This window comes from Xanthomonas sp. JL1, assembly GCF_038405005.1.
Genome location: NZ_JBBYGR010000047.1, coordinates 57672 through 101574, shown reverse-complemented (window position 1 = coordinate 101574; position 43903 = coordinate 57672). Strand labels below are relative to the sequence as shown.

The 43903-nt window shown below is 64.0% G+C and carries 29 protein-coding genes and 6 pseudogenes (1 of these 35 running past the window's edge); 12 read left to right on the top strand and 23 right to left on the bottom strand.

Annotated elements, in window-relative coordinates; translation table 11 throughout:
- Positions 1-355 (top strand): transposase (locus tag WJW29_RS11225; RefSeq protein WP_146773309.1); only part of this gene is annotated, 355 nt, incomplete at its 5' end.
- 95 nt (positions 356-450) lie between these two features.
- Here WJW29_RS11225 and WJW29_RS11220 read toward each other — a convergent pair.
- On the bottom strand, positions 451-948 hold the full coding sequence (locus WJW29_RS11220; RefSeq protein WP_011258607.1) for a CYTH domain-containing protein: 498 nt from the start codon (positions 946-948) through the stop codon (positions 451-453).
- 174 nt (positions 949-1122) lie between these two features.
- The gene (gene rlmD / locus WJW29_RS11215; RefSeq protein WP_041182079.1) at positions 1123-2457 is read right to left on the bottom strand and encodes a 23S rRNA (uracil(1939)-C(5))-methyltransferase RlmD; all 1335 of its coding nucleotides are present in this window, start codon (positions 2455-2457) and stop codon (positions 1123-1125) included.
- Between the two features lie 158 nt (positions 2458-2615).
- Here rlmD and WJW29_RS11210 point away from each other — a divergent pair, with 158 nt between their 5' ends.
- Positions 2616-3338 carry a response regulator gene (locus WJW29_RS11210; protein ID WP_011258605.1) on the top strand — a complete coding sequence of 241 codons (723 nt, stop codon included), beginning with the start codon at positions 2616-2618 and terminating at the stop codon, positions 3336-3338.
- A gap of 148 nt (positions 3339-3486) precedes the next feature.
- On the opposite strand, the gene recO is transcribed toward WJW29_RS11210, so the two are convergent.
- The 9 genes from recO to rpoE all read right to left on the bottom strand — a co-directional run bounded on the left by recO (position 3487) and on the right by rpoE (position 12497).
- Entirely contained in the window at positions 3487-4209 is a 723-nt protein-coding gene (gene recO, locus WJW29_RS11205; protein WP_011258604.1) for a DNA repair protein RecO, read from the bottom strand.
- Positions 4210-4432: 223 nt separating this feature from the next.
- Complete coding sequence (gene era / locus WJW29_RS11200) at positions 4433-5332, bottom strand: GTPase Era (RefSeq protein ID WP_011258603.1); 900 nt, start codon at positions 5330-5332, stop codon at positions 4433-4435.
- Positions 5329-6009, bottom strand: a complete 681-nt coding sequence (rnc, locus tag WJW29_RS11195; RefSeq protein ID WP_011258602.1) for a ribonuclease III — start codon at positions 6007-6009, stop codon at positions 5329-5331. The genes era and rnc overlap by 4 nt, the downstream gene beginning before the upstream one ends.
- On the bottom strand, positions 5999-6376 hold the full coding sequence (locus WJW29_RS11190) for a DUF4845 domain-containing protein (RefSeq protein WP_011258601.1): 378 nt from the start codon (positions 6374-6376) through the stop codon (positions 5999-6001). Before WJW29_RS11190 ends, rnc begins: the two co-directional genes overlap by 11 nt.
- 30 nt (positions 6377-6406) lie before the next feature.
- Positions 6407-7207, bottom strand: coding sequence for a signal peptidase I (lepB, locus tag WJW29_RS11185; protein WP_011258600.1), 801 nt, complete (start codon positions 7205-7207; stop codon positions 6407-6409).
- A gap of 106 nt (positions 7208-7313) precedes the next feature.
- Positions 7314-9104 carry a translation elongation factor 4 gene (gene lepA, locus WJW29_RS11180; RefSeq protein WP_041182078.1) on the bottom strand — a complete coding sequence of 597 codons (1791 nt, stop codon included), beginning with the start codon at positions 9102-9104 and terminating at the stop codon, positions 7314-7316.
- A 180-nt stretch (positions 9105-9284) separates the two neighbouring features.
- Positions 9285-10871 carry a DegQ family serine endoprotease gene (locus WJW29_RS11175; RefSeq protein ID WP_011408249.1) on the bottom strand — a complete coding sequence of 529 codons (1587 nt, stop codon included), beginning with the start codon at positions 10869-10871 and terminating at the stop codon, positions 9285-9287.
- A gap of 109 nt (positions 10872-10980) precedes the next feature.
- The gene (locus tag WJW29_RS11170) at positions 10981-11880 is read right to left on the bottom strand and encodes a sigma-E factor negative regulatory protein (protein ID WP_011258597.1); all 900 of its coding nucleotides are present in this window, start codon (positions 11878-11880) and stop codon (positions 10981-10983) included.
- Positions 11877-12497 carry an RNA polymerase sigma factor RpoE gene (rpoE, locus tag WJW29_RS11165; protein WP_041182077.1) on the bottom strand — a complete coding sequence of 207 codons (621 nt, stop codon included), beginning with the start codon at positions 12495-12497 and terminating at the stop codon, positions 11877-11879. The genes WJW29_RS11170 and rpoE overlap by 4 nt, the downstream gene beginning before the upstream one ends.
- A gap of 236 nt (positions 12498-12733) precedes the next feature.
- On the opposite strand from rpoE, the gene WJW29_RS11160 reads away from it, so the two are divergent.
- Positions 12734-14815, top strand: a complete 2082-nt coding sequence (locus WJW29_RS11160) for a 3-hydroxyacyl-CoA dehydrogenase NAD-binding domain-containing protein (protein WP_011258595.1) — start codon at positions 12734-12736, stop codon at positions 14813-14815.
- A gap of 216 nt (positions 14816-15031) precedes the next feature.
- Here WJW29_RS11160 and WJW29_RS11155 read toward each other — a convergent pair whose 3' ends face one another.
- The 6 genes from WJW29_RS11155 to WJW29_RS11130 all read right to left on the bottom strand — a co-directional run bounded on the left by WJW29_RS11155 (position 15032) and on the right by WJW29_RS11130 (position 21961).
- The gene (locus tag WJW29_RS11155) at positions 15032-15997 is read right to left on the bottom strand and encodes a cation diffusion facilitator family transporter (protein ID WP_011408247.1); all 966 of its coding nucleotides are present in this window, start codon (positions 15995-15997) and stop codon (positions 15032-15034) included.
- A gap of 238 nt (positions 15998-16235) precedes the next feature.
- Positions 16236-17138: a 3-hydroxyisobutyrate dehydrogenase gene (gene mmsB / locus WJW29_RS11150; protein WP_027703337.1), complete on the bottom strand. Its 903-nt coding sequence runs from the start codon at positions 17136-17138 to the stop codon at positions 16236-16238.
- A gap of 159 nt (positions 17139-17297) precedes the next feature.
- Positions 17298-18470 (bottom strand): enoyl-CoA hydratase/isomerase family protein, encoded by a 1173-nt coding sequence (locus WJW29_RS11145; RefSeq protein ID WP_011258592.1) that lies wholly within the window; start codon positions 18468-18470, stop codon positions 17298-17300.
- A complete protein-coding gene (locus WJW29_RS11140; protein ID WP_113186835.1) occupies positions 18470-19267 on the bottom strand; it encodes an enoyl-CoA hydratase in 798 nt (265 codons plus the stop codon). The genes WJW29_RS11145 and WJW29_RS11140 overlap by 1 nt, the downstream gene beginning before the upstream one ends.
- A complete protein-coding gene (locus tag WJW29_RS11135) occupies positions 19264-20445 on the bottom strand; it encodes an acyl-CoA dehydrogenase family protein (RefSeq protein ID WP_041182076.1) in 1182 nt (393 codons plus the stop codon). Before WJW29_RS11135 ends, WJW29_RS11140 begins: the two co-directional genes overlap by 4 nt.
- Before the next feature lie 10 nt (positions 20446-20455).
- Positions 20456-21961, bottom strand: a complete 1506-nt coding sequence (locus tag WJW29_RS11130) for a CoA-acylating methylmalonate-semialdehyde dehydrogenase (protein WP_011258589.1) — start codon at positions 21959-21961, stop codon at positions 20456-20458.
- 138 nt (positions 21962-22099) lie between these two features.
- Here WJW29_RS11130 and WJW29_RS11125 point away from each other — a divergent pair, with 138 nt between their 5' ends.
- The 4 genes and pseudogenes from WJW29_RS11125 to WJW29_RS11110 all read left to right on the top strand — a co-directional run.
- Complete coding sequence (locus WJW29_RS11125) at positions 22100-23485, top strand: short-chain fatty acyl-CoA regulator family protein (RefSeq protein ID WP_011258588.1); 1386 nt, start codon at positions 22100-22102, stop codon at positions 23483-23485.
- 336 nt (positions 23486-23821) lie between these two features.
- Positions 23822-25283: pseudogene (locus WJW29_RS11120) on the top strand (TonB-dependent receptor).
- A 234-nt stretch (positions 25284-25517) separates the two neighbouring features.
- Positions 25518-25907: pseudogene (locus WJW29_RS11115) on the top strand (glycosyl hydrolase 53 family protein); the annotation flags it as partial.
- A pseudogene (locus WJW29_RS11110) lies at positions 25902-27106 on the top strand (DUF4982 domain-containing protein); the annotation flags it as partial. The pseudogenes WJW29_RS11115 and WJW29_RS11110, both read left to right, overlap by 6 nt.
- Before the next feature lie 238 nt (positions 27107-27344).
- Here the strand turns inward: WJW29_RS11110 and WJW29_RS11105 are convergent.
- Both WJW29_RS11105 and WJW29_RS11100 read right to left on the bottom strand, forming a co-directional pair.
- The gene (locus WJW29_RS11105; protein WP_011408237.1) at positions 27345-27698 is read right to left on the bottom strand and encodes a hypothetical protein; all 354 of its coding nucleotides are present in this window, start codon (positions 27696-27698) and stop codon (positions 27345-27347) included.
- Between the two features lie 166 nt (positions 27699-27864).
- On the bottom strand, positions 27865-29796 hold the full coding sequence (locus WJW29_RS11100) for an alpha-L-fucosidase (protein ID WP_011258585.1): 1932 nt from the start codon (positions 29794-29796) through the stop codon (positions 27865-27867).
- A gap of 187 nt (positions 29797-29983) precedes the next feature.
- Here WJW29_RS11100 and WJW29_RS11095 point away from each other — a divergent pair.
- Positions 29984-30360 (top strand): annotated as a pseudogene (locus WJW29_RS11095) (transposase); the annotation flags it as partial.
- Between the two features lie 47 nt (positions 30361-30407).
- Here the strand turns inward: WJW29_RS11095 and WJW29_RS11090 are convergent.
- Positions 30408-31011: pseudogene (locus WJW29_RS11090) on the bottom strand (integrase core domain-containing protein).
- Between the two features lie 90 nt (positions 31012-31101).
- On the opposite strand from WJW29_RS11090, the pseudogene WJW29_RS11085 reads away from it, so the two are divergent.
- Positions 31102-31302: pseudogene (locus WJW29_RS11085) on the top strand (MFS transporter); the annotation flags it as partial.
- Positions 31303-31326: 24 nt separating this feature from the next.
- On the opposite strand, the gene WJW29_RS11080 reads toward WJW29_RS11085, so the two are convergent.
- The 3 genes from WJW29_RS11080 to WJW29_RS11070 all read right to left on the bottom strand — a co-directional run bounded on the left by WJW29_RS11080 (position 31327) and on the right by WJW29_RS11070 (position 42402).
- Positions 31327-34908, bottom strand: a complete 3582-nt coding sequence (locus tag WJW29_RS11080) for an ATP-binding protein (protein WP_094187730.1) — start codon at positions 34906-34908, stop codon at positions 31327-31329.
- A 65-nt stretch (positions 34909-34973) separates the two neighbouring features.
- Positions 34974-38531: an ATP-binding protein gene (locus WJW29_RS11075; RefSeq protein WP_041182074.1), complete on the bottom strand. Its 3558-nt coding sequence runs from the start codon at positions 38529-38531 to the stop codon at positions 34974-34976.
- Positions 38532-38826: 295 nt separating this feature from the next.
- Positions 38827-42402, bottom strand: coding sequence for a hybrid sensor histidine kinase/response regulator (locus tag WJW29_RS11070; RefSeq protein ID WP_011408232.1), 3576 nt, complete (start codon positions 42400-42402; stop codon positions 38827-38829).
- 96 nt (positions 42403-42498) lie between these two features.
- Between WJW29_RS11070 and WJW29_RS11065 the strand changes: the two genes are divergently transcribed.
- The 3 genes in view from WJW29_RS11065 to WJW29_RS11055 are tightly spaced (at most 9 nt apart) and all read left to right on the top strand, a layout consistent with a single transcriptional unit that may run on beyond the window.
- Positions 42499-43161 carry a YceI family protein gene (locus WJW29_RS11065; protein ID WP_011258575.1) on the top strand — a complete coding sequence of 221 codons (663 nt, stop codon included), beginning with the start codon at positions 42499-42501 and terminating at the stop codon, positions 43159-43161.
- Positions 43158-43721 carry a cytochrome b gene (locus WJW29_RS11060; RefSeq protein WP_011258574.1) on the top strand — a complete coding sequence of 188 codons (564 nt, stop codon included), beginning with the start codon at positions 43158-43160 and terminating at the stop codon, positions 43719-43721. The genes WJW29_RS11065 and WJW29_RS11060 overlap by 4 nt, the downstream gene beginning before the upstream one ends.
- Positions 43722-43730: 9 nt before the next feature.
- Positions 43731-43903: the 5' end (the start) of a YceI family protein gene (locus WJW29_RS11055; RefSeq protein WP_011258573.1), read on the top strand. The gene runs 397 nt beyond the window's last position; the window shows 173 of its 570 coding nt (coding positions 1-173); its start codon is at positions 43731-43733; its stop codon lies off the right edge, out of view.

Sequence of the window (43903 nt, the reverse complement as noted above, 5' to 3'; positions counted from 1 at the left end):
ACGGACGGCCCGCGCGTGGCTCTACAAGGAGCAGTTGCGCGAGGCGCTTGACCGAAAGCAGATCAACGTGATGCGCGAGATGCTCAAGCACTGGTGCGTCTGCGTGATGCGATCCAAGGTCGAGGCGATGAAGGAAGTCGCAGCCCTCGTGCGCCGCCACATGGACGGCATCGTCGCCTGGGCGCAGACCCGTCAGACCAACGGCTTCCTTGAAGCCATCAATGGCCTGTTCCAGTCCGCCAAGCGCAGAGCTCGCGGCTTCAAACGCCTGTCCACCATCAAGACCGTCATCTTCCTGATTGCCGGCAAGCTGGACTTCCAAACGTTCAACCCGCATGCCCGGCAACCCACTTGAAATTCAAGAGAGCCGCTTTTACCAATCCCACATCGCAAATCAGCTCTGCGAAGCACCGAGCCGCAGCTCCGCTTTTACGAATCCCAAATCCCGAATCACGCCTCCCCGCCCCATTGCTTAAACGGATGCGAGGCCAGCGCCAGGTTGTAATAACGCACGTCGTCGGTGACCTCGGTCCCGATCCACTCGGGCATAGCAAACGTTTCGTCAGCGTGTTCGAGTTCGATCTCAGCGACCACCAGCCCGGCGTTGTCACCGAGGAATTCATCCACTTCCCATACGTGGCCTTGGTAGGCAACCAGGTGCCGGCGTTTGTCGATCAAACCGCCTACGCACAGCGCCAGCAATGCGCGGGCATCGGCAAGCGGAATCGGATATTCGAACTCCTGCCGCGTACGTCCTATCTCGCGCGATTTCAGATTGAGAAATGCGCTTTCGCCCTGAATCCGCACCCGCACCGATGCATTCTGCGTGCCATTGCGCAGTGCCGCCTGGTCATTGATGTAGCCTTGCGCCATCGGCACCACTGCATGCGCGGCGTTGCGCCAACCGTCGCCGGCGACCAGGAATTTGCGTTCGATTTCTGTGGGCATGGGATTCGCGATTCGGCGTGGGGATTTGTTGAAGCGGAGCTACTGGCGGATGACGTCAACACGTCTCAATCCACGGAGCGCGTTTTGAAGTCGGATTCAAGAACGCGCGTCGCGACAGCGGCGATTGGAAGGCAACGGGTGCGCTCTTGCGAATCCCCAATACCGAAACCCCAATCACCGCCTCTCGAACACCGCAATGCTTTCCACGTGGGCGGTATGCGGGAACATGTCCATCGCGCCAGCCGAGACCAGCGTGAAGCCTTGCTCGTTGACCAGGTAGCCGGCGTCGCGCGCGAGCGAGCCTGGATGGCAGCTTACGTAGACGATGCGCTCGAACGTCTTCAGCGGTAACTGCTGCAGCACTTCCAGGGCGCCGGAGCGTGGCGGGTCCAGCAACAGCTTGTCGAAGCCCTGGCGCATCCAGGCGGCGTTGCGCTGATCCTGGGTCAGGTCGGCGGCGTAGAACTGCGCATTGTCCAGACCATTGCGCTGGGCATTGTCTTTGGCCCGCGCCACCAGCCCGGCATCGCCTTCCACGCCCACGACCTCGCGCACCACGCGCGCCAACGGCAGGGTGAAATTGCCCAGGCCACAGAACAGGTCAAGCACACGGTCGTCGGGCTTGGCATCCAGCAGCGCCAGCGCGTGCACGATCATCTTTTGATTGAGCGAGGCGTTGACCTGGATGAAGTCCAGCGGCCGGAACGCCAGGTCCACATCCCATTGCGGCAAACGGAACGACAAAGGCACTTCCTGCGGCCACAGCGGATGCACGCTGTCCACGCCGCCAGGCTGCAGGAAGATCGCAAACCCGTGCTCCTGCGCAAATGCGATCCAGGCCTGTTGGTCGCGCGCGCTGAGCGGCTGCATATGCCGAATGGTCAATGCCACCGCATCGTCGCCGGCAATGAATTCGATCTGCGGAATGTCGCGCTTGCCGTCCATGCCTTCGACCAGCGCGGCCAGCAACGGGATATTCTCGCCGATCTGCGGGATCACCGTGTAGCAGACGGACAAATCGGCCACGAACCGCGGGTCGAGCTCGCGAAAGCCAACCAGGGTCTTGGCCTTCTTCTCCACGCGGCGCACCGAGAACCGGCCCTTGCGCCGATAGCCCCAGTTGTCGCCGCTCAGCGCAGGCAGCACGGCCTGCGGGGTGACATGACCGATGCGCTCAAGGTTATCCATCAGCACGCGCTGCTTGGCCACGATCTGCTGCGATTCCTCAAGATGCTGCAACACGCAACCGGCGCAAACGCCGAAATGCGGACAGCGCGGGGCGACGCGCTGCGGGGATGCCTCCAGCACCTCCACTGTCTTGGCCTCATCGAAATGGCGACTGCGGGCGGTGGGTTCGGCACGCACCAACTCGCCCGGCAAGGCGCCGCTGATGAAGGTGACCTTGCCGCCCTCGCCGTCGCGACGCGCCACTCCGCGGCCGTCATGGCTCAGGTCGGTGATCGCGGTCTGGAAGGGGGTACGGTCGAAACGGTTTCTGGTTCTGGCCACGTGGCGACAAGCTGCGGGCAAAAAGGGGGGGTATTGTCGCAGATGCGATCGACGGAGGCCGCGCTGGGCAGCGCAACAATTGTCGCGCCTAGCAAACCCAGGCAAACTGCCGCTGGAGGCGGCGAATCAGGACGCGGCATCGCTGACAAGGAGGCAGCATGAACATGGCCACATGCCCGGAATCCCATCCACGTCTATTGCTGGTGGAAGACGACCCGATCAGCCGCGGATTCTTGCAGGCTGTGTTGGAAGGTCTCCCGGCCACGGTGGACTGTGCTGACTCCCTTTCTTCTGCCCTCGACTGCGCACGCGAACGTCGCCACGATCTCTGGTTGATCGACGTCAATCTTCCCGATGGCACCGGCAGCGGGCTGCTGTGTGCGTTGCGCCTGCTGCACCCGGACGTGCCGGCACTGGCGCACACCGCCGACACCAGCACGGCGATGCAGAGCGGCCTGCAGTCCGACGGGTTTCTGGAAATGCTGATCAAACCGCTGACCTCCGAACGCCTGTTGCAGGCCGTGCGACGTGGCCTGGCCCGCGGCCGCTACGGCGTGGCCCCGGTGGGCGTGCTGGACATCGCCGCCAGCGACTGGGACGAAGCGGCGGCGCTCAGTGCGCTCAACGGCCAGCAACATCATCTCAATGCCCTGCGCGAGCTATTCCTGGCCGAATTGCCGGGCACTCGGGATGCGGTGGATTCGGCCCTGCAGATCAGCGACGAACAGGCATTACGCAACCATCTGCATCGGCTACAGGCCAGCTGCGGTTTTGTCGGCGCAGCGCGGCTTGCCGGTGCTGTGCGCCTGCTAAGCGGCGACCCGCAATCGCGGAGCGCGCGGACCCAATTCCATGCGGCGGTGGCTGCGTTGCTGCATTGAGAGCGCGTGCGAGGCCGATCTGCTTTCAAGCTCGGCGCAGCGTTCGATGTAGTGCAGCCTTCCGGATTGAGATGCGCGCGGCTAGTAGCGCTGAAAGCACTGCCGCACTGACTGCTGCAGGAGCGCGCACACACCAGGGCTGGCCCGATCAACGACGCCGTGCCAGATCCTCAAGCATTTCCCAGGATTTCAAGCCGCGCCCACCCAGATGATGCAGCAGCACACTGCGCATGCTGCGCCGCAGACCAGGCATATCCTCTGCGGCTGGCATGACGTCCTCACCCAGTGCCAGCAGCGCCGCACCGGTGACGGTTTCGCGGCGATCCTGCGCCAGCCGCTCGCTTAACACACGCAAGGCGCCTTCCTCCGGATCCAGCCGATACCGCGCTGCCGGGTCGATCGGTTGCCCGTCGCTGTCGTGCTGCAGATCGAAGGCAAACCCCAGCCCTTCCAGCACGTCGCGCTCGAACCGACGCAACCCCCATGCCAATGGAAGATCGGCTGCCAGGTGCGTCCGCGCCTGCGTATAACAGGCATAGAGTTCGGGCACCGGATCGTTGCGCGGTGCCAAGCGCAGCAACAATTCGCTGATATAGAAACCGGCCAGCATGGTGTCGCCGACTAGCCGAGGCGCAGTATCCAGCGCTTCAGCCTGACGCAGTTGTGCCAGCTCGCCGCGCTGCACGGCGCTGAACTGAATCAACTGCAATGGCTGCAAGGCAGCACGCAAGGCCTGCTTGCGCGGCCCATGGACTCCGCGCGCCAACAGCCCCACCCGCCCGTGCTGCTCGGTCAATACCTCCACCAGCAGGCTGGTCTCGCGCCAGGCCCGCACGTGCAGGACGAACCCGCGTTCGTGCTCGATCAGCATGCGCGGAGAAGGTGAGATTGGGGATCAGAGACCGGAAACCCTTGAAAATAGAAGGATCGGCCGCCAAATGGCGACGCGGCACGGCAACGGGGAGCCGAGCCGATACCGTCATCGCAACATGCAGATGGGGCGAATGCAGGAAAACGCCTCTTCGGCAGCGCACCGGTCGAATGCTTGACCTGGCTTTTCCCGGGTCCCGGGTCCCCGGTTCCCGATCCTGGCGTCATTCGTAGCCGAACGCCTTCAGCGCAGCCTCGTCGTCCGACCAGCCCTCGCGCACGCGTACCCAGGTTTCGAGGAAGACCTTGGCACCGAACAGGCGCTCCATTTGCAGACGCGCCTTGCCGCCGATTTCCTTCAGGCGGGTGCCGCCCTTGCCAATCACGATCGCCTTCTGGCCTTCGCGTTCGACCCAGATGACCGCTCCGATCCGCAGCAGCGCGCCATCTTCGGCGAAGCGCTCGATCTCAACGGTGGTGGCATACGGCAGTTCTTCGCCGAGCTGACGCATCAGCTGCTCGCGCACCAACTCGCCGGCCAGGAAGCGCTGGCTGCGATCGGTGATCTCGTCTTCGCCAAACATGGCCTCGGCTTCGGGTACCAGCTTGAGCAGATCGCCGACCAACGCTTCCAGGCCCTTGCGCTTGAGGGCGGATACCGGATGCACGGCCGCGAAGGTACGTCCCTCGCTGACCTGGGCCAGGAACGGCAACAGCGCGGTCTTGTCCTTGAGGCGGTCAACCTTGTTGACCACCAGCACCACCGGCACCTCGGCGTCGCTGAGCACGCGAAACGCCAGGGTATCTTCCTCGTCCCAGCGGCCGGCTTCGATCACCAGCACTGCCGCGTCCACGCCTTCGAGCGAGCCACGCGCAGCGCGATTCATCACCCGGTTCATTGCGCGCTTCTGCTCGCGGTGCAGGCCTGGGGTATCGACCAGCACCAATTGCCCTTCCGGGAAGGTCGCGATGCCCAGCAACCGATGGCGCGTGGTCTGGGGCCGGTTGGAGACGATGCTGACCTTCGCGCCGACCAGGGCATTGGTCAGGGTGGACTTGCCGACGTTGGGCCGGCCGATCACGGCAACGCTACCGCTGCGGTGGGGGGACGAGGTTACGCTCACATTCTTGAATCCAGTTGTGCGATGACAAGAGTCGCCGCCTGTTGCTCGGCAAGACGACGCGAGGTGCCCTGGCCCTCGGCGCGGGCGACGGGCTGCTCCAGAATGCAGGCGACATGGAACTGCTTGGCATGCTCATCGCCGCTCTCACTGATCAGAGCGTAATTGGGCAGCGGCAGCTGGCGCGCCTGCAGCCATTCCTGCAGCCGGGTCTTGGGATCTTTTTCTGCCTTGCCAACCGGCAATGCCGCCAGCGAGGCTTCGAACCACGGCAGCACCACCGCACGGCAACGCTCGAAACCGCAGTCCAGGTAGATGGCCGCGACAATCGCTTCGACAGCATCGGCCAGGATCGAATCGCGCCGATGACCACCGGACTTCAACTCACCTGGACCCAGCGTGAGGCGCTCGCCGAGGTTCAACGTACGTCCGATCACTGCCAGCGCGCCTTCGCGTACGAGTTCGGCCCGCGCGCGGGTCAATGCGCCTTCATCGGCCTTGGGCCAACGTTGATACAGCGCCTCGGCGACCAGCAGATTGACGATGCCGTCGCCGAGAAATTCCAGCCGCTCGTTGTGCGGCGTCCCGGCGCTGCGATGCCGCAGCGCCTGGGCGAGCAGATCCGGATCGGCAAATGCATGCCCGATCGGATCACCGCGTTGGAAGATTCTATTCGACACCGCGCTTCGTCAAATCCTGTGCCGTATCGAACTTGCCAACCACATCCAGATTGCCAACCAGCTCGCGGCGGACTTCGTAGTTGACTTTCATCCGCCAGCCGCTTTCGATCCGCTCGAACTTGACGTCTCCTTTTTTGACGTTTTCTGAGTAGTTAATGTACAGGCGACGAAAGAACAGGTCCTGCAACTTGGACGGATCCATGTTGGCACTCCCCGGCTCATTGGCTAGGCCCTTCATCGCCGCGCGCACGGAGTAATACTCCTGATACATCGGAAACAGCTTCATCCCGATGTACAGACCGAACCCCACCACCGCCACCACCACCACGAACGACATCAACGTCATACCGCTTTGCTTGCGCTTCATTGTGCTTCCCCTGGCACGCCGTGCCTACATTTACTGGATTCCAGTCCCGATCCGCGATGGATCGAAACTCCCCTTGCAGAACCACCCTTCGCAATTGAGCCAGATCAGGAACGCCTTGCCGCGCAGATTGGCTTCCGGCAGAAAGTGCGTCTGGGTCCAAAACCGACTGTCCTCGCTGTTGTCGCGATTATCCCCCATCACGAAATAGCTGTCCGCCGGCACGGTCCAGTCGCCCTGCCCGGCCGGCATATTGCGGTCCAGCCACTCCAGCACGGTATGCGTGCGGCCCGGTAGATACTCGACCAGCAGCGTGGTGCCGGTCATTTCAGCGCCCTTGCCATTGCCGATGTACTCGCCTTTGACCGTGTAATGCATCGGCTTGTCGTTGATGTACAGGGTATCGCCATGGAAGCCGATCTTGTCGCCCGGCAGGCCCACCACGCGCTTGATCCAGTTCTGGTCCGGCGCATGCGGCGGCTTGAACACCACCACATCGCCACGCTTTGGCTCGCCGGTGGGAATGAACTTGGTATTGGTGATCGGCAGACGGAAACCGTAGGCGAACTTGTTGACCAGGATGAAATCGCCGATCAATAGATTGGGCATCATCGAACTGGACGGAATCTTGTACGGCTCGGCCACGAAGCTGCGCAGGATCAGCACCACCGCCAGCACGGGAAAAAAGGCGCGCGAGTAATCGATGATCGCCGGCTCGCTGTCCAGCAGACCAGCACGCGCGGCACGGTGCTTGGCCAAAAACAGCTTGTCCAGCAGCCAGATGAAGCCACTGCCGAGCGTTAGGACAACCAGGATGATTTCAAACCATTTCATTGATGCTCCTTCGGAACGGGATTCGAAATTTGAGATTCGGGATTAGTTAAGAGCAAGAGGATGGGCAAGCCGTTGCCAATCACGAATGACGAATCCCGAATCCCTGCTACTTGTCCATCTGCAAGACAGCCAGGAAGGCTTCCTGCGGAATCTCCACGCGACCGACCTGCTTCATGCGCTTCTTGCCTTCTTTCTGCTTTTCCAGCAGCTTTTTCTTGCGCGAAACGTCGCCACCATAGCACTTGGCCAACACGTTCTTGCGCATCGCCTTGACCGTGGAGCGCGAGATGATTTGCGAGCCGACCGCGGCCTGGATCGCCACGTCGAACATCTGCCGTGGAATCAGGTCTTTCATCTTTTCGCACAACTCGCGGCCACGGCGGTCGGCGTAGCTGCGGTGCACGATGATGCTCAGCGCATCGACCTTGTCGCCGTTGATCAGCGTGTCCACGCGCACGAACGGGCCCGGGTCGAAACGCAGGAAGTGATAGTCCAGCGAGGCGTAACCGCGCGAGACCGACTTGAGCTTGTCGAAGAAATCCAGCACTACTTCGGCCATCGGCAATTCGTAGCTGATCTGCACCTGACTGCCCAGGTAGTTGATGCCGATCTGGCTGCCGCGCTTTTCTTCGCACAAGGTGATGATGTTGCCGACGTAATCGGGCGGCGTGAGGATATTGGCGCGAATGATCGGTTCGCGGATTTCTTCGACGTTGTTGAGCGGCGGCAGCTTGGACGGGTTGTCCATCGGGATCACGCTGCCGTCGGTCTTGAGCACCTCGTAAACCACCGTGGGCGCGGTCGAGATCAGGTTGAGGTTGTACTCGCGCTCCAGGCGTTCCTGCACGATTTCCATGTGCAGCATGCCGAGGAAGCCGCAGCGGAAGCCGAAACCCATCGCTTCGGAGCTTTCCGGCTCGAAGCGCAGTGCGGCATCGTTCAAACGCAGCTTGTCCAGCGCTTCGCGCAGGTCCGGGTAATCCTCGGCATCGACCGGAAACAGGCCGGCGAACACACGCGGCTGCATTTCCTGGAAACCGGGCAATGCGTGCGGCGCCGGGTCGGCCGCCAGGGTCAGCGTGTCGCCGACCGGTGCGCCGTGCACGTCCTTGATCGAGGCGTTGATCCAGCCCACCTCGCCAGCGCCCAGCGCAGACAGCTCCTTGCGCTTGGGCGTGAACACGCCGACCTTGTCGACCAGATGCGTGCGGCCGGTGGACATCACCAGGATTTTGCTGCCCGGCTTGATCTCGCCTTGCATCACGCGTACCAGCGAGACCACGCCCAGGTAGTTGTCGAACCAGGAATCGATGATCAGCGCCTGCAGCTTGTCGGTGTCGCGCGGGGCCGGCGGCGGGATGCGATGCACGATCGCCTCCAGCACCAGATCGATGTTCAACCCGGTCTTGGCGCTCACCGCCACCGCATCTTCGGCATCGATGCCGATCACCGCTTCGATCTCGGCCTTGGCGCGGTCGACATCGGCGGTGGGCAGGTCGATCTTGTTGAGCACCGGCACCACTTCCAGGCCCTGCTCCACTGCCGTGTAGCAGTTGGCCACCGACTGCGCTTCCACGCCCTGCGCCGCATCCACCACCAGCAGCGCGCCCTCGCAGGCGGCCAGCGAGCGGCTGACTTCGTAGGAGAAGTCGACGTGCCCGGGGGTGTCGATGAAGTTCAGATGGTAGACCTGCCCATCCTTTGCCGTGTAAGGCAAGGACACCGACTGCGCCTTGATGGTGATGCCGCGTTCGCGCTCGATCGGGTTGGAGTCGAGCACCTGGGCCTCCATCTCGCGCGCCTGCAGGCCGCCGCACAGCTGGATGATCCGGTCGGCAAGGGTGGATTTGCCGTGGTCGACGTGGGCAATGATGGAAAAATTGCGGATATTCCGCATTGAATCAGAGGACATTGAGGTGGGCGCCGGCGGTGCCGTCGTCAGGGTAACGCAGCATTATCGCATGCTGACGCAGGGGTCAGGGAGTCGGGATTGGGGATTCGAAACGGCAGCGCAAAGGCAGACACCCGCGAGCGGAGCCTGCCCTTGCCAATCCCGAATCACCAATCCCGGCTTTCCTCAGCCGCCGGCCTTCAAGGCCACGTAGCTGGTTGCCTTGCCGTCGGTGACCAGCAGCATGACCACATCTCCCTTTTTGTAGCTGGACAGGGCGCGGTTGAGCTCGGCGACGCTACCGACCTTGGTGCGGCCGACGCGGGCGATGATCAGGCCCGGCGACAGCGGCGGCTGGGTGCTGCGCGCCGCCGCGCCAGTGACCGAGGCGATGCGCACGCCCTCCCCCGCCTCCAGACCCAGACGACTGCGTTCGGCAGCGGTCAGATCGGCGACCTGCAGGCCGAGCAATTCCACGCTGGCCGGGGCGCTGGGCTTGGCCTCATCGGCCGCGGTGCGCGGCGCGGCGTTCTCGCTGCCACCCTGGAGCGGTGCGAGGGTGACCGTCACCTTGCGCGGTTTGCCGTCGCGCAAGACATCAAGAGTGACCTTGGAACCCGGCGCCATCAGCCCGATCATCGGCGGCAGATCGCTGGCGACGTCGATCGGCTTGCCGTTGACCGCGCGGATCACATCGCCCACTTCGACACCGGCCTTGCCCGCCGGGCTGCCGGCCGGAATATCGTTCACCAAGGCACCACGGCTGTCCGGCAAGCCCAGGCCCTGGGCCTTGAGCGAGTCGATCGGGCCGACCTGCACACCCAGCATGCCGCGACTCACATGGCCAGTGGCCTTGATCTGCTCGGCGGCACTGAAGGCCAGGTCGATCGGGATCGCAAAGCTAATGCCCATGTAGCCGCCCGACGCGGAGAAGATCTGCGAGTTGATGCCGACCACTTCGCCGCGCGTATTGAGCAGCGGGCCGCCGGAATTACCCTGGTTGATCGCCACGTCGGTCTGGATGAAGGGCACGTAGCGCTGATCCGCATACGGATTGCTGCGGCCGGTGGCACTGACGATGCCGGCGGTGACCGAGTGGTCCAGGCCGAACGGCGAGCCGATCGCCACCACCCACTGGCCCGGCTTGAGCGTATTGGAATCGCCCAGGCGCACGGTCGGCAGGCCCTTGGCCTCGATCTTCAGCAGCGCCACGTCGTATTGCTCATCGCTCCCCACCACCTTGGCCTTGAACTCGCGGCGGTCGGTGAGCTTGACGGTGACTTCGCTGGCGCCATCGACCACGTGATGATTGGTCAGCACATAGCCATCGGCGGAAATGATGAAGCCTGAGCCCATCGACTTGCCGGCAATACCGCCGTCGTCATCGCCCTGCCCCGGACCACCCGGCCCCTGGCGTGGCCCACCCGGCATCTGGAAATCCGGACCGAAGAAGCGGCGGAAGAATTCCGGCATCTGATCGTCATCGGGCATTGCGCCACCGCCGCGACCACCCGGGCCACTGCGCTGCTGACGCGCCATGGCGTCCTTGCGGGTGATGGTGGTTTCGACATTGACCACGCCCGGGCCGACCTGCTCGACCAGATTGGTGAAGTCCGGCAGCCCCGCCACCAGCTGTGGCGCTGGCGTGGCACTGCGGTTGGCGGCAATCGGTGCGACGTCCTTGGCAGCGGGCGCGGGCTGCTGCGCGCAGGCGGCCAGCGGCAGGGTCATGGCGATCAGGCCGAACATCTGGGTGCGGATGCGATGGTTCATCAGGTTGCCTCCGATGGCAGGGCGACAAGGGGCCAAACCCGCGTAGCAACACGGGTCCAGCACGATAACGGGAAAGGAGAAGGCCGACAGATGAAGGCCGACGACCGAATCAGTTCTGCGGGAGCTGCACCGGCAATGGCCGGTTCGGCGCTGGGCTGGCGACCGTCTGTGGCGCCGGCTCAAACGGATAGAACGCCGTGCCGGGGCTGCTCTGGCGAAAACTGGCATTCAGCGGACTCTCGCTCGCCCCGGACAAGGCCGCGCGCGGCCACGGGCGTGCCTGCAGCGTAGCGTCCGGATGCGTGAACGGGTTGGACGGCGCAGCCGCAACGGCGGATGACGCGGCCACTGGTGCCGGTACCGGTGCTGCCGCAGCCACCATGCGCGTCGGCACCTGCTGCTGACGCGCAGCCGCACTGCGTGCGACCTGCTGATTGCGCGTGGCTGCACCGCGGCGAGTGGATGCCAGCGCAGCGGCAGGCACGGCCGCAGCGAGCGCACCCACTTCGTCGGGCGTTTCCGGAACCGACGCCGCCGGCGCCTTCGGTGCCACGGGTACCTGCGGCGTCCGCGATGCGGGCGGAAGCTGCGCCGCGCTGGCGTACACAGGTGTTTGGGCTCCGCGCGCTGCCGTTTCGGGCAGGCGCTCGCGCGCCATGAACAAGGCAATCGCCGCGACCGATGCCGCAATCGCCGCGCCGCCCCTCCACCGCCAGCGTGCGCCCGAGCGGGCCGCAGGCTGCGCTCGCGGTGCCGGCTCCTCCGCAATGGCACTGCGCACACGCGCCGCGAAATCCAGCGGTGCCGGCGCACTGGCAGCACCGCGCAGCACATCGCCGCACAACTGCCAGCGTTCGTGGCAGCCGGCTAATTCTTCGTCGTGGGCCAGACGGCGCAGCAGGAAGCGCGACGCGTCGGCACTCAATTCGCCGTCGACCAACGCAGACAGCTGCTGGCGATAGTGAAGCTCGAACTTGTCGGTGGTGGACATGTCGGTGTTATGGCTCATACACGGTATCGCTCACGGGTAGCGCTCTCGGTCTCCAGCAGAGGCCGCAGCTTGATGTCGATGGCCTCACGCGCCCGGAAGATGCGCGAGCGCACCGTTCCGATCGGGCAATCCATCTTTCGCGCGATGTCCTCATAGCTCAGCCCTTCCACCTCGCGCAGGGTGATGGCCGATCGAAGTTCTTCCGGCAGTGCTTGGACCGCGCGCATCACCGTTTGTTCCAGCTCCTGTCGCATCAATTCGCGCTCCGGGGTGTCGGTGTCGCGCAACCGGGTCGCTCCATCGAAGTGTTCGGCATCGCTGATCTCGATGTCGTCGCTGGGCGGGCGGTGGTTATGCGCAACCAGATGGTTCTTGGCAGTGTTGACGGCAATGCGGTGCAGCCACGTATAGAACTGGGCGTCGCCACGAAAACTGTTGATCGCGCGGTACGCCCGCACAAACGTGTCCTGGGCAACGTCCTGGCATTCGCTCCAGTCGGCGATGTAGCGCCCGATCAACGCAACGATCCGATGCTGGTATTTGCGCACCAGCACATCGAACGCCGCGCTTTCGCCGCGCTGCACGCGCCGGACCAGTTCCAGGTCCAGCTCCTGAGGTGTATCGACTTCGGCCATGTCGGGCCGCACTCCTGTCAGCCCACCGAAGTCGGGCAATGAGACCGCCATTGAAAAGAAAAGTTCATACCGATCCGTACGACCGTCACGCATCAGGGTAGCGGCCCCGATGCACCGCTGGCGACGCTGCACGCAAAGCCCGCATCTGCCCGGTCGACAGATATAGGTATTTGACGTGAAGGAAACAGCCTCTGGATGATAACGATTTTTCCATCTATTGCCGGACGGCCAGACGCATGCTTCCAGGTTTCGACGGGCTCCGATTCAGCCATTGGCAGGCCGAGCTGCGCGAGGACGGCGTGGTCGTGCTCAGCCTCGATCGCCAGGACGCACCGGTCAACGCATTTTCCCAGGAGGTGCTGCTGGAGTTGGGCGCACTGGTCGAGCGCCTGGCACTGGAGCCGCCCAAGGGCGTGGTGCTGCGCTCGGGCAAAGCCAACGGTTTCATCGCCGGTGCCGATCTGAAAGAATTTCAGCAATTCGACCACAAGGGCACGGTCAACGATGCGATTCATCGCGGGCAGCAGGTCTTTCAGAAGCTGGCCGAACTGCCCTGCCCGACCGTTGCGGCGATTCATGGCTTCTGCATGGGCGGCGGCACCGAAATCGCGCTGGCATGCCGCTACCGCGTGGCCTCCGACGATGGCAGTACGCGCGTCGGGTTGCCGGAAACCAAGCTCGGCATCTTCCCCGGCTGGGGCGGCAGCGCCCGCTTGCCGCGCCTGATCGGTGCGCCGGCGGCGATGGACCTGATGCTCAGCGGCCGCACCGTGTCGGCCAAGGCTGCGCGCGCAATCGGTCTGGTCGACAAGGTCGCCGCACCTGCGGTGCTGGTCGATGCGGCTGCGGCACTGGCGCTCGCGGGTACGACGCGTCCGTTCCAGCAGCGCGCCACTGCGTGGGCCACCAACACCTTGCTGGCGCGCAAAATACTGGCGCCGCAGATGCGCAAGCAAGTGGCCCGCAAGGCGCGCAAGGAGCATTACCCTGCGCCATACGCGTTGATCACGGTGTGGGAGCGGGCTGGCGGCAGCGGCATCCAGGCCCGCCTGGCGGCCGAGCGCAAGGCAGTGGTCAAGCTCGCCAGCACGCCGACCGCACGCAACCTGATCCGCATCTTCTTCCTGACCGAGCGTTTGAAGGCGCTGGGCGGCAAGGATGCAGCCGGCGCGGCAGCGACGCCGATCCGCCATGTGCACGTCATCGGCGCTGGCGTGATGGGCGGCGACATCGCGGCGTGGGCGGCCTACAAGGGCTTCGACGTCACATTGCAGGACCGCGAGCAGCGTTTTATCGAGACGGCGCTGACGCGCGGCGGCGAACTGTTCGCCAAGCGCGTCAAAGACGACGCCAAGCGGCCGGCCGTGGCCGCGCGTCTGCGCGGTGACCTGGCCGGTGCGGGTGTGACGCAGGCCGATCTGGTGATCGAGGCGATCATCGAAAACCCGCAGGCCAAGCGCGATCTGTATCAATTGATCGAGCCGCAGCTCAAGCCGGATGCATTGCTGACCACCAATACATCTTCGATTCCGCTGACCGAACTGCGTGGCCACATCCAGCGCCCGGCGCAGTTCGCCGGCCTGCACTATTTCAACCCGGTGGCGATGATGCCGCTGGTGGAAATCGTGCAGCACGATGGCCTGGATCCCGCCAACGCGGCGCGCCTGGCTGCATTCTGCAAGGCACTGGACAAGTTCCCGGTGCCGGTGGCCGGCACGCCGGGGTTCCTGGTCAACCGGGTGCTGTTCCCGTACCTGCTTGAAGCGGCCACCGCGTATGCGGAAGGCATACCCGGCCCGGTGCTGGACAAGACGGCGGTGAAATTCGGCATGCCGATGGGGCCGATCGAGTTGATCGACACCGTGGGTCTGGACGTCGCCGCCGGCGTGGGCGCGGAGTTGGCGCCGTTCCTGCACCTACCGATTCCGGCAGCGCTGATCACGGTGGAAGCCGGCAAGCGCGGCAAGAAGGACGGCCAGGGCTTGTACACGTGGGAGAATGGGCGTGCGGTCAAACCGGAGGTTGCCAGTGGCCACACCGCACCGGCAGATCTGGAAGACAGGCTGATTCTGCCGCTGCTCAACGAAGCGGTGGCGTGTCTGCACGACGGCGTGGTGGCCGACGCAGACCTGCTCGATGCCGGCGTCATCTTCGGCACCGGCTTTGCGCCCTTCCGCGGTGGCCCGATCCAGCACATCCGCAGCGTCGGCGCAGATGCGCTGCTGGAACGTTTGCAGGCGCTGCACGCACGTTATGGCGAACGTTTCGCACCGCGCCCGGGTTGGGACTCGCCGGTGTTGCGGGAGGCGGTGGTGTAAGGCCAGCCGCCAGCTATCGACAGCGTTTGATATGCAAGAAGGCTGCCGTTGGCGGCCTTCTTTTTGCGGCAGGGCGGCATCTTTTAGATGCTGGCAACCATTACTGCGCAGTCGACATCGATCTGGATATGTCGCGCCAGGGCCTCCCGCTTCCTGTTGATGGTGCAGGTCGAAACGCGCTAATTCGATGCCCCGCCGACCTGCTCCCACCAGAGGTTAATGATGGGAGTGCCCATGCGCATGACTGTGCCCATGATGCGCGTCATGGCCAGCGTCTGCAGCGGGCTTTGGTGTGCCGCAAGGCTCGGTGCCGCAGTCGCCGCTTTCCACCTGCAGGGTGACATGGACGATGTCGAAGCGGTCGTGCAGCAGGGTGGCGAGCGCGTCGCGCAGGCGGTCGCGGTCGGTTGCCTCGTTGACGACAATGTGCGCGGTGAGCGCAGGGGTGCTGGAGGCCAGCGCCCAGACGTGTAGGTCGTGCACGTCTTCGACGCCGGGATGGCTGGTGAGTGCCTGCTGCACCTGGGCCAGATCGATACCCTTGGGCACGCCCTCGAGCAACACGTTGATCGCCTCGCGCAGCAGCACCCAGGTGCGCGGCAATACCCACAGGCCGATCAGCACGGCCAGCACCGGGTCGATCCACTGCCAGCTGGTCCAGTGGATCAGCAAGGCACCGATGATCACCGCCATCGATCCGAGCATGTCGCTCCAGACCTCCAGATAGGCGCCTTTGACGTTGAGGCTTTCGCCGCTGCCGGCATGCAGCAGCTTCATTGCGATCAGATTGATCACCAGGCCGAAGCCGGCGATCAGCAGCATGCCGCCATACGCAATGTCCTGCGGGGCGCGAACGCGCTGCGCGGCCTCCCACAGGATGTAGCCGCCCACTGCGAACAGCAGCGCGCCATTGGCCAACGCGCCGAGCGCTTCGAGCCGCACATAGCCATACGTGCGACGCGCGTCAGCCGGGCGACGGCTCAAGCGCACCGCGACCAACGCGATCATCAGGCCGACGGTGTCGGTGGCCATATGGGCGGCGTCGGACAACAGCGCCAGGCTGTTGGTCACGAACGCGCCGATGATCTCTGCCAACAGGAACGTGGCGGTCAGGCCCAGCGCCCACCACAAGGGTGTTTCATGGCGAATTTCGCTGGGTGCGTGGTTGTGGTCGTGTCCCATGGAGGTCGTCGTCTCGTGCGATGCGCGCACCTTAGCCGCACGCGATGGCGGAGACTATTACACCTGCATGTGATGACATCACATCACACGCGTCATGCGGTTGGCCGGCAAAGCGCAGCAGCAGCGCTTCGGTGCGGGCGCGGTGGGTGCAGTTGATGAAGCGCACGCAAAGGTTTCAGCGCTTCTCCACCATCCGCACCGCTCAACGATGGATGCGCGACGCGACCCAGTTCGCGACTCAGACCTTGGCGACCAGCTTGACCACGCTGGAAAAATCCAGCGCCCCGTTGCCAGCCTGGCTGTTCATTGCGTACAGGTTGCGCGCCAGCTCACCGAGCGGAATCGAGACACCGGCCTGTACCGCCGACTCGGCGACCAACCCCAGATCCTTGAGCATCAAGTCGTTGCCGAAGCCACCGCTGTAGCCGCGCGATGCCGGGGCATTGGGCAGCACGCCGGGCCAGGGATTGCACACTTCGGTGGCCCAACTGCGCCCGGTGCTGACCGCCATCATCTGCGACAGCACTGCAGGGTCCAAGCCTTGCGCGACGCCGAGCGCCAGCGCTTCGCCGGTGGCGGCCATGATCACGCCCAGGGCCATGTTGTTGCAGAGCTTGGCGACCTGCCCTGCCCCGTTGTCGCCGACGTGGAAAATGTTCTTGCCCATGGCCTGCAGCACCGGACGCGCGCGCTCCAGCACCTCGGCAGCGCCGCCGACGATGAAGGTCAGGGTGCCGGCTGCAGCACCGGCGGTGCCGCCGGAGACCGGGGCGTCCAACATTGTCAGGCCACGCGCCGTGGCCGCATCGGCCACCTTGCGCGCAGACAGGGGTGCGATGGTGCTGCAGTCGATGACCAGCGCACCGTGCGGAATCTGCGCCAGGATGCCGGAGTCGCCCAGGTACAAGCCTTCGACGTGGCGGCTCGCAGGCAGCATCGAGATCACGATTTCGGCATCGGCCAGCGTGTCCTGCGCGGAGCTGGCGGCATGCGCACCGGCCGCTGTTGCAGCGTCCAGGGCAGCCGGTGCCAGATCGAATGCCCGCAGCTGATGCCCGGCCTTGATCAGATTGGCAGCCATTGGCCCGCCCATATTGCCCAGGCCGATAAACGCGATATTGCTCATGGTGTCGGTTTCCAGATCAGGACGATCTTCAACAGATTGTTTGGTTGTCACGCGCTGGCGGAGCGATCCACGCGCAGCTTCCAGTGCGACTGCAGTGTTCGGACAGAGCGAGCGCCGCGCTTATACGCACTTGCAGTGCCCATCACATTGCCAGCCACTCGGCGCGCACCGGCCTCAACTGCTGCCCAGATCGGCAAGCGGATGCTGTGCAGCCGACCAGGGCACAACGAAGAAATCGGCGGCCCACTGCGCATCGGCTGCTTCCAGCGACGCCGGTTGCCAGTGCGGTTGACGATCCTTGTCGATCAACAGCGCGCGGATGCCTTCGGCAAAATCGCCGTGTGCCGCCGCATGCAATGCGACCACGTATTCGGTACGGAAGGTGTCGGCCAGCGTCGTGGTGCCCGCATGGCGATGCAGCTCCCAGGCCAGGCGCGCAGACCCCGGAGCACCCGCGGCCAAGGTGGCACGTGCAGCCTGCAACCAGCTGTCTTCGCTTTGCAGCGCCAGAATTGCAGCGACAACGTGTTCCAGCGATTCGCCAGCCACCCACTGTTCGATCAACGGTGCGTGGATTTGTAGCGGGCCCGGCTCGGTGGGTTGCGCGATGCCATGCAGGAATGCACTGAGTTGGGTGCGGTCGTCGTCGGCATTGCCTGCCCAGGCGTGCGCACTTAGCGCATCCAGCACCGCTGCGTACTGCGCATGCTCCAGGCGCACGTCGGCGAGCCCTGCATAAACCGCATCGCTGGTATCCAGCGGCGCGCCAGTCAGCGCCAGAAACAGGCCGGCGCCCCGCGGCACACGGCGCAACAACCAACTTCCCCCCACATCCGGGAACAAGCCGACGCTGATTTCCGGCATGGCCAGGCGCGAGCGCTCGGTGACCACACGATGGCTGGCACCGGACATCAAGCCGATGCCACCGCCCATCACGATGCCGTGGCCCCAGCACAGCAGGGGCTTCGGATACGTGTGGATGCGATGGTCGAGCCGGTATTCCTCTTCGAAGAACGCCGCGGCATGCGCATTGGCCTGCGGCGCTGCGCGGCGCGCTGCACTGTCGGGCACCGCATCGCGATGCGCATGCATGCTCTGGTACAGGCCATGCAGATCGCCGCCAGCGCAGAACGCCTTTTCACCGCCGCCGCGCAACACCACACACGCGATCTGCGCATCCTCGGCCCAAGCGCGCAATTGCGCATCCAGTAGCCGCGTCATCTGCAACGACAGGCCATTGAGCGTCTTGGGCGCATTCAAGGTGGCGATACCGATGCGATGTCCATCGGCACAGGTGCGCTGCTCGAACAGCACCGGTGCGTCGCCGGTTGCGCTGACGTGCGCCATCAGTGGTTACTCCACTGCGGCGCGCGCTTCTCCAGAAATACGGCCACGCCTTCGGCCTGATCGACGTGTTCGAATAGATCCACAAATGCTTCGCGCTCGGCAATCAGCGCGGCTGCGTGCGTGCCATGGCGCGTGGACTGCACCAGCTGCTTGCACGCCGACACGCTGATTGGGCTCTGTTTACCGGCGCGCTGCGCCCAGGCAATCGCCAAGGCGCGCGACTCGCCCTTGCCAACCACCTCTTCCACCAACCCGATGCGCTGCGCGGTGGCAGCATCAACACGCTCACCGAGCAGGATCATGCGCTTGGCCCAACCTTCGCCGACCACGCGCGGCAGATTCTGGGTACCGCCTGCACATGGCAGCAGACCAACACTGGCTTCGGGCAACGCAAGATGTGCTTGCTGCTCGGCGATGCGTAGATCGCAGGCCAATGCGCACTCCAGCCCGCCCCCCATCGCATAGCCGTTGATTGCAGCGATCGACACGCCGCGAAACGCACTCAAGGCTTCGAAAGCTTCGCCAAACCGGCGCGCGGCCTCGCGTGCGTTGGCCTTGTCGCCATCGGCGAACTGCTTGAGATCGGCACCGGCGCTGAAGAATTTCTCGCCCTCGCCGCTGATCACCAAGGCGTAGATGCTGCGATCTGCATCCAGTGCGCGCACCAAATCGCGCAGAGCCGCCAGGCTGTGCACGGTCCAGGTGTTGGCCGGTGGGTTGCTCAAGGTCACGATGGCCACGTGACCATCGCGCTCGACCTGCAGACCGGTATGGACGCCCTGTTCCCAATCGCTCATCGCAGTTCCTCCTCGCCATTGAGCAGATGACGCGCCACGATCATGCGCATCACCTCGTTGGTACCTTCCAGAATGCGGTGCACGCGGCTGTCGCGCAGCAAGCGCTCGATTGGATACTCGCGGATATAGCCGTAGCCGCCGTGGATCTGCAAGGCATCGTCGCAGATGGCAAAGCCTGCATCGGTGGCGAAGCGCTTGGCCATCGCACACCACACGGTGGCATCGTGGCTGCCGGCATCGAGCTTGCGTGCAGCGGTGTGCACCATCTGCCGCGCGGCCACCAGTTGCGTGGCCATATCGGCCAGCTTGAACTGCAGGGCCTGGAAATCGGCCAGCGTCTTACCGAACTGGCGGCGCTCGCCCATGTAGCGCCGCGCGGCATCCAGCGCGCCTTGCGCTGCGCCCAACGAACACGCGGCGATATTGATGCGTCCACCATCCAGCGCCTTCATCGCCATCTTGAAACCTTCGCCTTCCTTGCCAAGCAGGTTCTCGGCAGGAATGCGCACGTTTTCTAAGGTCACACCGCGCGTGGGCTGGCTGTTCCAGCCCATCTTTTCTTCCTTGCGGCCATAGCTGATGCCGGGGGCATCGGCCGGCACCGCGAACGCGCTGATGCCGCGTGCGCCGTCTTCGCCGGTGCGTGCCATCACCACCAGCACATCGGTCGCGCCGGCACCGGAGATGAAGGCCTTGCTGCCGTTGAGCACGTAGCTGTCGCCATCGCGCTGCGCACGGGATTTCAACGATGCTGCGTCCGAGCCGCTGCCCGGTTCGGTCAGGCAGTAGGAGCCGAGTTTGGCACCGCTGGTCATCGCCTCGCCCCACTGCGCGCGCACCGCATCGGTGCCGTAGCTGGCAATAAACCAGGTGACCATGTTGTGGATGCTGATGAAGGCCGAGGTGGATGGATCCACCGTGGCAAGCTCTTCGAACACCACCGCCGCATCGAGCCGGCGCATGCCCAGGCCGCCCACGCCGTGGTCGGTGTAAAGCCCGCAAAAGCCCAACGCTGCGGCCTTGGCGATCGCCTCGCGCGGGAAGTGACCTTCTGCGTCCCACTGCGCCGCGTGCGGGGCGAGTTCCTTATCGGCAAAATCGCGGGCGGCGGCGCGAAAGGCTTGCTGCTCTTCGTTCAAATCGGCCGCGTTGGGATAGAGCTGGATGGCTGCGTTCATGGCGATCGGGTCACTTGAGGGAGATGGTGGTGTTGACGCCATGGCCCAGCGTCTCGTCGTCGAACCAGCGCGCGGTCACGGTCTTGGTCTGGGTGTAGAACATCACCACCTGCTTGCCGTACGGACCCAGGTCGCCGAGCTTGGAGGCACGCGAACCAGTGAAGGAGAACAGCGGCACCGGCACTGGAATCGGCACGTTGATGCCGACCTGGCCCACATCGATGTCTTCCTGGAAACGCCGCGCAGCCGCACCGGATTGGGTAAACAACGCCGTGCCATTGCCATTGGGATTGGCGTTGATCAAGGCGATGGCCTCGTCCAGCGTGGCGGCTTCCAGAATCACCAGCACCGGCCCGAAGATTTCTTCGTCGTAGATCCGCATGCCGGGTGTGACGCCGGAAAAAATGGTCGGCCCGACGAAGTTGCCTTGCTCGAACCCCGGCACCTGGGGCGCGCGGCCATCCAGTTCCAACATGGCGCCCTGCTCCACACCGGAGGCGATCAAGGCTTCCACCCGCGCGCGTGCGGCGCAGGAAATCAGCGGACCCACTTCGGTGCCGGGCGCATTGCCGGCGCCGATCTTCAAACGTTTGGCCTTGGCCACCAGCTCCGGAATCCACGCGCGCGCGTCACCGACCAGCACCAGCGTGGAGGCCGCCATGCAGCGCTGCCCGGCGGCACCGAACGCGGCGCCGACCATCGCATTGAGGGTCTGCCCGCGATTGGCATCCGGCAGCACCACGGCGTGATTCTTGGCGCCCATCATGCATTGCACGCGCTTGCCGGCCAGCGAGGCGCGTTGATACACGTGCGTGCCGACCTTGGTGGAGCCCACGAACGACAGCGCCTTGATATCGGGGTGATCGCACAGTGCGTTGACCACGTCCTCGCCGCCGTGCACGACGTTGAGTACGCCCTTGGGAATGCCGGCTTCCAGGGCGAGTTCGACCAAGCGCATGGTCACCATCGGGTCTTGCTCGGAGGGCTTGAGCACGAAGGTGTTGCCGGTGGCGATCGCCATCGGAAACATCCACAGCGGAATCATCGCCGGGAAGTTGAACGGGGTAATGCCGGCGCACACACCCAGCGGCTGCAGCAGGCTGTAGGTGTCCACGCCGTTGGCGACGTTGTTGGCCAGCTCGCCCAGCTGCAGATTGCCGATCGCCGCGGCGTGCTCCACCACTTCCAGACCGCGGAACACATCGCCTTCGGCATCGGCCAGGGTCTTGCCTTGCTCGGCGCTGAGCAGCGCGGCCAGTTCGGGCATGTGTTCGCGGATCAGCTGCTGGTACTTGAGAAAAATGCGCGCACGCGTGCCGATCGGCGTCTTGCGCCACGTGACGAAAGCGCGGCTGGCTGCGGCCACTGCCGCGGCCACTTCGTCGGCGGTGGCAAATGGCACCTGGGCCAGCACCGATTGATCGGCCGGGTTGACCACGTCCTGCCAGTGCGTGCCGGCGGACACCACCAACTCGCCATCGATCAACAAGGACACGCGGGGGACGGATTCGCGCATTGCAGGGCTCGCTATTCAAGAAGGACTTGTGGCCGTTTCGGGCCATCGCTTCGCATTGTTCGCATCCCGCCCGGGCATTCCCAGCCTCCGCTTGCTTAATCGCGCTAAGCTGGCGCCACAATTTTGCGAATCTTGCGAATGCCTCAGTCGCACGCTCAACTCCGCCACCAGCTCGGGCTGCGCCTGCAGCGGCTGCGCCAGCGCCACGGCCTGACCCAAGCCGAGCTGGCGCGCCGACTCGAACTGTCGCCGAGCTATCTCAACCAGATCGAGCGCAATCAGCGCCCGCTCACGCTGGCCATCCAGCAGCGGCTCAAAGCCACGCTGGGCGACCTGGACGGCCTGCTGGATCTGGACGACCCGGCCGCATTGGTCGAGCCGCTGGACCAATCGCTGCGCAGCCTGGGCCACACGCTGCTACCCGCCGAACTGCGCGCACTCACCGGCAACCTGCCGCAGGTGGCGCAGGCGCTGCTGGACCTGCACCGCGCGCATCAGCATCTGCTCGAACGCAACGCTGCGCTGGAATTGCAGATCGGGGTCGAGCACGTGGCGGTGCCATCGCTGTCGCCCGGCGAACAGGTGCGCGACTACTTCAACCGCGCGCACAACTATCTGCCCGAACTGGACGAGCGCGCCGAAGCGCTCTACGCCGAACTTGGATTGACCCCGGAAAATCTACCGCTACGGCTGCGCCAACGCCTTGCCGATCGTCATGGCCTGCTGGTGCAGGACGCCGCCGACCTGCACCGCGACAAGCGCAGCATGGATGCGCAAGCGCGTGTGCTATGGCTGGCGGCACACTTGCGGCCGGGCCAGCAGGCGTTCCAGATGGCCGCACAGCTGGCATTGCTGGAATGCGCGCCGCTGCTGGACGCGCGGATTGCCGACGCCGGTTTCGAAGACGCCGAGCGCATCGCGCTGTCGCGGATTGGCCTGTCGAACTATTTCGCCGGCGCGCTGGTAATGCCCTACAGCGCGTTCCTGCACAGCGCGCAGACCTCACGCTACGACATCGAATGGTTGGCCGATCGCTTCGATGTGGGTTTCGAAGCGGTGTGTCACCGGCTCAGCACCTTGCAGCGGCGTGGAGCAGCCGGCTTGCCGATCTTTTTCATGCGGGTGGACCGCGCCGGCAACGTGTCCAAGCGTCATTCGGCAACCGATTTCCATTTCTCGCATGTCGGCGGCGCCTGCCCGTTGTGGATCGTGTACGAAGCGTTCAACCAGCCTGATCGCATCCTCACCCAGATCGCGCGCATGCCCGATGGCCGGCGCTATTTCTGGCTGGCCCGCCAGGTCAGCAGCGGCCCTCCCGGATATGGCCGCCCGCGCAAGACGTTTGCCCTGGCAATGGGCTGCGACCTGCGTCACGCCGATCAACTGGTGTATGCGCGCGGTTGGGATCTCAACGCGGTCGACGATGCGGTACCGATCGGTCCGGGCTGCCTGACGTGCGCGCGCAGCACCTGCGTGCAGCGCGCGTTTCCTGCGCTGCCGCGCCTGCCGACGAGCGCGCGCTAGCGTCTTGCCAGGCAGTGGGGAGGGAGGCGTCGGGATTGACGTGCCACACCACTGTGCGCAGCCCGCGTCATTGCCGCAGCGCGGCATTCCAAGCCGGGATAGCTGCCGCAAAATGCTTCATTGGAATGGAATGACTTGTGCTTCTACCCTGAAGCGGACACATCGACGCCAGCGCCGTGCATCGCGCTTGCGGCGCCACGCAGACGAACACACAACGCCCATCGCGCAGCACCGCATCACTCGCCACACCCACGCAGGCGCGCAAGACCCTTTCTCCATGCGGCTGGCCGCACCATCAGCCACCATCTGGTCAGTTGTCCTGGGAGCGATCAACCGATGCCTGTTCACCACACCGGCCGCTCGGCCAGCCGGCCTGCGCGCCGTACGCCCGTGCGCGAGGTTCTCTGCACCACCATCGCCTGCATGCTGGCCACTGCGTTCAGCGCGCACGCGCAGGACACTGCACCCGCCGCACCGCCGGCCAACGACACCAGCAGCGCCGCCAGCCACAGCCAGGCGCCGGTCACGTTGGACAACATCGCCGTGATCGGCCAGCGCGCCAGCCTCCATCAGGCCGTGCAAGCCAAGCAGATGTCCGACCAGGTCATGGAAGTGATCTCAGCGGACAACATGGGTCAGATGCCCAACGTCACCGTAGCCGCGGCACTGGTGCGCCTGCCCGGCGTCAACGGCACCCGAGATCGCGGCAACGAGAGCCTGGTCACCGTGCGCGGCCTGGGCCCGCGCATGACCATGGGTACCGTCAACGGGCGCGAAATCGCCTCGTCCGAGCCCAATCGCGCGGTGCGCTGGGAGGTGTTCCCCACCGAGCGTGCGCGAAGCCTTCGCCAAGGCAGTCTTCAGCTCGCAGCTGTTCGGCACCGATGCCACGGGTAATGTCGGCGTACGTCTGGTCAACACCAAGACCAGCAGCAACGGCTTCGATTCGGTCGGCGGCACCGTGCCGCCCAGCAGCGACAGCAAGGCATACACCGACGTACTGCCCAGCGCCACGCTCAACTTCCTGACCGACGACCAGCGCATCCTGCGCGTTGCAGTGGCCAAGGTCACCGCGCGTCCGCCGCTGGACGAACTGCGCACCGGCCGTCGCCTGGACGACCCCACCGTCACCGTCGGCCAGCTCACTGGCAGCGGCGGCAACCCGCAGTTGGATCCGTTCAAGGCCACCCAGGTCGCTGTCTCGTACGAGTGGTATTTCCACACCGAAGCGCTCGCCGCACTGGCCGTGTATCGCAAGGAAGTGGATTCGAGCATCGGCTACCGCACCGACCGCGAAGTGATCAACGGCCTGGATTATCTGGTCAGCGCGCCGTTCAATGGCGGCGGCGACATCAACGGCGTGGAACTCACCTTGCAGACGCCGTTCTACTTCATCGCGCACATGGAAAATTTCGGCGTCTACTCGAACTATTCGCTGGTAAATTCCAACCTCAAGAAATTCTCGCCGGAAGACAACCCGCTACCGTTGAGCGGGCTGGCACGCAAGACCGGCACTTTCGAAGCGCGCGTGGGCCACAAGTACCACAGCCCCTACACGGTGGTGTACGGCTGGAATGCCGCACGGCTGGCGCGCCTGCAGAGCGAAGGCACGGTGGATCTGAGCTTGACCTGGCAGTACAGCAAGCAGCTCGGCTTCCGCTTTCAGGCCAGCAATCTCACCAACGATCCGCTGCGCGCCTACACCGACAACACGCCCAACCGTCTGGCCAATCAGGACGATGGCGGCTACCAGGTGTTCGGCCGCCGTTACCAGTTGGAGGCGACGTACAAGTTTTAAGCGCAGCGCGCACGAGCACTGCGCGCGACGGATTGCTTAGCCCTCCACGTGTTCGATCGGCTGCGCAGGTTTCTGCGCGGCCAACCTGATCGCAACACACCTGCATCACACCGCAGCCGTGGCGTGGCATCCAATGTGCAAGCCACGTTTGGATTCTGCACAGCGGCCGCGCAGCAGCGCCGCCGCCTGCGGCATGCCGTCCCCCGCTCCACGTTGTCTCTGTCGAGGAATTGCATGCGTTCACCACGCCGTCTCTGGACGCCCACGCTACTGGCGTTGGCCATTTTCACCTTCGCACACGCCACCCCGGCCCTGGCCACGCTGTATCTCGGCGCGGACCTGCCCTACGTCAACGAGATGGAAAAATGCGGCGTGCAGTACTGCGAGAACGGTGTGGTCAAAGATCCATTCGAACTCTTCCACGCACACCGCGCCAATCTGGTGCGCGTGCGCTTGTGGAACGATGCGCGCTGGACCAAGTACAGCGACCTGTCCGATGTCAAAAAAACCATTGCGCATGCACGCGCGCACGGCATGCAGGTGCTGCTGGATCTGCACTATTGCGAGGATTGGGCCGATGGCGAACAACAGCTGATTCCCAAGGCCTGGCCCAGCATCACCGACCCCGATGCGATGGGCGAGCTGGAAACCATGGTGCGGCGCGGCCGCAATCATCCCTGCGTCATCCTGTGGTCGCTCGGCAACGAAGAGCCGCAGCAGGTGACCGAGCGCGGTGCACGCATCGTTACCCGCATGCAACAACGCGTGCGCCAACTCGACCCCACCCGCCCCACGCCCTTCGCCATGGACAAGGGCTTCGGCGATGGCGTCGGTCAGGTGGCGCATGTGGTCGGTTTCAACTACCGCACCGGCCAGATGGATGGCTTCCACGCGCAATACCCCAACATCCCGATCTACGGCAGCGAAACCGGCAGCACCGTGTCGGTGCGCGGCAACTATCAGCGCGACGACAAACGCGGCGACACCCGCGCCTACGACCTGGACCACCCCTGGTGGGCCGGCACCGCCGAAGCCTGGTGAAGCCATGTTGCGCAGCGCCCGTACATCGCCGGCGGCTTCATCTGGACCGGCTTCGACTATCGCGGCGAACCCACGCCCTACAACCGCTGGCCGAATGTGGCGTCGCAATTCGGCGTGCTCGATCGCTGCGGGTTTCCGAAAGACAACTACTGCTGCTACCGCGCGCAATGGAACAGCGAACCGGTCACTGGAACTGGGACGGCCTGCTGCAGCCGGACGACAACGGCCGGATCGACGTCTGGTGCCACAGCAATCTCAAAGCGGTAGAACTGCTGGTCAACGGCGTCAGCCAAGGCATGCAGCAAGTGCCGGCTTACGGCCATGTCGCATGGCGTGTGGTCTACGCACCCAGCGCAATCGAAGCACGCGGCTATCGCGGCGGCAAGCTGGTGCTCAGCGAGCGCCGCGAAACCACAGGCAAGCCGGCCGCGATCCACCTCAGCTGCGACCGCACCACCCTGCGCGCCAATGCCGAAGATGTCGCAGTGGCGAAGGTGGCAATCGTCGACGCACAAGGCCGTCTGGTACCAACGGCCGACAACCAGGTGCAGTTCGCGTCGCGCGGCCCTGCCCGGCTGATCGGCGTCGGCAACGGCGACCCCAGCAGCCACGAAGACGACAAGGCACCACAGCGCAAGGCATTCAACGGCCTGTGTGCGGCGCTGTTGCAGACCACGCGCAACAGCGGCGATATCGTGCTGCAGGCGACCGCACCTAGGCTGACCTCGGCCAAGCTACGCCTGCCTGCAGCGTCCGTTAAAGCGCGCGCATCGGTGGGTTGAAGTGTGGCAGTCGCTACGTGTTGCGATGGAGACTGCGGCGCTGCCGGGGCCGGTTCGGCCTTGGCAGCGTACCGATGGCACAGTCAGCCGCAGGCAATCCGTCGGCATGTTCCGGGAAAACTAAAGAGCACGGCGCAGCGCATGCTTGTTGGACGATCGCGGCCAGGGCTTCAGCTAGGACATGGTCGGCAGGTCTTTATCAGCCAACAACTCCCTGCCGCTGGCGTGATGGCCAGCCTCACGTCTCGCGATTTCCCGCAGCCGGATCGCGCGGAAAATAGCGGTGGAGCTTTTCATCCCACGCGCGGAATTGCTCCAACGTCTGCGCATCCATCGGGCGCGGGTCGTCGGCCAGCGCTTTGTTCTGCGCCACATAGGCGATGCGCTGGGACGACAGTTCATCCCACGCCTTCCTGAGCATCACCGGATCCGGATGCGAAACCAGCATCGCCTCCAGCAGCGTCGCCTGTGCCACACGCGCGGCCAGCAGATCGCTGAGCGCCTCGGTCACGGCCTGCATCCACTCGTGTTGTTTCTGTTCCATATCCAACCCAGTCGCCTGCGCAATGCGCCGCGCACCATAGCGCCTCATCTGCAACGGCGGCGTGCAGGGGAGTGGAAGATTCGGGCTCACCACGTGATGCGACTGCGGCGATTTCCCTCCTCATCCCTTCGCAAGACGCATCCCAGCGCGCGAAACTACATCCACTCAGCGCGGCGCTCCCACGCAGCGCATGGCTGCGCGGGAGCGCAAGCGCTCATCGCAGGCGCGAGAACGCACCGATACCCGCAATCGCCAGCCGCTCGGCGGGCACCGCCGTTTCCGCGAACGACAGCCGCAGATAGCGGATCTGGCGGACCTCGGGGAAATTCAGCCGCTGGGTCGAGAGCGCATAGGCGATGTTGGACAGCTCGCCGGCACCGGCCGGTTGCCAGTGCTGACCATCTTCGCTGGTCTCGGCGCGATAGCCCTTCGGCGGTGCCGCACCGGTCATCACCGCGCGCGAGGGCGTAAGGCTGAACCCGGCCACCTTGCGCAGCGCACCGAGGTCGATGGTCGCCTGCACGGGATGGCCCGGCGTCGGTGCCGGCGTGATCCAGAGCGTGCTGGCATCGTCGTCGAGCAACGTTTCCGCCCCTGGCGCGCTCGCCTCGACGATGCGCCAGCCGGCGGTGGACAGCACGTCCGGCGCATTCGCCGTCGGCCGCGCGACCAGCACCGGCGCAACGGCGCGGAACAGCGCGAACTCGGTGATCGCCGGGCAGACCGGCGCCTCAAGCACCACCAGGCGCACCCGGCGTGCGGCAATCGGGCGATCCAGCCGCACGATACGCTGCGCGCCGATGCATTGCGCTTCGGCCAATCGCCGCCATTGCCCATCGACCTCGGCTTCGACCGCGAAGCGGGTGACGCGCACGCCCAGCGGCAGATATTCGCGCAATCGAATCAGATCGAAGCTGTGCGCCGTCGGCAGTTCCAGCGTCAGCGTCGGCGTGGTGACATCGTCCGGCGTGGACCAGTAGCTGTCCGGCTGGCGGTCGAGTACGCGCGACGGCTCGAACCCAGGGCCACGCGATGCGCTGGCAGTGGCCTTGGCACCCTTGGCCAGATCGATGGCGAAGCTGGCGCGGATCGCGTCGCCGAAACTCTGCAGCACCGCCACGTCGTGGTCGGGAATGCGGCCGCGCCGGTCAGGCGGAAGATTGAGATTCATGTTGGTGCCGCGCGCCACCGAGGTGTCGAAATAGCGCACCAGATTCTCCGGGCTCCGCACCTTGCCGTCTTCATCGGCGTGGTAGAACCAGCCCGGGCGGATCGACGTATTGGTTTCGGCAGGCCACCACAGCGCCCCGCCGCGCACGCCCGAATTGCCGTTTTCCTGGGTGTACGGGGCATTGGGCATGGTCGGCCAGGACGGATCGCCGGCGATGCCATCTTCATTGCCGCCCCAGCGGATATCAGCGCCCAGCGGATCGAAGGTACATGCCATCGGCTGATGCTGGTGCACCAGCCCGATCATCCGCGGCCAGTTGTAGTACGCAGGCGCATCGATCTTGCGCGATTCGCGCGCCCCGCCGTAATAGCCGTCGCCGCCATTGGCACCGTCGAACCAGAACTCGAACAGGTCGCCGTAGCCGGTGCAGAGCTCGACGATCTGCTTGCGGAAATAGTCGATATAACCGGGGCGACCATACTCGGCATGGTTGCGATCCCAGGGCGAGAGGTACAGGCCGAACGCGAGACCCGCGCGGCGACATGCCGCGGCCATCTCCCCGACAATGTCACCCTTGCCGTTCTTGTACGGCGAGTTGCGGATGCAGTGCTCGGTCAAGCGTGTCGGCCACAGACAGAACCCATCATGGTGCTTGGCCGTGAAAATCAGCCCCTTGAGATTGCCTGCTTTTGCCGCAGCGACGATCTGGTCGGCCGAAAAATCGCTGGGATCGAATTTGCGCGGATCTTCGTCGCCGTAGCCCCATTCCTTGTCGATGAAGGTGTTCATCGCAAAATGCACGAAGGCGTATTGCTCCCACCGATGCCAGCGCAGCTGGCGCGCGCTAGGCACTGCCCCCCACGGTGCCGGCCCGTTGGCGCGCGGCGTCTGCGCGATGCGAGCCGCCGATGCACTGACGCTGGCAGCAGCGGCCGCCGCCACGCCCGTGGCAAGAAAGGTACGACGATCGATCATTGGCTACTTCCGACTTTACACAAGTTTCGATCTTAGCTTTTCCAACGACGGAAGGGTTCTCCGCCGAGGCAACAAACGATTGTGCACGGTGTTGATACGCCCAGCTTTCATAGACATCTCAAGGCCATGGAAAATGGGGAATTCGGAGATGTCCATAAGCAGCAAGCGGTAGACGGGTGCGTTCAAGATCGAAGCGGTCCGGCAAGTGACCGATCATGGCTTCAAGGTGGCAGAAGTCGCCGAGCGGCTGGGGGTCACCACGTACAGCCTGGACGCCTGGCTGCGCACGTTCGGCAAGCCCGGCGTGGTGCAGCGCGCCAAGGTGGACCAGCGCGCCGAGGTTCGGCGCCTGAAGGCCGGGTTGCGCCGCGTCACCGAGGAGCGCGACATCCTAAAACAGGCCGCCGCGTACGTTGCCAGGGGGTAAAGGCAAAGTGCGCCTTCATGCACGCCAATCGCGGGGAATTCAGGCTGTGCGCGATGTGCCGGGTGTTGCGGGTGAATCGTTCGGGTTATTACGCTTGGCGAAAGACGCCCAAGAGCGAACGCGCCAAGGAAGATGAACCGCCCCGTGAACCGCCCCGGTTTTGTCGGAGGCCGTTTGGTTTGAGTCAGGCCGCCTCAGCCTGACGGATTTGCTGCCGATCATAAGCCGCTTCGGCTTCCGCTGGCGGGACGTATCCGATCGGCCCCAGCAGGCGTTTGTCGTTGTACCAGTGCACCCAATCCAGCGTGGCCAGTTCCATCTGCTCGCGATTGCGCCACGATCTGCGGTGGATCACGTCGGCCTTGTACAGGCCGTTGATCGTCTCAGCCAGTGCGTTGTCATACCAGTCGCCAACGCTGCCGACAGACGGTTCGATCCTGGCCTCGACCAGCCGTTCGCTGTAACGGATGCTGACGTATTGCACGCCACGGTCGCTGTGGTGGATACGCTGATGCCTTGCGCAGGATCTCGTTGGCCTGCCGCAACTCCCGCACCTCGCGCTCCAGCGACTTCATCTTCTCGCGCTCGGACGTGCTCAGCCCCTCACGCCGACCCTGGTCGCACTCGGCCTGCCGTACCTCGTTGCAGAGTGTCTGCGCCGTGCAACCGATCTTCCCGGCGATCGATGCGATCGTCGCCCACTGCAAGGTGTGATCCTTCTGGTGCTCAAACACCATCCGCACCGCTCGCTCACGAACCTCTGGCGAATACGTCATTGCTTTGCTCATGACTCCATCCTCTCAAGAGTTGGAGCCTCCGGGAATCCCGGGGCGGTTCAACTTGCTAATGGCCCTGCTATCGGGGATGGGTCAGTCATCGGTTTCGGCACAGCAGCAGCGCGTAGCTTGCTGGCCGCTTTCAATACGCATCTGGGCGACACGCATGGAGCCATCGCAGCGCGGCATGCCACCTCCTTGTACGTAGGCGGCATCACCTTATCGTCGACGTTGATCTTCTGGCAGCTGGCCAAGACGCGGCCGCATCCCAAGGAAGTCGAGGCGGTTGCCGAGTGGCGGTAGCGCAACGTCACGTCTCCATGGCGGCTAGATAGCGTTGCGTGGGCGTGCACGCCGCAACGCCTCGGCGATGGTGTCGGCCAGCATATCGCCGGTGAGTGGCTTGCGCAGAAAACTGTCGAAGCCGGCGTCCTGTGCATTCGGCTCGGCGACCTCATCGGAGCGTGCGGTCACGGCGATCAACGGCATCTCATAGCCGAAGGCGCGCAGTTGCCGCGCCAGCGCGAAACCATCCAGCCCGGGCAGATCCAGATCCAGCAACGCCAGATCGAAGGTGTTGTCGGCCGCCTCGGTCAACGCCGCCAGGCCATGCGGGGCATGCACCACAGAGTGACCCTGCGCGCGCAGCAGGCCAACGATGACTTCGGCAATGGTCGGATCATCTTCCACCAACAGGATGCGCTGCGGTTCGACCGCCGTATCGGCAACCACTGGCTCGCCGTCGAGTGGGGCATTGGAGGCGACCCAGTGCAGCGGCAGATCCACTACAAAGCGCGTCCCCTCACCAAGCCGGCTGATCACTTCGATATGCCCGCCCATTGCCATTGCCAGCTCCTGGCAGATCGCCAACCCCAGCCCACTGCCGCCGTAGCGTGAGTTGGTCCTGGCACCATCGCCCTGCTCGAAGCGCTGGAACAATCGCGCTTTCTGTTCGGCGTTGATGCCAGGGCCTGTATCGGCAACCTCGAAGCGCAGGCCTTGATAGGAACCGAGCGTGGTCAACTTCAAACCCACCACACCGCGCTCGGTGAATTTGATCGCGTTATTGAGCAGATTGAGCAAAATCTGCCGGATGCGGGTGGAATCACCGCTGGCGGTGATGTCGCCGAGCAGCCCGATTTCCAGGCTGAAACGCAGGCCGCGCTCTTGCGCCAACGGTGCCATCAGCGCTTCGACTTCGGCCACGAGTTGACGCACCGAAAATGGCTGCAGATCCAGTTCCAACCGGCCGGACTCGATGCGGGCCAGATCCAACGCATCGTTGACCAGCCGCAGCAGATGCGCACCCGCGCGGCGGATAGACTCGGTGTAACTGCGCTGCGTGATATCCAACGACGTCTTGAGCAGCAGCTCGCTCATACCTAGGACGCCGGTCATCGGCGTGCGCACTTCGTGGCCGAGTGTTGCCAGGAACCGCGTCTTTGCCAACGACGCCTGCTCGGCTACTTCCTGTTTGTGCACCGCCAGCTGCCAGGCAGTCAAGCGACGCAGCCGACGGCGGTACAACAAGGTGGCCGCAGCGATCAGGCACACCGTCAGCAAGGCGAGCAGGCTTAAACCCCACGGCGACAGCCACCATGCCGGCAACAGCTGAAAACGCAAGGTCTGACTTGCCGACCAGATACCGTCTGCAGTGCGCCCCTGCACTTCCAGCGTGTAACGACCGGCCGGCAGGCGCGAGAACAAGCGCTCACCACTGGGCCCGACGTCGATCCAGTCCGGGTCGTAGCCGCTGAGACGAAAGCGATAGCTGGTTGACTCCGAATGCGTAAAGGTCGGCATGCGCGCGACGATATGCAGATCGCGATCGCCGTCCTGCAGTCGCAGCGGCTCCACGCCGGTCACATCCAGTCCGCGCTCGCCGCGCCGCACCCCCACCCGCTCAATCAACAGGGGTGGCTGGCGCGTACTTGGACGCATTTTGGCCGGATCAAACAGCACAACACCATCAGGCGTTCCGCCTAGAATCTGCCCACCCCTTGCTTGGACAAGCGTGTCTCCCAGAAATTCTTGATTGGGAAGCCCGTCATGCACACCGTAGATCCGGACCATTTTGCTAGCGGGGTCCACTCTGATCAGACCGCGCGCACTCGACACCCAGGCCACGCCCGCGGCATCGACTACAAGCCCGTTCGGTGCCACCATGGGGAAATCCTGCGCTCCGCCAATGGTGTCCAGATGCGTAAGTCGCGTGCCATCCCAGAGATAGCGCCGCAGCTCGCCCATCAGTCCGATCCAAACCACACCTGAGTCGGTGAAACGGACCACATAATTCGTTGAGGAAGGCGCGCCTTGCACCATGACGAAAGCATCTGCTTTTGGATCCCAGTGCTGTAGGCCAGTCGTGCTGGCAAGCCACATCTGACCATCGGGACCCAGCCTTAAATCGTAAGCGCTGGAGTTATCCAGCCCATGCTTACCCTGCTCCATTTCACGAATAAGCCGACCTTCCTCATCACGAATCTGGAAGCCCATCTTATTCAAGAAAATCCAAAGCTGACTGCGTGCATCCAAGGCCATGAGGTCAGGTGTCACCATGTCAGCCTCGACATAGTGCTCTGTGGACAGCGGCCAGCGCTTGCTTTGTCGGGTACGCGGGTCATAACGCACCAGAGATTCTGGCAATCCAATCCAGACGTAGCCACGTCCGCTCTCCAGGAGACGCTTGGGCCAACGCGTCCCTGAGATAGGACGAAGGTGACGTTCCAACTTGCCGGTAACCGGATCCAGGCGTTCTAGCGCGCCGCGCGTGCCAGCAATCCATAATCCACCGGATGCCGATACTGCCGCTGCTCGTACAAGAGGATTGGCCATCGATTGTGGATCGTCAACGTGGTACGACAACACCGAAAAAGTACTCCAATTGGGCGGCAGATGCCAAAGCCCACCACTGAGACTGGCAAACCACAGGCCACCTTCGCGATCCTCGTAGGCAATTGCCCAACTCGGCTTGACCAGTCCATGTGCCGACAAGCTGTAGATCGGCACATTCTGGACCTGCGTGCCTTCCGAGATGCCCAGACCGGACATCGTATCCAGCCAATAGTGCCCGCTTCGATCATGCAACAACATGCCTATGACGTTCTGGCCGTCGTTTGCATGCTGCCAAGGATGCGGAGCAAAATTCCCGCCAGAGTCCAGTCGATACAGCTGATTATTGCTGTCGGTAACCCATAAGCCACCGTTGGGATCAACGCGTAGCCCATTGGAAGACTGACTGTCTCCTGGCAACGCCTTACGATCAAAAGACCTTCCATTCCATCGTGCGAGGCCTCCATTGCTTCCAATCCAAAGTGCCCCTTCAGCTGTAACCCGTAATTCATTCACTCGGTCAGACGGCAAACTATGCGCATCATCTGCCACAAACATAAAATGCTGCATGCTGCCATCCGGGCGCAACCGATAAAGCCCACTTCTAGATGTTCCAAACCATAGATCGCCATCGGGCGTCTGCGCGATCGCCCACACTGTGAGGTGACTGAGCTCAGGAAACTGCGCGCTCTCCAGTGGTTTGAATGCGCGCCGTTTAGGATCCATAACACCTACACCGCCATCATTTAAACCAACCCATAGCCTGTTTTCGGCATCGACTCCTACCGCCCATGCATAGTTATCTGTCAGCCCGTCCTCCATTCGCCAGATGCGGTAACTACGACCATCGAACCTGGCCAGACCATCGGTAGTTGCTAGCCAGAGGTAGCCGTTTTTGTCCTCGGCAAAGTCGTTCACTGTATTGGACGGAAGACCGTCGGCCACAGTGAGTTGGACCGGCACCGGAGTGGTTGGTACCGCCGCGGAGGCAAACACGGGCACCGCGGTGATCAATAGAACCAACAACCGTGCAGCAAGGTTGCGACCGAAAGCGGGACAAAAACGTAGGCGTGACATAAAAATTTCACTGCAGGTCGCCGCATAGTGCAGGCCGCGCCGTGCATGAGCAAGCACGCATCGCCTCACTCACGTACGCCCGATGCAGTGCCATCAGCGACTACCGCTCGTGTATTTGCCGCCTCGCGCGCAGCCGCGATTGCTTCTACCAGCAAATCCGCGGTCACCGGCTTGCGCAGGAATCCGTCGAAGCCTGCTGCCAGCGCCTGGGCTTCGGCGGCGCTGTCGGCGCGTGCCGTGACTGCCAGCAGCGGGAAGCGGTGACCGAGCTGGCGTAGTTGCGATGCCAGGGCGAAGCCGTCCAGACAGGGGAGATCCAGATCCAGTAGCGCGACGTCGAAACCACCGTCCACCGCCTCCGCCAACGCTGCTAGCCCATGCGCGGCATGCACCACACGATGGCCTCGGTTGATCAGCAGGCCGCTGATCACCTCAGCCACGGTCGGGTCATCTTCCACCAGCAAGATGCGCAGCGGCTCGCCTGCAAGCGCCTGCACCTGGCCGGTGGCGATACGTGTGCCGGAGCGATCGATCGGCAAAGGCAAATCGACGGTGAACTGAGTGCCGACACCGAGCCGGCTACGCACGCGGATCCGGCCCTTCATCGCCACGGTAAGCTCCTGACAGATCGCCAATCCCAGTCCGCTGCCGCCGTAACGCGAGCTGGTGCGCGCGCCCTCGCCCTGCTCGAAGCGCTGAAACAAGCGCTTCTGCTGTTCCAATCCGATGCCCGGCCCCGCATCGCGCACCTTGAAGCGCAGCGTTTCGCCGTGCTGGCTCAAGGTTAGCGACACGTCGCCGCGCTCGGCAAACTTGATCGCGTTGCCCAGCAGGTTGATCAGGATCTGACGCACCCGCGTGGCGTCGCCCAGCACGACCAGCTGCGTGGGAAACCGATTGCGATACAGAAAACGCAAGCCGCGCGCATCTGCGATGGGATGCATGAAATCGGCCAGCTCCTGCGCGAGCTGCGCGGGATCGAAGGCCTGTTGCATCAGCTCCAGCTTGCCTGCTTCGATACGCGCCAGATCCAGTGCATCGTTGACCAATCGCAGCAGATGCGTGCCGGCATTGCGGATCGCATCGACATGGCTGCGCTGCTTGGCATTCAAGGGCGTGGCCAGCAGCAGCTCGCTCATGCCCAGCACGCCGGTCATGGGTGTGCGCACTTCGTGACCGAGCGTTGCCAGGAAATGCGATTTGGCAATCGATGCCTGCTCGGCAAGCCGTTGCCGTTGCTGCGCCAGCACCCATTCCTGTCGTCGCCGCACGCGTTTTTTCCTGGCCCAAATGCCCAGGCACAGCAGCAGCATGCATAGCACTGACGCCGCCAGTTGCGCGGCCATGCTCAACCACCAGGGCGGCCGGACTTCCACTTGCAGCGCTGGTGCGGCCACCCAGTCGCCATCGCCGGCACGCGCCTGCACGTCGATGCGGTAATCCCCCGGTGGCAGCCGCGAGATCACGCGCTCGCCGCTGGCGCCCTCCTCCACCCAGCGCTCATCGTAGCCATTTACACGGTAGCGGTAATGCGCAGAGGCGGGATCGACGAACGACAACAGCCGCGCACTGATGCGCAGATCGCGATCGCGCGCTTGCAGGATCACCGGCCCCCTGTGCGCAATCGTCTGCGGACGCTCCGCATCGTTACGCCGCACCTGCACCGACTCGATCACTAGACGCGCCAGCGGCGCCGGTGCAAACGGCCGCGATGGATCGAATAACACGATGCCGCTGGTCGTCAACGCCAGCACCTGGCCATTGGGACCAATGGCCGGCGGACGCATCGAGAACTCACTATCTGGCAAGCCGTCGCGTTGACTGAAGCGATGCACCTGCGGCTGACCGCACTTGTAAGCGAACAGACCACGGGAGGTTATGACCCATACCGTGTCGGTGCCGCCTAATGCCAGGCCACGTATCTCGGTGGATGGCAGACCCTGCTCGTGCCCTATCCGCTCCAGCAGACGCGCCTGCTGCCCGTCCCACCCATAGCGCTCCAACGCACCGGAACGCCCAACCCAGAACTCATGCGGCGAAACGAAGGCCAGCGCATAGACTTCATGACGGGCGTCATCGATCACTGCGCGAAAACGTTTGCCCTGCCAGACCCACAAACCGTCACCGGCTGCGACCCAGACGGTGCCATCTGGCCGCACCGTCAATTGCTGCACCATGCCGCCGACTTCGCTCAGGTCGGTACCGAAGTGGAACGTGGCCAGCAGTCGTCCATCCGCAGCACGGCGCTGTACGCCACCTCCCACGATCGAAATCCAGAACTCGCCATTGATGCCTGGCGTCATCAGCTCCACCCGATGCGTGGCGGAATTACCAATCTGCATCGCAAGCTTGCGTTTGTGCCCAGTCGCTGGGGTATACCGTGTGATGCCATCGCGCAGCGCGATCCACAGACCACCGTCCCCAGCGGGCAGCACCGACTGCACGGTACCGCCCCCCAATATGTCGCTGTGCAGTACCGGCACCAGCTCACCGTCATTGCCCAGCCGGTACACACCTTCGCCGGTCGTTACCAAAAAGCTGTCGCCATCGGCGGCGGTATTGAACAGATACAAGCTCTCCAGCGGCTTGCCTTGGCTTTCAAAAATGGTGGAGAACCGCCGCCAATCCGGCGGGAGATACGCGATGCCTTGCGAAATCAGCCCGAGCCATAGGCCGCCCTGGCGGTCCTGCATCACATCGAGCACACCACTATGGGCGGTGAGAAAGCCGCTGCCACGATCGCCGTCCATCACGCGCAGCGCAGTTTCCCCGGGCGCCACCCGAAAGAACCCGTCGGCGGCACCCATCCAGTAGCCGCCGTGCACATCGTGCACCACGGTCGCGGCGCGTACGGTATCGGCCCCTGTCCAAGGCGCACGCTCCAGCACACCAGCCGGTGTCACCCTATACAAGCCCGTGCTGGTCCCTACCCACAACGTACCGTCGGCATCCTTGCTCAGCTTGAAAACAGTGGTGCCCAATCGGTCTGGCGCGATGCGCACGAAGCGCTCGCCGTCGCGCATCACCAACCCGCTATCGGTGCCGATCCATAGCCGGCCGCGTGCATCTGTCACCATGCTCATGATGGTGTTGCTGGGCAGTCCATCAGCCGCATCGGGGGTAGCACGGAACGTCGTCACCCGGCCATTTTCTTCGCGCCGGCAAAGTCCGCCGCTACTGGTTCCTATCCAGATCGCACCTTGTGCCTGCGCCAGCGCCCAGACCTGCCCATCGCATGCTGCACCGACGTTGGGAAACCTCGTAAATGCCGTGCGCGTCGCATCCAGCATGCTCGGTGGCGAGCCATTGACGCCAACCCACACCCGGTCGCGATCATCGACGAACAGCGTTTCCACTTCGTTGCCCGGGATCGAACTGGCGACATGCGGGTCGTGCTGCCATACCTGCAGCCCGATGCCGTCGTAGCGTGCCAGGCCATCGCCGGTCGCCGCCCAGATAAAGCCCTGCCGGTCCTGCGCCAATGCCAGCACCATGCGTGAGGGCAGGCCTTCGGGCGCACCGAACCGGCGCATGCGCGGGGTCTCGATCTGATTCACTGCCGCCGCATCCAGGCCGATCGATAGCAGTAGCACCGCCAGCACCGACAACAGCACGTTCTTCATCGTCATCCTTGTCCACATCGCCGCGTGTGCACGCGCGCGCCTGTCGGGACTGCACTGTACCCGGTAAATAGCACGCATTGGTTGCAGACAGTGGCCGGCAGCGTGTTGGTGCGCCTGGTGTTGGCCGCAGCCGATCCGGTGTTCGGCCACCCTCTTGACCGAACTATGCCGCAACTGCATGCGCGCGTGCCACAGGTTGCGTTGGCGGCCCCGCTTCTTTTCCTGTCTTCCCTACCGGGCAGAAAGTACCAGCGCATGGCGCCTGGTGCGCAGTTGCATCGTCTTTCATGTCGGCCTACGCGCCGCTGGCCTTACCGTCGTTCTCTCCATCATCGACGTCGGTAAGCACCCGCGCCAAGGCCTGCGCCAGCAAATCGCCAGTGACCGGCTTGCGCAGAAAACCGTTGCAACCCGCAGCCATCGCCTGTGGTTCGGCATCGGCATCGGCACGCGCAGTCACCGCCACGATCGGGAAGCGCACACCGCGCGCGCGTAGCTGCGCCACCAGTGCTACGCCGTCGAGACCGGGCAGATCCAGGTCGCACAAACCTGCATCGAAACGGCGCGTACTGACTTCGGCCAGCGCCGCAAGACCGTGCACTACATGGGTGACGTGATGCCCCCGCGTTTGCAGCAGGCCAACGATCACCTGTGCCACGGTCGCATCGTCTTCCACCAGCAACAATCGCAACGGCGCCTGCTCGTGCAGCGGGCGCGCGCGCACTGCAGATGGCGTGACAGCGGGGAACGTGGACACCCAGCGCAGCGGCAGCTCGACCACGAAACACGCGCCCTGCCCCAACTCACTGCTAACCGTCACCGAGCCGCCCATCGCCGCCGCAAGTTCGCGGCAGATGGCCAGCCCAAGGCCACTGCCGCCGTGTCGCGCAAGCGTAAGCGCGCCTTCGGCCTGCTCGAAACGCTGGAACAGCCGCCCGCGCTGCTCGGCGCTCATGCCCGGCCCGGTGTCGCGCACTTCCACACGAATGCCCTGCTGGGTGTGCTGCGGCAGTGCCGCAATGCGTAGGTGCACGCTCCCGCGCTCGGTGAACTTGACCGCGTTGAACAGCAGATTCAGCAGGATCTGCTGTACGCGGCTGGCATCGCCACGCAAGGCCGGCGGCAATGCATCGTCGAGCGCGCAGTGGAAGGCCAGCTGCTTCTGCTCGGCACTCGGGCGCACCAGTTCCGCCACTTGCCCGACTAACTGACGCAGGTCGAAATCGCGGTAATCCAGTGGCAGTTTGCCGGCTTCGATCCGGGCCAAATCCAGCGCATCGTTGACCAGACGCAGCAGATGCTTACCGGCCAGCTGGATCGCGCTCGCATAGCCTTGCTGACGCCCGTCCAACGGTGTCTGCAGCAGCAACTCGCTCATGCCCAATACACCGGTCATGGGCGTGCGTACCTCGTGGCCCAACGTTGCCAAAAAGCGCGTCTTGGCCAGCGACGCCTGCTCGGCCAACTCGCGTTTGTGTTGCGCCAGCTGCCATTGCGCGCGCATGCGAATACGCCGGCGATAAGCCGCAGCCAGTAAGGCGCTCAACAGCAATCCCGAAAAGCAGATCAGCGCAATACCGATATCGCTACGCCACCAAGGCGGCCTGACTGAAAACTGCAGCGAACGTACCTGCGAGCGATTTCCCAGCGGATCGATGCCCTGCAGCGCGAGCTCATAGTTGCCAGAAGGCAGGCTGGCGAATTCGCGGATGCCCGAGTTGCCTGTGGTTTGCCAGTCCGTGTCGAAGCCTTTCAGGAAGCTGCGATACCGATTGGAGAGCGGGTCGCTGTACGACAACAAGCGGCTGACGACCTGCAACTGACGATCCTCCGGGCCCAGCTGGAACGGGCGATCCATCGGCAGGGCGATACGTGCGCCATTGCGCAGCACGCTGACATGTTCCAGCTGCAATGCCGGGACGAACGCTGCAACATCCGGCATTGCGGTATCCAGCAGCACGGTAGAGCCATCGCTGGTTGCGCCGATCAAGGTATCGCCGGACATCAACAGGCAATGCTGGATGAACTCCTGACTGGTCAAGCCGTCGCGCGTGCCGATATTGCGGACCCGCGCCGGATGCGCCGAGGGGTCAATCCGCCACAGCCCGCGCAAACTGGAAATCCAGACACGGCCATGGGGGTCGATCTGCATGGCAGAGGCATCGAAGCCGCTCAGCCCATCCGCCTCGCCGACCTGGCGCACCCGCTTCCAGCGGTCTGCAACCTTTTGCCATTGCTCTGCACCGGAGGCCCGATACACCCAGACTGTCTCCGCAGACGGGCTGGCAAATGCCTGGATTTGCGCTCCTGCCATACCTGGCACCGGCACGAAGCGGCCTGACGCATCGTCCCACGCGAACATGCCGCCCTCGCCGGCCACCCATACGCGTCCGTCGGGGCCTTGCTCCAGCTGTTGAATATCGATCGCGCGCAGGCCATGCAGGTCTTGCTGGGTAATGCGCTGCAAGACCTTGCCAGTGCGCAGATCGCGCTGCTGCACCATGTCGATGAAGGCCATCCACACGGTGTCGCCATGCTCGGTGATCCATTCCGGCGCCGACAAGGCCGAGGCCGGCTCGGGCCCATCGGATGGCCAATGAATGAACTCACCGGTGCGCAGATCCATCCGCGACAGGCCAAAACTCAAATTTCCCAGCCACACGCGTTGCAGGCCATCTTCCAGCGCAGAGACCAACTCCATTCCTTTGAGCTGCGGCGATTGCAGGCCTGTCTGAAACGCTTCGCCGGTGCTCGGATCCACGCGTAACAGACGCCCCTGCGCATCGACCTGCCATAAGCCCCCTGAGCGCTTGGCAGGCGCCAGGTTGCAATAAATCGCATCGCCCATCGGCGCCGCGGGCTTGAGCACGGCGGTGCGTTTCCAGTCTGCCGGCAGATATCCCAGCCCGGTGCCATGCATGGGCACCCACAGCCCGCCATCAGCCGCGGCCATCAAACCGATGACGTTGCGGCGCGATAAGGGCCCCTCGCCGCTCAAAGCGGGCACCGGTGGACGTTCACCGCGCGTACGCCACAGACCACGTCCGCTGCCCAGCCAGAATTCGCCATCCGGCGCAGCCACCGCCCCCCAAAATTCATTCCCGTTGCCGAACATCGTCGCCCAGGCAAACGGCTGCCAGCGACCGTCTGCCCGCAGCACGTGCAATCCCGATTCGCTTCCCAGCCATAAACGGTCGCCGGTCCACTGCAAACCGAAGATGGCCGACTGCCGGTTTGGTTCGTCCGGTATGTATTCGCGGTGCAGTCGCTTGCCGTCGTAATAGGCCAGGCCATTGCTGGTACCGATCCACAGGCGGTGCCGATCATCCACCGCCAGGTTCATGACCATGGCCTGATCCAGCGCGCCTTCGAGCTCGCCCAGATCCACCGACGACATCCGTCCGCTGGCATCGATGCGCACAAGCGCACCGGTGGTGGTGCCGGCCCAGATGGCGCCATCGAACGTGGCGATGCTGAAGATCTCGCCGTTCTTCAGCAATGGGTAGTCGATAGCGCGATAGTGACGAAAGCGACTGCGGCCGGCATCCAAGACACTCAACGTCCTGCCGCACCCCACCCAGACCCGGTCCTGCGCATCGACATGCAATGCCTGCACCCCGTTGCAGGGCAACGATGCAGGGTCGGCCGGATCGTGACGCCAGGTCCTGAATCCTGCGCCGTCGTACCGCACCAGACCGTCCAGCGTTCCAAGCCATAGATAGCCGGCGCGGTCCTGGCCGATGGCAACCACCATCGTCGAAGGCAATCCCTCGCTGGGTCCGACGATCCGAAAGCGCGGCACTTCCGGAATCTTTGCCACGCACGGCGATATGGCCAACAGCACAGCCAACACCACGATCAGTAAGCGCATGTGGGAATCCGTTCCACGTCCAGCCAGCATGCTCGCAACGGAACGTTGCGAGCGCAAGCCGAACGCGCGTTGCCGGGATGTGTCTAGAATCCGCCTATGACGCCCCTCGCCCGCCTGTTGCTCCTTCCCGCTCTGGCCTTGACCAGCCTGGTCGCTACCGCCGCACCGGAACGCTACGCGCTAGATCCGGTCCACACACGGGTGCTGTTCGCGGTGGAACATGCCGGCTTTTCCAAGGCATTGGGCACTGTTTCCGGAACGAGCGGCACGCTGATCTTCGACCCGGACGACTGGGCCGCCGCCCGGCTGGACGTCACCGTGCCGCTGCACCGCGCCGACCTGGGCGATGCCAAGTGGAACGAGGCCACCCTGGCACGCAACCTACTCGACGCCGAGCGCTTTCCCGACGCACATTTCGTCTCCACGCGCGTGGAGGCCAGCGGCGAAAACCACGCCAAGGTCACCGGCAATCTGACCCTGCACGGGGTCACCCGCCCGGTCACCCTGGACGTCACCCTCAACGCGCTTAAACGCCATCCGCTCCCGCCGTTCCGCCGCACCGCCGGCTTCTCGGCCACCGCCACGCTGCGCCGTTCGGAGTTCGGGATCGATGCGTGGAAATCGGTGATCGGCGACAGCGTGGAGTTGCGCATCGAGGCCGAAGCCGTGCGCCAAGGCCGCGCAGACGACGAAACACCCGAGCCGCAAGCCGCGCCCACGACGCCGGACACAGCCGCCAGCAAGGAGTCGGGAACATGAGCCTGAAAAACCTCGAACGCTGGGGCAGCGTGAGCCAGATCCTGCACTGGTTGATCGCACTGCTGATCCTGGTCCTGGGCATCGTCGGCCTGACCATGGGCGAGCTGCCCAAGACGCCGAAATATTTCTGGGTCTACACCGCGCACAAGTCAGTGGGGCTGACCGTCCTGGCATTGGTGATCATGCGGCTGGGTTGGCGCATTTACGCGGGCACACCGCCGCCGGTCGCCGGCACGCCGCGCTGGCAAGAACGTATCGCCGGGCTCACCCACTGGCTGCTATACGGCATGATTTTCGCCATGCCGCTGTCGGGCTGGTTATACGACTCCACCAGCGGCCTGCGGCCGTTCCGTTGGTTCGGCCTGTTCAATGTGCCCAAGCTCAGCCCGTCGGACGAACACCTGCGCGCCACCGCGCACACCATCCACGAGTGGGGCTTCTGGCTGCTGATTGCCGTGGTGCTGGCACATGCCGGCGCCGCGTTCTACCACCACCTGTTCCAGCGTGATGCCACCCTGGCGCGGATGTTGCCGCGCGGCTGGCTCTCTCCCAAACCATAAGGATTTCCCATGTCGTCCAAATTGTTTGTTTCTCCGATGCTGGTCGCGGCCTCGCTGGTTGCCACGTTCGCCGCCGCGCCGGTAATCGCCGCCGATTACGTGCAGGCGCCGGGATCGAGCCTGGTGTTCGCCAGCAAGTACGACGGCGAAGTGTTCACCGGCAAGTTCCCCGGCTTCGACAC

Excerpts from the sequence above, each read along its gene's own strand:
- WJW29_RS11220 (WP_011258607.1), bottom strand. The coding sequence starts at position 948 with ATGCCCACAGAAATCGAACGCAAATTCCTGGTCGCCGGCGACGGTTGG.
- WJW29_RS11210 (WP_011258605.1), top strand. The coding sequence starts at position 2,616 with ATGAACATGGCCACATGCCCGGAATCCCATCCACGTCTATTGCTGGTG.
- recO (WP_011258604.1), bottom strand. The coding sequence starts at position 4,209 with ATGCTGATCGAGCACGAACGCGGGTTCGTCCTGCACGTGCGGGCCTGG.
- WJW29_RS11190 (WP_011258601.1), bottom strand. The coding sequence starts at position 6,376 with ATGAAGCGCAAGCAAAGCGGTATGACGTTGATGTCGTTCGTGGTGGTG.
- lepB (WP_011258600.1), bottom strand. The coding sequence starts at position 7,207 with ATGAAATGGTTTGAAATCATCCTGGTTGTCCTAACGCTCGGCAGTGGC.
- lepA (WP_041182078.1), bottom strand. The coding sequence starts at position 9,104 with ATGCGGAATATCCGCAATTTTTCCATCATTGCCCACGTCGACCACGGC.
- WJW29_RS11175 (WP_011408249.1), bottom strand. The coding sequence starts at position 10,871 with ATGAACCATCGCATCCGCACCCAGATGTTCGGCCTGATCGCCATGACC.
- WJW29_RS11170 (WP_011258597.1), bottom strand. The coding sequence starts at position 11,880 with ATGAGCCATAACACCGACATGTCCACCACCGACAAGTTCGAGCTTCAC.
- rpoE (WP_041182077.1), bottom strand. The coding sequence starts at position 12,497 with ATGGCCGAAGTCGATACACCTCAGGAGCTGGACCTGGAACTGGTCCGG.
- WJW29_RS11160 (WP_011258595.1), top strand. The coding sequence starts at position 12,734 with ATGCTTCCAGGTTTCGACGGGCTCCGATTCAGCCATTGGCAGGCCGAG.
- WJW29_RS11155 (WP_011408247.1), bottom strand. The coding sequence starts at position 15,997 with ATGGGACACGACCACAACCACGCACCCAGCGAAATTCGCCATGAAACA.
- WJW29_RS11145 (WP_011258592.1), bottom strand. The coding sequence starts at position 18,470 with ATGGCGCACGTCAGCGCAACCGGCGACGCACCGGTGCTGTTCGAGCAG.
- WJW29_RS11140 (WP_113186835.1), bottom strand. The coding sequence starts at position 19,267 with ATGAGCGATTGGGAACAGGGCGTCCATACCGGTCTGCAGGTCGAGCGC.
- WJW29_RS11135 (WP_041182076.1), bottom strand. The coding sequence starts at position 20,445 with ATGAACGCAGCCATCCAGCTCTATCCCAACGCGGCCGATTTGAACGAA.
- WJW29_RS11130 (WP_011258589.1), bottom strand. The coding sequence starts at position 21,961 with ATGCGCGAATCCGTCCCCCGCGTGTCCTTGTTGATCGATGGCGAGTTG.
- WJW29_RS11125 (WP_011258588.1), top strand. The coding sequence starts at position 22,100 with ATGCCTCAGTCGCACGCTCAACTCCGCCACCAGCTCGGGCTGCGCCTG.
- WJW29_RS11105 (WP_011408237.1), bottom strand. The coding sequence starts at position 27,698 with ATGAGGCGCTATGGTGCGCGGCGCATTGCGCAGGCGACTGGGTTGGAT.
- WJW29_RS11100 (WP_011258585.1), bottom strand. The coding sequence starts at position 29,796 with ATGATCGATCGTCGTACCTTTCTTGCCACGGGCGTGGCGGCGGCCGCT.
- WJW29_RS11080 (WP_094187730.1), bottom strand. The coding sequence starts at position 34,908 with ATGTCACGCCTACGTTTTTGTCCCGCTTTCGGTCGCAACCTTGCTGCA.
- WJW29_RS11075 (WP_041182074.1), bottom strand. The coding sequence starts at position 38,531 with ATGAAGAACGTGCTGTTGTCGGTGCTGGCGGTGCTACTGCTATCGATC.
- WJW29_RS11070 (WP_011408232.1), bottom strand. The coding sequence starts at position 42,402 with ATGCGCTTACTGATCGTGGTGTTGGCTGTGCTGTTGGCCATATCGCCG.
- WJW29_RS11065 (WP_011258575.1), top strand. The coding sequence starts at position 42,499 with ATGACGCCCCTCGCCCGCCTGTTGCTCCTTCCCGCTCTGGCCTTGACC.
- WJW29_RS11060 (WP_011258574.1), top strand. The coding sequence starts at position 43,158 with ATGAGCCTGAAAAACCTCGAACGCTGGGGCAGCGTGAGCCAGATCCTG.